The organism is Veillonella sp. ZSJB6 (genome assembly GCF_051549505.1).
In the GTDB taxonomy this organism is placed as follows: Bacteria; Bacillota; Negativicutes; order Veillonellales; family Veillonellaceae; genus Veillonella.
Genome location: NZ_JBPUGE010000002.1, coordinates 287,395 through 345,065, shown reverse-complemented (window position 1 = coordinate 345,065; position 57,671 = coordinate 287,395). Strand labels below are relative to the sequence as shown.

The 57,671-nt window shown below is 40.7% G+C and carries 47 protein-coding genes and 1 other RNA gene (2 of these 48 only partly in view); 38 read left to right on the top strand and 10 right to left on the bottom strand.

The window, feature by feature from the left end:
- On the top strand, window positions 1-259 hold the final stretch of the coding sequence (locus tag ACSV5T_RS04260; protein ID WP_213467318.1) for a molybdopterin-binding protein. Its footprint begins 722 nt before the window's first position; the window shows 259 of its 981 coding nt (coding positions 723-981); the start codon falls outside the window, past its left edge; it ends in the stop codon at window positions 257-259.
- Between the two features lie 106 nt (window positions 260-365).
- Here the strand turns inward: ACSV5T_RS04260 and ACSV5T_RS04255 are convergent, their stop codons facing one another.
- The 3 genes from ACSV5T_RS04255 to ACSV5T_RS04245 are packed head-to-tail and all read right to left on the bottom strand — an operon-like array spanning window position 366 to window position 2,245.
- Window positions 366-596, bottom strand: coding sequence for a hypothetical protein (locus ACSV5T_RS04255; RefSeq protein WP_005385164.1), 231 nt, complete (start codon window positions 594-596; stop codon window positions 366-368).
- Between the two features lie 9 nt (window positions 597-605).
- Window positions 606-1,418 carry a metallophosphoesterase gene (locus tag ACSV5T_RS04250; RefSeq protein ID WP_438320357.1) on the bottom strand — a complete coding sequence of 271 codons (813 nt, stop codon included), beginning with the start codon at window positions 1,416-1,418 and terminating at the stop codon, window positions 606-608.
- A gap of 53 nt (window positions 1,419-1,471) precedes the next feature.
- A complete protein-coding gene (locus ACSV5T_RS04245; protein ID WP_438320356.1) occupies window positions 1,472-2,245 on the bottom strand; it encodes a DUF4931 domain-containing protein in 774 nt (257 codons plus the stop codon).
- A 117-nt stretch (window positions 2,246-2,362) separates the two neighbouring features.
- Here ACSV5T_RS04245 and ACSV5T_RS04240 point away from each other — a divergent pair, with 117 nt between their 5' ends.
- The 5 genes from ACSV5T_RS04240 to ACSV5T_RS04220 all read left to right on the top strand — a co-directional run bounded on the left by ACSV5T_RS04240 (window position 2,363) and on the right by ACSV5T_RS04220 (window position 6,809).
- A complete protein-coding gene (locus ACSV5T_RS04240) occupies window positions 2,363-2,884 on the top strand; it encodes an 8-oxo-dGTP diphosphatase (RefSeq protein ID WP_438320355.1) in 522 nt (173 codons plus the stop codon).
- Window positions 2,885-2,892: 8 nt separating this feature from the next.
- Window positions 2,893-3,990, top strand: coding sequence for an A/G-specific adenine glycosylase (gene mutY, locus ACSV5T_RS04235; protein ID WP_438320354.1), 1,098 nt, complete (start codon window positions 2,893-2,895; stop codon window positions 3,988-3,990).
- A gap of 16 nt (window positions 3,991-4,006) precedes the next feature.
- On the top strand, window positions 4,007-5,188 hold the full coding sequence (locus tag ACSV5T_RS04230) for a metallophosphoesterase (RefSeq protein WP_438320353.1): 1,182 nt from the start codon (window positions 4,007-4,009) through the stop codon (window positions 5,186-5,188).
- 713 nt (window positions 5,189-5,901) lie between these two features.
- Window positions 5,902-6,303 carry a hypothetical protein gene (locus tag ACSV5T_RS04225; protein WP_438320352.1) on the top strand — a complete coding sequence of 134 codons (402 nt, stop codon included), beginning with the start codon at window positions 5,902-5,904 and terminating at the stop codon, window positions 6,301-6,303.
- 65 nt (window positions 6,304-6,368) lie between these two features.
- Complete coding sequence (locus tag ACSV5T_RS04220; protein WP_438320351.1) at window positions 6,369-6,809, top strand: hypothetical protein; 441 nt, start codon at window positions 6,369-6,371, stop codon at window positions 6,807-6,809.
- Window positions 6,810-7,069: 260 nt separating this feature from the next.
- On the opposite strand, the gene ACSV5T_RS04215 is transcribed toward ACSV5T_RS04220, so the two are convergent.
- Window positions 7,070-8,425 carry a class II fumarate hydratase gene (locus ACSV5T_RS04215; RefSeq protein WP_438320350.1) on the bottom strand — a complete coding sequence of 452 codons (1,356 nt, stop codon included), beginning with the start codon at window positions 8,423-8,425 and terminating at the stop codon, window positions 7,070-7,072.
- A 449-nt stretch (window positions 8,426-8,874) separates the two neighbouring features.
- On the opposite strand from ACSV5T_RS04215, the gene ACSV5T_RS04210 reads away from it, so the two are divergent.
- Window positions 8,875-10,956, top strand: a complete 2,082-nt coding sequence (locus ACSV5T_RS04210; RefSeq protein ID WP_438320349.1) for an OPT family oligopeptide transporter — start codon at window positions 8,875-8,877, stop codon at window positions 10,954-10,956.
- A gap of 10 nt (window positions 10,957-10,966) precedes the next feature.
- Complete coding sequence (locus ACSV5T_RS04205; protein WP_295199267.1) at window positions 10,967-11,809, top strand: hypothetical protein; 843 nt, start codon at window positions 10,967-10,969, stop codon at window positions 11,807-11,809.
- 240 nt (window positions 11,810-12,049) lie between these two features.
- Here ACSV5T_RS04205 and ACSV5T_RS04200 read toward each other — a convergent pair whose 3' ends face one another.
- Window positions 12,050-13,432 (bottom strand): S-layer homology domain-containing protein, encoded by a 1,383-nt coding sequence (locus tag ACSV5T_RS04200; RefSeq protein WP_438320348.1) that lies wholly within the window; start codon window positions 13,430-13,432, stop codon window positions 12,050-12,052.
- 176 nt (window positions 13,433-13,608) lie between these two features.
- A complete protein-coding gene (locus ACSV5T_RS04195) occupies window positions 13,609-15,456 on the bottom strand; it encodes an S-layer homology domain-containing protein (RefSeq protein ID WP_438320347.1) in 1,848 nt (615 codons plus the stop codon).
- Window positions 15,457-15,981: 525 nt separating this feature from the next.
- Between ACSV5T_RS04195 and ACSV5T_RS04190 the strand changes: the two genes are divergently transcribed.
- The 6 genes from ACSV5T_RS04190 (at window position 15,982) to ACSV5T_RS04165 (ending at window position 23,912) form a co-directional block, all read left to right on the top strand.
- Complete coding sequence (locus tag ACSV5T_RS04190) at window positions 15,982-16,719, top strand: (Fe-S)-binding protein (RefSeq protein ID WP_105093659.1); 738 nt, start codon at window positions 15,982-15,984, stop codon at window positions 16,717-16,719.
- A gap of 12 nt (window positions 16,720-16,731) precedes the next feature.
- A complete protein-coding gene (locus tag ACSV5T_RS04185; RefSeq protein WP_298632182.1) occupies window positions 16,732-18,177 on the top strand; it encodes a LutB/LldF family L-lactate oxidation iron-sulfur protein in 1,446 nt (481 codons plus the stop codon).
- A complete protein-coding gene (locus ACSV5T_RS04180) occupies window positions 18,177-18,905 on the top strand; it encodes a LutC/YkgG family protein (RefSeq protein WP_438320346.1) in 729 nt (242 codons plus the stop codon). The genes ACSV5T_RS04185 and ACSV5T_RS04180 overlap by 1 nt, the downstream gene beginning before the upstream one ends.
- Window positions 18,906-19,180: 275 nt before the next feature.
- The gene (locus ACSV5T_RS04175; protein WP_298632178.1) at window positions 19,181-20,572 is read left to right on the top strand and encodes a cation:dicarboxylate symporter family transporter; all 1,392 of its coding nucleotides are present in this window, start codon (window positions 19,181-19,183) and stop codon (window positions 20,570-20,572) included.
- Between the two features lie 280 nt (window positions 20,573-20,852).
- Entirely contained in the window at window positions 20,853-22,406 is a 1,554-nt protein-coding gene (locus ACSV5T_RS04170; protein WP_438320345.1) for a nitrite/sulfite reductase, read from the top strand.
- 690 nt (window positions 22,407-23,096) lie between these two features.
- Window positions 23,097-23,912: a nitroreductase family protein gene (locus ACSV5T_RS04165; RefSeq protein ID WP_438320344.1), complete on the top strand. Its 816-nt coding sequence runs from the start codon at window positions 23,097-23,099 to the stop codon at window positions 23,910-23,912.
- A gap of 200 nt (window positions 23,913-24,112) precedes the next feature.
- Here ACSV5T_RS04165 and ACSV5T_RS04160 read toward each other — a convergent pair whose 3' ends face one another.
- Window positions 24,113-24,931: a MetQ/NlpA family ABC transporter substrate-binding protein gene (locus tag ACSV5T_RS04160; RefSeq protein ID WP_105089831.1), complete on the bottom strand. Its 819-nt coding sequence runs from the start codon at window positions 24,929-24,931 to the stop codon at window positions 24,113-24,115.
- A gap of 230 nt (window positions 24,932-25,161) precedes the next feature.
- Here ACSV5T_RS04160 and ACSV5T_RS04155 point away from each other — a divergent pair, with 230 nt between their 5' ends.
- From ACSV5T_RS04155 to ACSV5T_RS04145, 3 genes are all read left to right on the top strand, one after another.
- On the top strand, window positions 25,162-26,328 hold the full coding sequence (locus tag ACSV5T_RS04155) for an iron-containing alcohol dehydrogenase (RefSeq protein WP_438320343.1): 1,167 nt from the start codon (window positions 25,162-25,164) through the stop codon (window positions 26,326-26,328).
- A 100-nt stretch (window positions 26,329-26,428) separates the two neighbouring features.
- On the top strand, window positions 26,429-27,094 hold the full coding sequence (locus ACSV5T_RS04150; protein WP_438320384.1) for an AzlC family ABC transporter permease: 666 nt from the start codon (window positions 26,429-26,431) through the stop codon (window positions 27,092-27,094).
- Window positions 27,087-27,425 carry a branched-chain amino acid transporter permease gene (locus ACSV5T_RS04145; RefSeq protein WP_119207287.1) on the top strand — a complete coding sequence of 113 codons (339 nt, stop codon included), beginning with the start codon at window positions 27,087-27,089 and terminating at the stop codon, window positions 27,423-27,425. The genes ACSV5T_RS04150 and ACSV5T_RS04145 overlap by 8 nt, the downstream gene beginning before the upstream one ends.
- A gap of 58 nt (window positions 27,426-27,483) precedes the next feature.
- Here ACSV5T_RS04145 and ACSV5T_RS04140 read toward each other — a convergent pair whose 3' ends face one another.
- The gene (locus ACSV5T_RS04140) at window positions 27,484-28,335 is read right to left on the bottom strand and encodes an aldo/keto reductase (protein WP_438320342.1); all 852 of its coding nucleotides are present in this window, start codon (window positions 28,333-28,335) and stop codon (window positions 27,484-27,486) included.
- A 93-nt stretch (window positions 28,336-28,428) separates the two neighbouring features.
- On the opposite strand from ACSV5T_RS04140, the gene ACSV5T_RS04135 reads away from it, so the two are divergent.
- The 14 genes from ACSV5T_RS04135 (at window position 28,429) to ACSV5T_RS04070 (ending at window position 48,084) form a co-directional block, all read left to right on the top strand.
- Window positions 28,429-29,565 carry an efflux RND transporter periplasmic adaptor subunit gene (locus ACSV5T_RS04135; protein ID WP_438320341.1) on the top strand — a complete coding sequence of 379 codons (1,137 nt, stop codon included), beginning with the start codon at window positions 28,429-28,431 and terminating at the stop codon, window positions 29,563-29,565.
- A 52-nt stretch (window positions 29,566-29,617) separates the two neighbouring features.
- Window positions 29,618-30,553: a DUF2156 domain-containing protein gene (locus ACSV5T_RS04130; protein WP_438320383.1), complete on the top strand. Its 936-nt coding sequence runs from the start codon at window positions 29,618-29,620 to the stop codon at window positions 30,551-30,553.
- A gap of 195 nt (window positions 30,554-30,748) precedes the next feature.
- Entirely contained in the window at window positions 30,749-31,942 is a 1,194-nt protein-coding gene (locus ACSV5T_RS04125) for a GNAT family N-acetyltransferase (protein WP_438320340.1), read from the top strand.
- 1 nt (window position 31,943) lies between these two features.
- Complete coding sequence (locus ACSV5T_RS04120; protein WP_438320339.1) at window positions 31,944-32,813, top strand: RluA family pseudouridine synthase; 870 nt, start codon at window positions 31,944-31,946, stop codon at window positions 32,811-32,813.
- A 297-nt stretch (window positions 32,814-33,110) separates the two neighbouring features.
- A complete protein-coding gene (gene gltB / locus ACSV5T_RS04115; protein ID WP_303939343.1) occupies window positions 33,111-37,694 on the top strand; it encodes a glutamate synthase large subunit in 4,584 nt (1,527 codons plus the stop codon).
- Window positions 37,695-37,807: 113 nt separating this feature from the next.
- An RNA gene (gene ffs / locus ACSV5T_RS04110) (signal recognition particle sRNA small type) lies at window positions 37,808-37,907 on the top strand.
- 254 nt (window positions 37,908-38,161) lie between these two features.
- Complete coding sequence (dnaX, locus tag ACSV5T_RS04105) at window positions 38,162-40,957, top strand: DNA polymerase III subunit gamma/tau (RefSeq protein ID WP_438320338.1); 2,796 nt, start codon at window positions 38,162-38,164, stop codon at window positions 40,955-40,957.
- 146 nt (window positions 40,958-41,103) lie between these two features.
- Window positions 41,104-41,433: a YbaB/EbfC family nucleoid-associated protein gene (locus tag ACSV5T_RS04100; RefSeq protein WP_005385221.1), complete on the top strand. Its 330-nt coding sequence runs from the start codon at window positions 41,104-41,106 to the stop codon at window positions 41,431-41,433.
- A complete protein-coding gene (gene recR, locus ACSV5T_RS04095; protein WP_004694915.1) occupies window positions 41,434-42,030 on the top strand; it encodes a recombination mediator RecR in 597 nt (198 codons plus the stop codon).
- Window position 42,031: 1 nt separating this feature from the next.
- Complete coding sequence (locus tag ACSV5T_RS04090) at window positions 42,032-42,286, top strand: hypothetical protein (RefSeq protein ID WP_005385224.1); 255 nt, start codon at window positions 42,032-42,034, stop codon at window positions 42,284-42,286.
- 9 nt (window positions 42,287-42,295) lie between these two features.
- Window positions 42,296-44,884 carry a 3'-5' exonuclease gene (locus ACSV5T_RS04085; RefSeq protein WP_295868090.1) on the top strand — a complete coding sequence of 863 codons (2,589 nt, stop codon included), beginning with the start codon at window positions 42,296-42,298 and terminating at the stop codon, window positions 44,882-44,884.
- Entirely contained in the window at window positions 44,884-45,888 is a 1,005-nt protein-coding gene (locus tag ACSV5T_RS04080) for an RluA family pseudouridine synthase (protein ID WP_438320337.1), read from the top strand. The genes ACSV5T_RS04085 and ACSV5T_RS04080 overlap by 1 nt, the downstream gene beginning before the upstream one ends.
- Window positions 45,889-46,126: 238 nt before the next feature.
- The gene (locus tag ACSV5T_RS04075) at window positions 46,127-47,251 is read left to right on the top strand and encodes a cation diffusion facilitator family transporter (RefSeq protein ID WP_105089817.1); all 1,125 of its coding nucleotides are present in this window, start codon (window positions 46,127-46,129) and stop codon (window positions 47,249-47,251) included.
- A 260-nt stretch (window positions 47,252-47,511) separates the two neighbouring features.
- Window positions 47,512-48,084, top strand: a complete 573-nt coding sequence (locus ACSV5T_RS04070) for an immunity protein YezG family protein (RefSeq protein ID WP_438320336.1) — start codon at window positions 47,512-47,514, stop codon at window positions 48,082-48,084.
- 32 nt (window positions 48,085-48,116) lie between these two features.
- On the opposite strand, the gene ACSV5T_RS04065 is transcribed toward ACSV5T_RS04070, so the two are convergent.
- A complete protein-coding gene (locus ACSV5T_RS04065; protein ID WP_005385234.1) occupies window positions 48,117-49,559 on the bottom strand; it encodes an amino acid permease in 1,443 nt (480 codons plus the stop codon).
- 286 nt (window positions 49,560-49,845) lie between these two features.
- Between ACSV5T_RS04065 and ACSV5T_RS04060 the strand changes: the two genes are divergently transcribed.
- The 4 genes from ACSV5T_RS04060 (at window position 49,846) to ACSV5T_RS04045 (ending at window position 53,508) form a co-directional block, all read left to right on the top strand.
- Window positions 49,846-50,358, top strand: a complete 513-nt coding sequence (locus ACSV5T_RS04060) for a pyridoxamine 5'-phosphate oxidase family protein (RefSeq protein WP_438320335.1) — start codon at window positions 49,846-49,848, stop codon at window positions 50,356-50,358.
- 240 nt (window positions 50,359-50,598) lie between these two features.
- Window positions 50,599-51,345, top strand: coding sequence for a hypothetical protein (locus ACSV5T_RS04055; RefSeq protein ID WP_438320334.1), 747 nt, complete (start codon window positions 50,599-50,601; stop codon window positions 51,343-51,345).
- A gap of 105 nt (window positions 51,346-51,450) precedes the next feature.
- On the top strand, window positions 51,451-52,116 hold the full coding sequence (locus ACSV5T_RS04050; RefSeq protein WP_438320333.1) for a hypothetical protein: 666 nt from the start codon (window positions 51,451-51,453) through the stop codon (window positions 52,114-52,116).
- A gap of 66 nt (window positions 52,117-52,182) precedes the next feature.
- Window positions 52,183-53,508, top strand: a complete 1,326-nt coding sequence (locus ACSV5T_RS04045; protein WP_438320332.1) for a hypothetical protein — start codon at window positions 52,183-52,185, stop codon at window positions 53,506-53,508.
- Window positions 53,509-53,664: 156 nt separating this feature from the next.
- Here ACSV5T_RS04045 and ACSV5T_RS04040 read toward each other — a convergent pair whose 3' ends face one another.
- Window positions 53,665-55,032, bottom strand: a complete 1,368-nt coding sequence (locus ACSV5T_RS04040; RefSeq protein WP_438320331.1) for an NCS2 family permease — start codon at window positions 55,030-55,032, stop codon at window positions 53,665-53,667.
- A 144-nt stretch (window positions 55,033-55,176) separates the two neighbouring features.
- Here ACSV5T_RS04040 and ACSV5T_RS04035 point away from each other — a divergent pair, with 144 nt between their 5' ends.
- The 3 genes from ACSV5T_RS04035 to aroD all read left to right on the top strand — a co-directional run.
- Window positions 55,177-55,596: an RrF2 family transcriptional regulator gene (locus tag ACSV5T_RS04035; protein WP_005385239.1), complete on the top strand. Its 420-nt coding sequence runs from the start codon at window positions 55,177-55,179 to the stop codon at window positions 55,594-55,596.
- A gap of 92 nt (window positions 55,597-55,688) precedes the next feature.
- Window positions 55,689-56,921: an MFS transporter gene (locus ACSV5T_RS04030; protein WP_438320330.1), complete on the top strand. Its 1,233-nt coding sequence runs from the start codon at window positions 55,689-55,691 to the stop codon at window positions 56,919-56,921.
- 301 nt (window positions 56,922-57,222) lie between these two features.
- On the top strand, window positions 57,223-57,671 hold the 5' portion of the coding sequence (gene aroD, locus ACSV5T_RS04025; RefSeq protein ID WP_438320329.1) for a type I 3-dehydroquinate dehydratase. The gene runs 346 nt beyond the window's last position; only the first 449 of its 795 coding nucleotides appear in the window; it begins with the start codon at window positions 57,223-57,225; the stop codon falls past the right edge of the window.

Genomic DNA, 57,671 nt, shown 5'->3' with positions numbered 1-57,671 from the left:
CGTTGACCCTGACGATTTAACACCGGGCGCCATTAAACGCTATGCAGATCGCGTAGTGACATACGGATTACCTGTATTGCCAGGTTCTATGGTTTGTATTGCTTACTGTGCTGATGGTACACCGATTCTTGGCGTTCCAGGTGGCGTATTATTTAGCAAACCAACGGCATTTGATGAAATCTTGCCACGCCTTGTAGCAAATGATGAAATTACTAAAGAAGACTGCATTCGCATGGGACATGGTGGATTCTTAGGCTAATCCTTTTATAGAACATCTAAAAAATGTATAAGCCAATACAAAAAGCGGATAGATTTCATATCTATCCGCTTCTTGTTATTAATGTGCTTTTATAATCTATTTGTTATTAAAATGATTTTTTCCCTAGTGTAGGATGGCTACAACGTTTTAGTGTTAATGTGTCAATCATGTGGACCGCTTCGTCCAATGTGATATCCTCACGCTTTGTCGGTGTTTCAAGGACAGCCAAAGGATGGTCAGTGCCTACCTCACCAGAGGGCAAGTAAATATATTCTTGGTTGATAGTATCACCAAAGATATATCCCGCTTGTAAATGTTCTTTATGAATGCGACTCATGGTCTCTCCTTACATAATTTCTTTCAGTCTAAAGTCTAGGTAATCTGCAGACACTAGCTCTAATTTAGTAGAACCAAATTCCTTTGGAATCCGCTTAAAGGATATTTGATCGTGTAAATGTCCAAAGATACAAGTATCTACATTGTATGTCTCCATGAGTGCTGTAAAGCCTGAAGGATTGTAGGACTCATTGAACGGAGGGTAGTGCAACAATAACAGTTTTGTTACTGGTGTGTTGTGTATGTCTATTGTTGATGGCTCTGTCCTTTCAGAACCGGTTGTATCCTCTTTAGTTTCAGCTGTGATTTCTTCTATTAGTGTTTTCACAGCTGCATCCATTTCTTGCAGTGCTACTTCGGTGCGCATTAGCTCTCTATCGTAAATAGATTGGTCTGTTTCTGGTGTGAAATGGGAGTCTCCAGGGCAGAGGTAGGCCCGTGTTCCACCAAAGGCAATAATGCGAGGGCCTTCTTCTGTTTGAATAAGCTGTGCTGTACCATGGCCTTGTAAAAAGGTGATAGCATCACCCATGAGATTTCTCATCTTGTTAGCGGAGGCCCACCAGTAGTCGTGGTTACCGCGAATCATATACTTTTTGCCGGGCATGGATGCAATTTCTTGTAAATCGCAAGCCGCTTCATCAAGTCGAAGGGCCCAACTCATGTCACCTACGAGAAAGACGATGTCATCATCTGTCACACGGGCCACCCAATCTTCTTTGATGCGGCTCCAGTGATTATCCCAGTGAGGACCAAAAATATCCATCGGCTTTGTGGGAGGATTGCCAGATAGATGGAGGTCGCCGATGGCAAATACTTTCATAAACATCCTTTCAAATATATCAAAATTATTTAGACAAAATTTGTATAATCAAACTATTTAGAGGCGTGGAAGTACGGCGCAATGTCTTGAATGATTTTTGCAGCTCGTTCCTCGTCGCAAGTTTGAGGAATTTTGTAACCTACGTAAAGTGGTGTTGTGACATAACGGGCTACTACCTTGATGTAGTCGTAGCCGTCTTCAAGATTATATACAAAATAGTTATAGGACTGGCTGTAATTGGCAATGCTGCGCAATACATACCGCAATACTTGTTGTAATCTTAGCGCTACGGAGCGTACAGGTGCATCTGGTTTAAAGCGTATATTGTACTCGAAGAAGCCAATGATAGGCTGCGTGGACAAGGTAATGCGTACATCTTGATCCTCGTGTAAGAGCCAGCCTTCCATATTTTGAGCTGTAATATCTTCGTGGTAATCGTAATCTTCAAGGCCTATGATTTGGCTGTGAGGATGACGAATGGAACCACCCGACATATAGCCATGGTTTTTAAAGAATAATACGGATTTGAACTCTTTTTGTTCACGTGTTTCGCGCCATTTATCAAGGCCGAATTGGAGAATACGAGCTGCTTCGTCAGCCGGCAAGGTGGAAAATTCGCCTTCGTCCGTTTCTGTTTCAATAATAACCGTAGGCCATGTTTTATCTAGTACAGGATATTTGTTCATGAGCCATATGATATGACCCGATGTATCTAGGATATCCGTTAATTTTGAACGATCACAGAAGGGGCAGCGCACTTCTTCGTTCCGAATATTAACAGGCTTAGTGCGCCCTAGTGCGATGTTAAATCGTAGTGGTTTATTCATCATGTGCCTCCTTCCTCGTAAGAAAATCTATACTCTTAATCATACCATAATTAGCCCATTCGTACATGAAATAATGGTATAATAATAGGGTATTATATAAATGATTAAGGAGGCTCTATGAAACCGACGACGCTTGTATTTCCTATTGATGAACAAAATCGTATATTGCTAGGTCGTAAAAAACGCGGTTTCGGGGCTGATAAATATAATGGATTCGGTGGTAAACTCGAGGCTGGTGAAAGCTTCCGAGATTGCGCCATCCGTGAGTTGTTTGAGGAATCTGGCCTTCATGGTCGCCCAGAAGATTTAGAATGTGTAGCGGCTTTTGACTTTCAATTTCCTTTTGATGAAAGCTTAACACATGTAGGTTATGTGTATTTTTTGCGTACTTTCACAGGCAATGTAGAGGAAACTGACGAAATGGAGCCTCATTGGCTGACAGTAGACGAAATTCCCTACGAGCACATGTGGGATGGTGACCGCCAATGGTTGCCGATGCTACTAGAAGGTAAGAAATTAAAAGGGCCTATCGTATTTGGCCGAGACAATAGCTCTGTAGATAAAATGGATTTAACCATCGTCGATACCGTTCTTGAAAGTGAACACTTGGCGCGCATTGATCTATATATTAATGGTTAAGAGGTAATATGACTGATAAAAAGAGCCCCAAGTGGGTGCCACAGCTATTAGCGTGGTATGATGTGAATAAGCGGGATTTACCGTGGCGCGATTGTGGAGATCCTTATAAGGTTTGGGTTTCCGAGGTGATGAGCCAACAAACACGCATTGAGGCGATGAAGCCCTATTATGATAATTGGATGCGCCTATTTCCAACCTTAGAGGATTTGGCAAAGGCCAGTGAAGATGAGGTTGTTCACGCTTGGCAAGGTCTTGGCTATTATAGCCGGGCTCGTAATTTGCGCCTTGGCGTGAAGGACGTCGTGGAAAACTACGGTGGTATCGTGCCTCATGACCGCAAGACTATGGAGTCCTTGAAGGGCGTAGGTTCCTATACGGCTGGGGCTGTACTATCTATGGCGTACAACGAACCAGAGGTGGCTGTAGATGGCAATGTACTGCGCATTTATGCTCGTTTATATCGCATCTTTGATGATATTTTGAGTTCGAAAGGTAAGAAGGCCATAACTGCTATTGTAGAGGAAACATTGCCTCACGATCGACCTGGTGACTTTAACCAAGCCTTAATGGACTTTGGGTCTGCCGTGTGCATTCCAAAAACTCCACGCTGTGGAGAATGTCCTATTGTAAACATGTGCGAAGCGTATCAACATAAGGATACTGACAAACTACCTGTACGCATCAAGAAAACGAAGGTAGTAGAGGTGCCTCTATTTGTGGGAATCTTGCAATATGAAGACTATTATTTATTGCACAAACGTCCTAACCGTGGACTGTTACGATCCATGTGGGAATTCCCATCTGTGGAAATGGTATCTGCCTTTGACGAAGGGGAACAAGGTCTTGAGGCTTTAGTAAAGGACCTAGGTTTTGAATTATCCTTGCAACCAGTATTAGTAAAAGAGATAACACATATTTTCTCTCATCGAAAATGGTTCATGAAAGCATTCCGCGGCGATTTGACGTACGTAGGAGATGCTAAGAATATAACGATCGGAGCTATCCAAAAGCAATTGCCAAAGGACTGGATGCTCATCAAGCGCGATGAGTTCGCCGATTATGCTTGGGCAGGTCCTCATGGCAAATTGACGGAGATTGCAAAATAATTTGTAGGAGCAATGAATGAGAATTCTATTTAATATCATTTTTTCTGCTATCCTCGTAATAGGATTGGTAGGATTTTGGGCTCTATTCCTCAACTTGTGGAAGCCTAAAAAGAAATGGCCTGCCTGGGTGGGCTATATAATCATTATTGGTGGGTGGTTCGCTGCTATCCGATACTATATACTTAATCAAGTAGATCTATATGGAACGATGTATTATCCGTTGATGAATATGTTCCGTACTGAAAGCTACGGTTTTCTCTTTGGCTTATTCTTGGCTATTCCTGTATTCATCGTTCTCAGCTTGTTATACTGGGCGGTTAATAAGATTTGGAGCAAAATGCCAGAGGAAAATAGAACAGGCCGTCGTGCTTTCTTTAGAACGGCAGCAACAGTGGTGCCGTTAGCAACAATCGGTGGTTCTAGCTATGCAGCCTATGTAGGTCAACATGAGATTGAGGTCACTCATGAAAGCTTCGGTTATACGAATTTACCGCCTGGGTTAAAGGACTATAAAATCGTTCAACTCAGTGATATCCACGTTGGGCCAAGCATCGATTTAGATGACCTTGATGAAATTTTAAAGCTAGCCCTTGTAGAAAAGCCTAATCGCGTTGTCATCACTGGTGATTTAATCGATAAAATCGCTTGGTTACCACAAGTCTGTGAAAGACTGACAACCTTTGCAAAACAAATCCCAGATGGTGTCGATTTCATCTTGGGCAATCATGAGTACCATCACGATGTGAATAAGGTACTAGACGAATTGAAACACAATACACCGATGAACATCCTTGTGAATAGCAATATTCAAATTATGGGTGGTAAGCAACCTGTATACATTGCTGGTGTTGCATACGACAATGATCGGGAAAAAGAAAAACGTGAAGCTATGATCGATAAGGCTTTATCTGGTATTCCTGACTACGCCTTTGTTATCCTATTGGCACATCACCCTGAATTCTTTGAAGAAGCCATTGAACGTAAAATTCCGTTGACCCTCTCTGGTCATACTCACGGTGGTCAAATCGTCTTTATGGGCATGCCGTTGGTACCAACAGGCACACCATATACAAAAGGTCGCTATGTAGAAGAACAAAGCGTGTGCTACGTTAATAATGGATCAGGACACTGGTTCCCAATCCGTATCAACTGCCCACGAGAAATTACAGTCATTACATTCTTTGACGGAGTAGCTTAGACGTAAAGGTGAGCTCCTTAGAATAAAAGTGAGCTCATTATAGGGATACAATCATGTATAATACATCCTTTATCCATAAAATTCTTATATGTATTATTGTGCTTATGCTATTTGATATCTCTCTCATTCACGCCACGACAGCGGATATATATAAAGGATATCTCAAAATAGCAATACTCGTGGCAATTGGATGCCATTTAGATATATACCTGGAATTCAGTAAGCAAGAAATACTGATAATACAAGCATTCAAGAATGATACATTTAACGAGACCTATGAACTGCTAAATACGAAACAGATGGTTTTTATCATCTCTTTGATCCTGGTAATGACTATAAACCTTGTGAAATATTAGAAAAACATAGGATACAAACAAAAAGAGGTATTGTATATGAAGATACAATACCTCTTTTTATTATATGAACTTATATAATAATTGTGATATATTAGAGTTAAAATTTTATTGTGTTGTGAAAATATAGTTTTTATATGGGAGTAGGTATATGTTTTTAAAAATCTATAATTATTTTGTGAGGGGCGTTGTACTTTTCTTTCTTATAATTATCCCTTTTACTATTGTTACAAATCCTGAAATGATTGAGGATGAAGTCGATTTTTATTTTTTTGTTACTGCATATATTGTAATCTTTTTGACCTATGTGGTATGGAACTATATTTATAACTATTTAAGTCGTAAAAGAGGTTAGCATTTGTGCATATTCATTTACCATTAGTTTTAGAAGCTATCGTTTTTTCTTGGATTACTTTATATTGGCTTATTTATAAAATCTTATTAAGGAAAAAGCTTTCACCATTATTAGTATCTTTAATTGCTAATTCTGATTATGGTTTTATGAAAGTTCTTTCCTGGTCAGCAATTATTACATATCCGTTTATGCTGTTTAGCATGTTTTATTTCTTAGATTACATAGCTGTGCCAATTGTGTTGGTGTGGTTCTTACAGCCTATTTTGGTGTTAGCTGTACTATTAAAACAGCCACCTCGTAGTCGCTATTATGAATGGGCTAGAAAAAAACAGATGTATGTAGTTCTTTTTATTTTTGCTTACATAATGGCTGCTCTAATTTTGTTGAAAGTTAATAAGTTAATATAAGATTAAAGATAGAAAGTCCCGATACTATATCGTATCAGAGCTTAAGATAAATGAGGTAAGATATCATGAATAATATAAGGATTCCAATATATAAAATATTAGCCATATGTTTTTTAGTGGGAATTAGTATAATTTATTTAAATTTTTATGGGACACATACCGAACTAGTAGATTCTTATAGTTTAGGTCGCTATCGAATTGTGTTTGGTGGAATGCTAGAGGATAGCACATATAAAACTAGATTGGAATTTTCTAAAATTTCTCATAAGGTTGTATTTCCATATTTATATGTAAAAGGGGAATCGGGTTATACTAGGATTTTATTAACACCAATAGGTACAGATATTTTAAAGATACCCAATTACTCATTTTATGATACTGTTAGTATAATAGAGGATACTGATAGGATTAATAATTTAAAGCGTATTTATGGTAAATCTATATCTATAAAAGATGATCTGAACCAAATTAGTGAAGAGGATAGAAATATATTCAAATCATTATAATGAATGCGGGTAGCATAAGGTGTCTTTTTGATTAGAATATATTTTATGCTTAAAATGATGCTTTTAAAGGTGCATTATTATAGAATTTCATTAGTTTAAATTAAATATTGCTATAAGACATATAAAACAAAAAGGACGTAATAGTCTATTCTTCAGTAATAAGTATTATTGAAGATTTCAAGACTATTACGTCCTTTTATTTTCCGTTCATTTGAGGTATGAGAGGATGTTATAGATATATCATAGAGATGAGAGAGATTTTATTTCATGCGAACTGCTTCAGCAAATTCGTCTTCAGTCATGAGTTTTTCTTCCAAGATGATTTCTTTGATAGAGCAACCGCGTTTATACGCTTCTTTTACAACCTTAGCACTCTTGTCGTAGCCAATATATGGTGTTAAGGATGTAGCGATCATGAGGGATTGTTCTACGAAGAAGTTGAGTTTTTCAGGCACAAATTCTACGCCGTCGATACAGTGTGTTGTGAACGAGTTCATAGCGTCTGAGAGGAGGCGACAGCTTTCAACAAAATCATAGATCATGATAGGCATGTACACGTTCAATTGGAACGCACCGCTACCTGCACAGAGTGTTATAGTCGTATTATGACCGAATACTTGGGCGCATACCATGGTTAAGGCTTCACATTGTGTAGGATTTACCTTGCCTGGCATGATGGAGGAGCCCGGTTCGTTTTCAGGAAGATGCCATTCGCCGTAACCGCAACGAGGGCCAGAGCCTAAGAAACGAACGTCGTTAGCGATTTTGAATAGTGTAGTCGCTAACGTATTAAGTGCACCGTGAGCCATCATAAAAGCATCTTTCAAAGATAGGCCTTGGAATTTGTTATTCTTAACGCGGAATGGCGCACCTGTTACCTCTGGCAATACAGTTTCCATAACGTCTAGATAGCCTTTAGGTGTGTTTACACCAGTACCAACAGCTGTACCGCCGAGGGCTACGTCGAGTAGGTGGTCAGCGTTTTGTACAAGCATCGTTTTGGCGGTTTTTAGGCCTTCTACAAAGGCACTAATTTCTTGGTCTACCATGATGAAAGTAGCATCTTGTAGGTGTGTACGACCAACTTTTTGCAAGCCTTTGCCTTTATCTTGCAATTTCTCGAAGGATGCGATAAGGCCGTCTAATGCAGGGATGACGCGTTTTGTAATTTCAAAGTATGCGCAGATATGCATTGCCGTAGGGAATGTGTCGTTTGTACTTTGGCCGCGGTTTACATCGTCGTTAGGATGGAGCGGATTGCTTTCATCTAACTGTTTAGCCCGGTGAGCGATTACTTCGTTCACATTCATATTAGTTTGTGTGCCAGAACCTGTTTGGAATACTGTTAATGGGAATTCATCATCCCATTTGCCTTCCACGATCTCATCTACTACTTGAGCGATGAGTTTCGCTTTTTCCTCAGTTACTGCGCCACATTTTACATTGGTTAAAGCACATGCTTTTTTGACAAGCGCAAGCGCTTTGATTTGTTCAATAGGGATGCGGTGGTCACCGATCTTAAAGTTATTGAATGAGCGTTGCGTTTGAGGTCCGTAAATTCGTCTAGCGTCGACTTCGACTGGTCCCATTGAATCATATTCAATTCTTGTTTCCATAATGTTTACAACCTCCTTAAAAGACATGCCGACCTTATCGTCGGTACTTTAATTATATAAAATCCTGTATATTTGTACAGGATAAAAGAGAATGATTTCTATTTTCATATAGAGGGAGGGTGTATATGCGATTTGTGCATATACATCTTTTCCCTTCTCCCAATATATATGCGATGATTTATATTTAATCTGTATACATGTTTCATAGAAGATTGATTTGAGAGGGAAAAGGCGACAGTCCAAAAACGACTTAGCGGCCCCGCGTAGCGGAGTAGGTGGCTTTGGAGGCTTTTGGACTGTTGCCTTTTTCTACATTGTTAATGGTCTAATGAAACATGTATACATTATAAATATCGCATATATATTGAAATCAGCGCTTTAACACGATAAAATGGAAGTAGCTTATTATATTGTTGTAAGCTCTAGTTTCACAGAGGAGGTAAGTACTTATGAAACATGACTTTATGAGCCATGACCTTCATCTGCCGGAACTGACACTACGTGGGATGCTACTTGGTGCATTAATTACTGTTATTTTTACAGCATCTAACGTATACCTCGGTTTGAAGGTTGGTTTGACATTCTCGTCATCCATTCCGGCAGCCATTATTTCAATGGCAATTTTACGTTTCTTCAAGGATTCTAACGTTCTTGAAAACAACATGGTACAAACACAGGCTTCCGCAGCCGGTACTTTGTCCGCAATCATCTTTATCTTGCCAGGTCTACTTATGCTTGGCTATTGGAATGGTTTCCCATTCTGGCAAACATTCTTGCTCTGCGCATGCGGTGGTTCTCTAGGTGTATTATTCACTATTCCATTGCGTCGTGCCATGGTAGTAAATAGTGATCTACCATATCCAGAAGGCCGTGCAGCAGCAGAAATCTTGAAGGTTGGTTCCCACAATGGTGGTCAAGGCCCTCAATCTAGCTCTGGTATGAGTGATATCGTATCCGGTGGTTTTGTAGCTGGTCTTATCAGTCTTTGTGCGAACGGCTTTAAAGTGCTTGGGGACAGCATGAGCTTCTGGCTTCCTGTAGGTAGCAAAGGTATTACTCAAATTCCATTGGGCTTCTCTACAGCATTGTTAGGTGCTGGTTATCTTATCGGTATCGCTTCTGGTATCGCTATCCTAGTTGGTGTACTCATCGCTTGGGCTGGCTTCGTACCTTACTTGACTAACATGCTTGCTCCAGATGGTGGTGCTACAGCTAAATTTGCAATGGCTGTTTGGAAATCTAAAGTTCGTTTCATCGGTGCAGGTGCTATCGGTATCGCAGCGATTTGGACTTTGATTACATTGATCAAACCTATCATCGAAGGTATGAAAATTTCTGTTAAATCCATGAACAGCAGTTCCTCTGAACGTGCGTTACATCGTATGGATACAGATATGAGCACAAAATCTGTTATCATCGTGTTCGGTATCATTCTTTTAGGCTTAGTTCTTACATTCTGGGACTTCGTATCTGCAGTACCTATTAGCGCAGGCTTAATGTGGACACTTGTTATCGTAGGTGTTCTTGTAGCATTGCTAATCGGCTTCTTCGTAGCTGCTGCATGTGGTTACATGGCAGGCCTTATCGGTACATCTGCATCTCCAATCTCTGGTATTGGTATCTTAGCGACTATTATTTCTTCCTTAGTGGTGTACTTCATCGCTTCTGAAAATAACTTGTTCGCTACAGAAGCAGGCGTACAATTCGCTACAGCTATGGCTATCTTCATGACATCCGTAGTTATTGCTATTGCATCTATTTCTAATGATAACTTGCAAGACTTGAAAACAGGTCAACTCGTTGGTGCTACACCTTGGCGCCAACAAATTGCGTTGTTACTTGGCTCTGTAGCTGGTGCAGTTGCAATTGCTCCTGTTCTTAACTTGCTTTACCAAGCATATGGCTTTACAGGTGCGTTACCACGTGCTGAAATGGATCCTAATGCTGCATTATCCGCACCACAAGCAACTTTGATGACTACAATTGCTCAAGGTATCTTCAGCTCCAGCATGGATTGGAACTACATCTTGATCGGCGTTGGTGTTGGCGTAGTAGCAATCATCGTTAACTTGATTCTTAAGAGCACAACAGCTTCTTTAACATTGCCTCCATTGGCAGTTGGTATGGGTATTTACTTACCTCCAACATTGGAAGTACCTCTTATCTTAGGTTCTTTCATTAGCTACTTTGTAGGCCGTTACCTAGTAGCTCGTGCTAAAATGCGTGCTGGCGAACTCGCTGAGTACGATGTTGAACAATCTAACCGCCGTGGCGTTCTCTTCGCTTCTGGTTTGATTGTTGGTGAAAGCTTGATTGGTGTAATCATAGCTGTTATTATTGTATTGTCTGTTACAACTGGTGGTGGTGAATCTCCACTTGAATTAGTAGGCCCTCAATTTGAAAGCACAGCACAATGGTTAGGATTGCTTGCATTCATCTTCGCTGGTTTATACCTTGTTCGTCGCGTTGTAGCACACAAATTCAATAAAGAAGAAGCTTTAGCAATGAAAGCTGAGCAAGAACAACAATAAGAGGTAAACAATGAAATTAAAACAGTCTGTACTCATCATGATGGCTGCTGCGTTGCCAGTGGTATCCTTCGCAGCAAGCGAAATTCCTGTAACTAAAGACACTGCTACAGTACAAGCAGCTCCAGCTGATACGAATAAAGTAAATCGTAACGATTTAACATATCGTATTTCTAGCACTGCTACACCAGAGCAAAACCGTGCGTTACGCTCTGTAGCAACAAAAGTTGATCGCAATGCAGTTGAAGTGGTAGCACCAAATGCGGACCGTTACATGGATCGCAAAGAGGTGGCTGTATCTCCAGTGGAATCCACTACAGATCATCTTGATCTAGTATTCCCAACAGTTAAATCTGTCAGTCCAACTGTAGAAAAAGCAATCAATATGACTATCAAAAAATACGTTGCTAAAGTACAAAACGACGTAGAAAAATTGAATGCCAAAGAAGCTGATAAAACAAATGTAGTTATGTACTATGATGTTAAAACAGATAAAAATGGTATTTTCAGTGTATTGATTCATACGTACACAATGCGTGATCGTGATGCTAATGGCGTCAACTATGTAAAAGGCTTCACATTCAACACTACAACAGGTCGTCAATTATCCTTGTATGACCTTGGTGGTCTTAACAAAAAAGAATTAGTGAATGCTATCGAGAATAATCAAGATGTGAAAAATCAATTGGGCGGCGAAGTAAATATCGATAAAATGCCTACTGAATTCTACACAACTGATGATTATTCTGTTGTAATGGTATTACAACAAGACGTGGATACAATCCATAGTGCAGGTACCGTATATGTACCAGTTGGTAACTTACGTGACCGCCAAAATGATGTGACAAAAAAATAATCGAACTGTGTGAATTCGATTATGTGTGTATAGTAACAGCTGTTTTATTGTGAGAGGAACCGCTCCTTCGGGGGCGGTTCTTTTTTTGTATTATAGCAATTAAAATATAAAGGAAGATTACTATTTAGCTTTACATGAGGATTATCCTATATGCTTAATAATTTGCTTATAAGATATTGGAATAAGGGTAAAACAAAAAGCCGTGTAGGAACACGGCTTTTTATCGTTGCGATTATTTAATTATTTGTTTGTTGTGTCGTAGTAGTTTACGCGTGGAGGCAATGGGAATTGAATTGCTGCATCCGGTTTTACTGTCTCAGGTTGAGGTAATTCTACGACTACATTGTTTTTGAATTTCTTTTTGAAAGCTTTTACAGTGTCCTTTTGAACGGAGTCAGCTGTAATGATAAGAGCGCTTGTGTCGTCGTTAGGACGGATGGAGATGATGTTACCTTTTGGCTCTTTTGCTTTGTATAAATCAATAGCGTCAGATTGGTAATCTTCAAGTTGTGATTGATTTAATTTGCCTTGAGATACAACAAGAGCACTTTCAAGTTGAGGATCTTGTGTTTCAGAGATTGCATGAGCAACAGCCTCTGCTTTTTTCTTATCTGTTAAAGACGCATGTAATTTGCCGCCATCCCAGAAGAGGGCACCGTCTTGACGGAATTTTGTGAAGTCGTTGCCATAGCCTAATGTTTTGTCGATGATAGTAGCTGTTTTATTTTCTACTTGTTGTTTGAACAATGTGTTGTGGAATGCAAGCGCTTGTTCTGTTTGCGTCATGCGATACGCAATTTCAGCAGCTTCAGCACGTGTTACATATTTTTCAGGGTTAAATAATGTACCAGGAGCGTAGTTTGTGAAGCCTAGGTATGCAAGTTCACGAACTGCATCTTGAGCCCAAGGAGCTACGAATTTTTGGTCCCCATAAGCAATACTATCAAGTGCTGTTGGATCCTCTGTTGTGTATCCTAAGTAGTGAATGTAGTTGTCTGCTACTACAGCAAATTCTTGGCGAGACATATATTTTTCAGGTTTATATGTGTTATCGCCATAACCGCTGATGATATTTTTGCGCGCTACAGATTCGATAGCGAGAGCGGACCAACGGTCGGATGTAATATCTTTAAATTTGCTAGATAAGAATGCTGCAGTACCATCATCAGTGATGTTGTTGAAGAGGGCAGCAACTTCTTCACGAGTCATAGGTTGATTAGGTCGGAATGTACCGTCAGAATAACCTTTCATTAGATTTGCTTTTGTTACAGTACTGATAGAATTGGCAGCCCAGAAATCGCTAGGCACATCGGAGAAGATGTGGGCACGGATTTTTTGAATGTCTTGTGGCATACCAATAGATGTATTTACAACTACAGGAGTAGCAGCTTTAGCGGCATCAAATTTATGAGCCTCTGCTTTAGTTGTTGCTACATTAGAAGCATCTGTTTTTGTAGTGCTCGCTTGTGTGGAGGCTACGCTAGGTGCTTTAACCTTTGTGGATGCTGCTGTAGTTGTAGTAGCCTGAGTTGTAGTATTTGCAGAAGCAAAGCCAAGTCCTGTTGTAGCTAATAATGTGCCGAGAACGAGGGCACGTAATGCGTAAGGGGTATTCTTGTACATAAAAATCCTTCCTAATTATGGTAAAGGCTAACGCTAGATAGCCCAGAATATAAACTTTCACTAACAATAAAATCTATATTCATTATATAGCGAATAATAAGGCATGCATAGTGATATAAACAAAGCAGCGTAATACTAAGCGTATACGCTGCCTTGGCTAGTTGAGTGAACGCCGATTAGCGTTTTACTGTCATTTTTACTTTGGAACCGAATAATTTTGAGATTCCTTGTTGAGTTGCTTTAGATGCAGTTGTTACAACAGCGTAAAGTTGGTTGTTTTCTACATCTGGGAATGTAGCTAGAATTGTACCAGCTTTTTCGTTTTTATTGTAATAGTTGCGGAAGTTCGCATCGATTGCATCGTATTCAGTTTGGCTGTATTGGGATGGTTCAACTACAACGTAGTTATTTACAGTGGAATCACCACGTGCTGCAAGGTTTGCTTTAACTGTGGAAATATCGCTATCTGTTTTCAAAGCTACGTGCAATTGATTGTCACGCCAGTACATTACACCGTAATCTTGGAAAGCATCTTCTGTTTTGTATGTTTTATTCAATTCAGCGAATACTTTATCTTCCAAAGCAGCTTGTTGTTTTTGATCAAGTGCTTTTAACGTGCTGCGACGAACAGGACGAACTGTGCGAGTAGGTTCAGTTTTTTGAGCTACTGCGGCATTTTTATTGCCCTTTACGTCTTTTTCAACTTTTTTTGCATCAGCTTTTACGGCTTTGTCAGCTTTAGCTACATCTTTTTTAGCATCTTTGCTTACTTTGGACGCATCTTTTTCTGCTGCTGTATCAGCTTTTTTTACATCTTCTTTTACAGCTGTTTCAGCTTTTGCTTCAGTTGTAGTATGTTTTGGTGTTGCAAGGCCAGCACCATTAAGCATACGGTTCAAGATTGTTGCCGCTTGTGCTCTTGTTACAGGTTGTTTAGGGTTGAAGTTTTCAGTCGCTCCAGATGCTACGATGCCACGTTGTGCCATGTATTGGATGTCTGCCAAGTAAGCAGAGGAGATGCTAGCTTCGTCTTTGAAAGTAACCTTTTCTGTTTTTACAGGTGTAGAAAGGTTTAACTTCTTAGCCAAGCTTGCTGCGGATGCTACGAATTGTTCGCGGTCCATAGTTTTGCTAGGTGTGAAAGCTGTTTTAGATGTGCCTTCCATTACGCCTGCAGCACTTACTAATTTGATAGCGGAGCTGGACCAACGATCTGCTTCTACGTCAGAGTAGGATGTAGAAGATTCTTTTGTTACAATATCAGCTAATTCTTGTTCATTTAAGTTATGTTGTAATACTTTACCGTAAATAGCAGCTGCTTGTTCACGAGTGATTTGAGCGCTAGGTTTGAATGTGTTATCTGCGTAACCAGAAAGGTAACCAGCTTGTGTCATTGCTTGGATAGCATCGCGAGCCCAGTTGTCTTTAGTGTCAGGATATACACCAGCAGGTAAGTTTTCTTTAGCTTTTATAGCTTTTTTACCTTCTACTTTAGCAGCATCTTCTTTAACATCATTTTTTACAGATGTATCAACGCGTTTAGCGTCGTTTTTAACGGATGTATCAACGCGTTTAGCATCGTTTTTAACGGATGTATCAACGCGTTTAGCATCGTTTTTAACGGATGCATCAGCATGTTTAGTATCGTGTTTTACAACTGTAGTTGCATGTTTAGCATCATTTTTAGCAGATGTATCAACATGTTTTGCATCGTGTTTAACGGATGCATCAGCATGCTTAGTATCATGTTTTACAACTGTAGTTGCATGTTTAGCATCATTTTTAGCAGATGTATCAACACGTTTAGCATCGTTTTTAACGGACGTATCAACGCGTTTAGCGTCATTTTTTACAGATGTATCTACACGTTTAACATCAGTTTTAGCTGCAGTATCAGTTTTTGTAGCAACATTAGATACTTCGGCTTTTGCGTGCGCCGCAGTTGTTTCGGCGTGAGCCATGCCGAATGTGGAACCGAGGGCCAATGTAATTGCCAAGGATAAAGATAATTTATTTAGTTTCATTGAAAAGGCTCCTTTCAAACTATACTTATATAAAATAAATTATAACACTTTTTAAATTTATACACTACTATAAGAAAATGTAATATATAAGGATAAAAATTACATGAATTTGAAATTTAAAGCCTATTTATATAAATATTCAATGAATTATAGGTAAATAACGATGTGAGAACCATTGAAGGATACAAAATGATAAACATTCCCAAAATCTAGAGTTTACGGGACTTTCACAAGAATCATTTATAAATAAGTAGGTATATGTGATAAAATGCAATGTTTATTATTACAAAAAGTCATAACGATATGAGAAATAAAAGGGTACATACTAATATAGCAATCCTTTGGACATTTTCTATATGATTAATTTATAATTATATCGATAAAGCTTTTGAATATTTATTTGAAAGCATAAGTAATGTTTCGGGCAGAAAATTATTGAAAAACTTTCACTAGAATTCTTGCCATAACACATACATATCAAAATTTTTTATTAGGTTAAGTACTAGAAAAGACGAGGACGATAATATGAAAATTCATCTTTTCCAACAGTGTTTGATTGACATGTTCTACCCACATGTAGGCATGGCTGGTGTAGAAGTACTTGAAAGATTAGGTTGCGAGCTCGTAGTGCCTAAGAAACAAGTATGTTGTGGCCAAATGTTCACTAACTCTGGTTACAACGAAGCAGCTATGGATGCAATTAAGAATACAATCGAATGCTTCGAGAACGCTGAATATGTAGTCAGCATGTCCGGATCTTGCGCATTTGCAATCCGTGATGAATATCATCATTTCTTGAAAGATCAACCTGAGTGGTTGGCACGTGCAGAAAAATTGAGCGGCAAAATTTACGAGTTCACTCAATTCATTACTGACGTATTAGGTGTAGAAGACGTTGGAGCACGCTTTAACGAATCCGTTACATACCATACTTCTTGCCACGTTACTCGTTTGATGGGCGTTAAAGAACCTCCATTCAAACTCCTTAAAAATGTTAAAGATATCAACTTGATTGAATTACCACGTGCAGACCGTTGCTGTGGTTTCGGCGGTACATTCTCCGTTAAGAACCCTGAAATTAGTGAAGTTATGACACGCGAAAAAGCGTTGGAAATCGCTGGTACAGGTGCCAATGTTATTTCCGGTTCTGACCAAGCGTGCTTGATGAACATCGCTGGTATGCTTGACCGTCTTCACAAAGAAGGCGAAATCGATCGCCGTATCAAAGTAATGCATATTGCTGAAATCTTAAACTGCCGTTAAGGAGGAGACGACATGGCACTTATATATGACAATCGCCCCTATAAAACACGTATAAAAGAATGTTTGGCTGACGATTTCAAGGTTGCAGCTATCAAAAAAGCACAAGACGTGTTTTATGATAAACGTAATACAGTAGTTGCGGACGTTCCTGAATGGTTAGATTTCCGCGCAGAAGCAGCTAAGCTTCGTGATCACGTGCTTAATAATTTGGATTACTATGTAAACCAATTTGCTGAAAACGCTGAAAAAGCTGGTTCTAAAGTTCACTTTGCATTCGACGATAAAGAAGCGACTCAAATCGCTTTAGATATCCTTCGTGAACGCGAAGCTAAAATGATCGTTAAATCCAAAACTATCTTAACTGAAGAAATTGGTTTGAACGAAGTTCTTGAAGAAGCTGGTATCGAAGTAAACGAAACTGACTTGGCTGAATTCATTTTGCAAACAGCAGTGAGCCCACCATCTCATATCGTTGTACCAGGCCTTCACTTTGAACGTAACAAAATCCGCGAAATTTTCGCTGAAAAATTAGGTTACACTGGCACTGAAAACCCTACAGAAATGACTCACTTCGTACGTGGTTATGTACGTGAGCGCTTCTTGAAAGCTGACGTAGGTGTTAATGGTTGTAACTTTGCGGTAGCTGCATCCGGTACATGTACTATCGTTTCCAACGAAGGTAACGGTCGTATGTCTAGCTCCATTCCTAAGACTCAATTGATCTTCTTAGGTACAGAACGTATCGTTCCTGACTTCAAAGCTCTTGACGTTATGATGGAAATGTTGAACCGGTCTGCAGTAGGTTCTAAAATTTCCAACTACTTCTCCATGATGACTGGCCCTGGTCGTGCTGGTGAAGCAGACGGTCCTGAAGAAACTCATATCATCATTATCGATAACGGTCGTTCCGGTATCTTAGGTGGTACATTCCAAGAAATGTTACGTTGTATCCGTTGTGGTGCATGTATGAATATTTGTCCTGTATACCGTCACATCTCTGGTCACGGTTATGGCTCCGTATATCCAGGTCCAATGGGTGCTGTATTGACTCCATTGTTCAAAGGTTACGAAGTAGCAGGCGATCTTCCATATGCGTCTACATTGTGCGGTGCATGTACAGAAAACTGTCCAGTAGCTATTCCATTGCATGAATTATTGATGGAACACCGTCATATTATGGCTGACATCGAAAAAACTCGTCCAAAAGCAGAAGAAGCAATCTTCACTGCAGCAGCTAAGATGTTTGGTAACTCCACATTATTCGACCTTGGCACAAAAGCTGGCGCTATCGGTATGAACTTGATTAGTAACAAAGAAGGCAATATGCCTACATGGACTCAAGCTGTTCCAGTTATGAACGGCTGGACTAAATCCAAAGAAATGGGTACATTGAAGTTCAAAAAATTCCGTGACTTATATGCTGAACATGAAAAGAACAAGAAGAAGGAGAAAAAATAATGGATGAAGCTAAACGTAAACAATTTATTGCACGTTTATCTCGTGCATTAGGCCGTGATCAAGAAATGTGCCCTGCATTCGTAGAGGGTTTTGATTACAGCCATGGTCCTCAAGAAACTATGTTCAAAGATTTGAATAAAGATCAAATTTTGACAATGTTTAAGGAACAATGTCAACGTGTTGGTACAAAATTCGTTGAAACTACACCTGATAAATTAGGTGAAACAATTTTGGCAGCTATTGAAGACTGGGGTAACGGTAAAGTTGTATTCCCAAGTGTTCCAGAAGTAGAAGAATATAAATTAAAAGAATTATTCGAACAAGATGCAGCTAATAATGGCGGCACTCGTACATACTTCCAATGGGATCCAGCTAAAGGTCGTGAAGAATGTATTTCTAATACTGCCAATGCAGATATTGGTATTACATTCCCATACTGCGGTATTGCTGAAACTGCTACTGTAGTACAAGCGTCTGGTGAAGAATCTGGCCGTGCTATCAGCTTGTTGCCTACTACACATATCGCTGTATTGTACACTGATACAATTAACCCGCGTATGACTCAAACAATGGAACATTTGGCTGAACGTTATCACAACGATCCATCCAACTTCCCTACAAATATCTGCTTGATTTCTGGGCCATCCCGTACAGCTGATATTGAGTTGGTTACTGTAGATGGTGCTCATGGTCCTATCCAAGTAACTTACGTTTTAGTTAACAGATAATCCTATAACTAGGTAGTGTTATAACTAAATATATTTAAAGGTGATCTTCCTATGGAAGGTCACCTTTTTATATGCGTAACTTTCTGCTGTGATATAGGGCATCTTGAAAAGGCAGAGGTATCGGTATATCAATGGAGATTAACATATTTATAAAACTTGCAGAATCCGCATAGAAAAACTTATATAATTTAAATTATTTTACTTGTAAATTTTTCGATATATGATATACTGAGTTCATAACCTATTATTGTGATATGAATTAAAAGAGGTGTATTATGAATATTCCATTCTTTACAGATTACCTCATGCTAAGCAATCCATTAAGTATCGGTATTATCGCTGTGTTTGTACTTGCGTTAATCGGTATTTATGCTTTGCAACGCAAGGGCACATCCTTTGGTAATCTCGTTATTATTGGTACTATTGTTGGTGCCGTACTTGGTATTGCTATTCAAATTATTGCAGGCTTCCCAGATGATCCTTCTAAAGTGGTATACATCAAGGAAAGTACGAAGTGGTTCTCTCTAGTAGGGGGCGGCTTTATTGATTTGATCCGCATGCTTGTTATTCCTATTGTATTTATCTCCATTGTACATGTTATCTTGCACATGGAAGCAGGTGCGAATCTTAAGAAATTAGTAGTTGCCATGGTTTCTACAAATCTTGGCATGGTAGCTGTTGCTGCTATCGTTGGCCTTATCTTGGGTAATGCTTTCGGCTTAGGTCAAGGCTTTGATATTGTTGAATCTGGTAAAAAGATTCGTGAAATCAAACCAATGGTTGATACATTCCGTGCATTGATTCCAAGTAACCCAATTCAAGCTGCAGCCGAAACAAATGTTATCGGCATCGTAGTATTTGCTATCATCTTGGGTAGTGTTGCTCGTTTGTTGAAGAAAACAGGCACAAATAGCATGGAAATCTTCACTAAGCTATTTGATGAGCTTCACCAATTAATCTCCTGGGTTGCAGACTTCATTATCGGTCTTATGCCTTACGGCGTAGTTGCTTTATTGGCATCTACATTAGCAACACGTGGTTTGCAAGCTATCTTAGATATGGGCTTATTCGTAGTATTGCTTTACGTTGGCCTTTTGATTATGTTCGTTGTTCAAGCTATCTTGATTGCTAGCTTCGGTTACAACCCGATTACATACTTCAAAAAAGCAAAAGCTCCACTCTTGTTAGCTTTCACATCCCGTTCCTCTATGGGCGTATTGCCATTAACTGTTGAAACTTTGACAAAACGTCTTGGCGTAAATGCTACAACAGCAAATACAGTAGCATCCTTCGGTACTACTGCAGGCATGCAAGGTTGTGCCGGCGTGTTCCCAGCACTTGTTGTTGTGTACATCTCTAACGTGGCGGGTATCCCATTTGATTTGACTATGTATATTATGAGTGTTATCGTTATCGCTATCGGTTCCGTTGGTATCGCAGGCGTTCCTGGTACAGCTACAATGGCTGCATCTGTATCCCTTAGCGGTACAGGTCTTGGTGCATACTTCACATCCATCAGCCCAATCCTTGCTATCGATCCATTGATCGACATGGGTCGTACATGCTTGAACGTATCTGGTTCCTTAACAAATGCTCTCGTAGTAGATAAAATTATGGGCACTATCGATAAAGATGCATATAACAACCCTAATGAAGGTCGAGTATAATTCTCGTACTAAACATTGACGTTATAATATAGTCATTAAAATCAGAACTAATCATATGAAAAGAACAGTCTTCGGACTGTTCTTTTTTATTTTAAAATTTACTCCATACTGATTTGACTCTTATTAAAAGTAATTATTATTACAGATTGTAAAGCATATTATTTGTAATTGATATTAAAATTGTGAGCTTGGCTACTAACATACGTATGCGTGTATGGTATACTAGCCTATGAAAAGTTCTGTATTATGCTTAATAAATATAAGCCAAGAGGGTACTAATATGATTACACAAGAGTTGAAAGATCGATTAATTGCAGATTATCCAAAGTTTGAAGATATGACGCATAAGTTCTATAAGAAAGAAATGTCTATTGCAGACTATAAAGGGCAATCCGGTGCCTATGGTAGTTATGCTGAGCGTGGTGCTAACTCTGGTATGAGCCGTTGGCGCTTCAACGGTGGGCGCATGACACGCGAGCACATGCAGTTTTTAGCGGACTCTATTCGCAAATATAATTTGCAGCACGTACATTTCACTACTGGCCAATGTTTGCAAATGCATGGCCTCGATGGTGATACAATTCTAAATCTATATAAAGAATGTTATGATCACGGTATCTATAACCGCGGTGCTGGTGGGGACAATCCAAATGTAGTGGCGAGTATTTTACGCGGTATTGATCCGCGTGAAACATTAGATATTACGCCGTATGCAACGGCTATTAGCGAGTTCCTTCTAGAGCAAATGTTCTATATCAAAATTCCTCGCAAATTTAAAATGGGCATCGACAATGGCTTTGATAGTACGCCTCATGCTACATTCAAGGACCTTGGTTTCAATTTAACAAAACACAATACCTTTGATGTATACGCTTGTGGTGGTATTGGCCCAAATCCTCGTATTGGTATTCCTGTGGCCCATGATGTGGCGCCTGAGGATGTTTTATACCATGTGAAAGCTATGCTTATGGTCTTTGCTAACCATGGAAATTTCAAAAACCGTGGCAAGGCTCGTACTCGCTATATGCCTGCGGAAATGGGTGGAGCTGAAGCTTTCATCAAGACCTATGAAGAAACATTGGCGATGGTGAAAGAAGTGGAACAATTAACCATTAATCCAGCTGACTATGCTTATGAAATTACAAAAACTGGTAAGCGTGATAAGTCTGTGGAAAACGATCGTATTCACCGTCAAAAACAAGAAGGTTTATACTACGTAGAATACCATCCGGCAGGTGGCGATGCTAATGTAGAACACCTATTGGCTGCTCTTGATTATGCTGTAACACTTGATCAAGTAGAAGCGCGTATTGCGCCAGACCAAGCATTGTTCTTCATCAACCTTACTGCTGATGAGGCTCGTAAAATCGCAGAGTTAACAGACGACAGTGCGGGAAATGATTTCCGTCGTTCCGTATCCTGCGTAGGCTCCACAGTATGTCAAATTGGTATGCAAGACTCCAATGGCCTATTGAAAGATATCTTCGGACACCTTGAAGAAAAAGGTGTAGATACAAGTAAACTCCCTCGTTTACACATCTCGGGCTGTCCACACTCCTGTGGTACACACCAAATCGGTGAAATTGGTTTCCACGGAGCTGTAAAATTAGTAGACAAGAAACCTACCGTAGCCTTTATCCTCGTAGACGGTGGTTCCGAACACATGGGCTCCGAAAACTTCGGTAAAATGGCAGGTAATATCGTAGCCACAAAAATCCCAGAATTCCTAGAAGCCTTGGCAAACATCCTAAACCAATCCCCAGAACCAGACTTTGGTACCTGGAGAATGACACACAAAGCGCAATACATGGAACTTATAAAAGCATTTGAGTAAAATCCTTTCCGCTTGTGATGGGGCCCCAGCAATTGAGTAGATATTATGTCGTTTGCTATGGGGCCCCGTTTCACTACGACAACTTAATTAAAAATAAAACTAGGTATCTCCTTGCTCCGTCCTTCGTAAAGTCGCTGCAGAAATACCTAGTTTTATTTTTATAACATCTGCCATGAATTAGTCCCATAGCAAACAACATCTACTGCTTAATATACAGAAATCCCCATCACAAGCTACATTTGATCTTTACTCAATATGCTTTTGTATGATAGGGAAAGGGAGAGACTAGCCGTAGGCTAGTCCTTCCCCTACGGTGGGCATGGCACCACTACTATAAAGCCTAGTTGCAGGCTATTTTTTCACACATGGTGGGCGTGGCGCCATTAGTCTAAAGTCTTTTTATATAGATCAATCAGGTTATCTAGGTATTATGTGTTTTATGTGTGTAGTTCTATTTTGATGGGACGCCTTTATGAATATAGTTATAAAAAAGTACAAATATACTTGTGCAGCGACTTTGCGAAGGACGGAGCAAGCAAGTATATTTGTACTTTTTTAACTAGGTTGTAGAAATGAAATAGGGCCCCATCAAAATAGGGAGAATAACCTTGAAAAGCATATGTTGCCTAGATAACCCTTGATTGATTGTGTTATAATAGGCTTTATAGTAGTGTTTGGAGGATTTATCAGATGTTATTTACCGTCAATACAGAAGTCTGTACACGATGCGGCCTTTGCGTAGCTGACTGTCCAACAGGCTTGCTAGTGATGTCCGAAAATGGGCCTGTAACTGGCAAGGGAGGTTGTATCTCCTGTGGGCATTGTATTTCCGTATGCCCAACGCTTGCTCTTGATAGTGATATGACCCCACGTAAAGAGCAAATCGATATCACAAAAGAACAAAAATTAACGCCAGAGCAAGCTGAGTTATTCTTGCGCAGCCGTCGCTCTATTCGTAATTATCAAAATAAACCAGTTCCTGCTGAGCTTATTCGCAAGGTCTTAAACGTTGCAAGAATGGCTCCAACAGCAACAAATACACAAGGTATTTCCTATATTGTTATTCGGGACAAACAAAAGTTGCGTCGCATTGCAGATCTCGTTCTTGAGTGGATGCATTTGGCTGCGAAAACTGTGCCGATTATGCGTCTTTATGCTCGTGCAGCACAAGCTGAGGTCGATAGGGGTAAGGAATACATCTTGCGCGATGCGCCTGCGTTAGTAGTGGCCATCGGTTCTAAAAAAGATATTCACCGTACTCACGATAGCGGGCATTCCTGCTTGTCTTATGCAGAGTTGTATGCACCAACATTAGGTTTAGGCACTTGTTGGGCTGGCTTCTTTGAACATGCAGGCGAAGCAGAGTATAAACCACTATTGGAACTATTAGGTGTACCAGAGGATAAAATCATTGCTGGTGGTATCTTGATGGGCTATCCAAAGGTTCGTTACCGTAACATCGTGGAACGCCAACCATTGGACGTAACATTCGATACTGAAGAATAGTAGTGATTGATTACTAATAATAGTGATTGATACTAAAGAATAAAATAAAAGCGATACTCTAAACAGTTAGGGTATCGCTTTTTGGCATTATACATATTTTGCTGTAGTTACTACATTTGTTATGGTGATAGTCGTATTTATAGATCTATAAAAGATTGTTTATCAAAAAGACCGGCCTCGTATTGAGGTCGGTCTTTTGGTTAGTTTGCAGATGTAATGCTACCTTTGAAAGTATCGTTGATGAATTGTTTAATTGCATCAGATTTGTAAATGTCTGCAATTTTTTTGTAAGTTTCGTTGTCTTTGTCTTCACTACGTACCGCAAGTACGATGACTGTTAGTGGTTCATCTTTTGATTCGAAGAAGAAGCCTTGTTTTTCTACACTAAGGCCAGCACTTTGTACATAATTCATTGGAATAACTGCAATTGTTACATCATCTAGACTACGAGGTAATTGAGCTGCTTCTAATTCTTGAATCTTTATATTTTTCGGGTTAGATGTGATATCTGCAACAGTTGCTTTGAAGCCGACACCATCTTTTAACGTAATTAATCCAGCTTTAGCTAATAATACTAATGCACGACCACCATTAGTAGGGTCATTTGGAATAGAAACCGTAGCGCCTTCAGGTACATCTTGTACGCTATGTACACTATTACTATATAATCCCATACGCACTAAAAGGGTTTTACCGATTGCTACTAAGTTGGAACCATTTTGTTTGTTAAAGTTTTCCATAAATGGCACGTGTTGGTACGCATTCAATTGAATGTCGCCATCAGCAAGAGCTTTATCTGGTGTTACATAATCGGAGAACTCTACAACTTTAAGGTCGATACCTTGTTTTTTAGCTTCTTTTGCAACTGCTTCAGCTACTTGAGCGTGAGGACCTGCAGTAGCACCGATTTTAATTTCTTTTGGTGCTTGGCTAGATTGATTTGTATCTGTGCCGCAACCTGCGATGGCGAATGCTAGAACGCCAACGAGAAGAGGGGCAATAAATTTTTTTAATTTCATGTGAACATCCCTTTCTATATACATATAATGTATATATCCTATCATGTGAATGGGATTTTGTATATAGAGCAAAAGATATCGGTTAGCTATAGATTAAAGCTATGGCTTTTATGAGCTCGCTAATGATAAGGGGTGTAGCATATCTAAGAATATCGAAAAAATGATATAATAGATATAAATTTCGTACAATTAGACTTATAGGTTTTATATGATATACATAGGAGGTCACTATGTTTAACTTTGATTTTTATAACCCTACACATATTGTATTCGGTAAAGATCGCTTGAGCGAATTAAATGCATTAGTACCAAAGGATGCAAAGGTGCTTATTACATATGGTGGTGGCTCTGCTGTGCGCAGTGGTCTTATTGACCGTATTGTGGCAGCTCTTGGCGACCGCAAGGTTGAGCAATTCGGCGGCATTGAACCAAACCCATCTCTTGAAACATGTGAACATGCCGTTGCTTTCATTAAAGAACATGGCGTAGATTTCGTCCTTGCAGTAGGTGGTGGTTCTGTAGTAGATGCTACAAAGCTCATCGTTATGGGTGCTACTTATGATGGCCCTGTTATTGATGTTATGAAAGCTGGCCTACCAGAGGTTCCAGTGGAAATGGTACCAAATCCATTACCATTTGGTACAGTTATGACACTTCCTGCCACAGGTTCTGAAATGAACAATGGCGCTGTTATTACCTATGGTGATGGAAAGTTCCCTGTGTTTAGTAGCTTAGTATTCCCTAAGTTCTCTATGCTCGATCCAACATTGACTTTCACATTGCCAGAAAAACAAGTTAAGAATGGTGTTATTGATACATTCGTGCATACCACAGAGCAATATTTAACATACCCTGTAGAAGGTCGTATTCAAGATCGTTTCAGTGAAGGTATCTTGAAAACTATGATTGAAATCGGCAAAGAAACAGTAGAAAATCCAGAAAACTACGACATTCGCGCGAACCACGTGTGGGCCTCTACCTTGGCGTTAAATGGATTGATCGGTGCCGGCGTGCCGCAAGATTGGGCAACACATCTTATCGGTCATGAGTTAACGGCGGCTTACCATCTTGACCACGGCATTACATTGGCTATTGTATTGCCTGCGTTGTTAGAGGTGAAAAAAGCCGACAAGCTCGATAAATTGGCACAATATGCTACACGTGTATGGCATATTACGGAAGGTACAAAAGAGGAAAAAGCGGATAAGGCTATCGCCAAAACTCGTGAATTCTTCGAGTCCCTTGGCGTATCTACTCATTTGAAAGATTATGGCCTTGGCGCTGAAGCAGTTGATAAAATTGTGAAACAATTAGAAGATCATGGTATGACACGACTTGGTGAAAAAGGTGACGTAACACCAGAAGTAGCTCGCGAAATTTTAACGCGTGCTTTATAATAAATGACGTTAACACTTTAAATGTATGTGATTTGGAAGGAAGGCGAGCCCTATGAATGAAATAAAACATCGAAGTGCATTTTCCTTTGCATTTCCTATTATGGTTCCTATGGGCATCAGCTTCTTTTTCATAGGTTTAGGATTTGGTTTATATGCAACGAGCCAAGGCTTCCCTTGGTGGACGGCGCCAGTTTTAGCGGCTACCATTTTTGCAGGATCCATGGAGTTTGTGACGATTGGCATGTTGATGGCCGAATTTGATCCGATTAATGCGTTTATACTGACCATGTTCGTTAATGGACGCCATTTCTTTTATGGACTATCTGCACTACAACGGTATGTACATATGGGCTGGAAATGGTTTCCTACGGTTGCTTGGATGTGTGATGAAAGTTTTGCCATCAATATGGCTACTAAGTTACCGGATGATGTGGATGAAAAGTGGTTTTACTTCCACGTGTCTTGGCTTAACTATGTGTTCTGGGTATTTAGTACCTTTGTAGGCGGTCTGTTTGGCAATCTCTTGGCCACCGTAGATTTACGGGGCATCGATTTTGTATTACCAGGTCTATTCATTGTGGTATTCCTTGAAATGCTGCTCAACGCAAAAAATAACAAGATAAGAGCCTTTGGCGTAGCTGGTGCCGCTATGGCGATAGTTATGCTCTTATTGGTAGGCAAATCGCTCTTTATGCTTTTATCCATGAGCTGTATGCTAGTAGCCTGCTATATTGCGTATAAGTGGGGAGGTGTACATCTTGACTAGTACAGAAATGGTCATCACCGTTGCTATTGTTGTAGCCGGTACATTACTCACTCGTTTTGGTGCCTTCCTTGTATTTCCACCAGGAAAAAAGGCACCAGATTTTGTACTCTTTTTAGGTAAGGCTTTGCCGGCTGCCGTTATGGGCATGCTCGTTGTATATACCTTTAAGGAGACCGTCATTTTAGCATATCCGTATGGTATCCCTGAGCTCATAGCATTAGTTGTTACGGTAGGGTTACATTTATGGAAACGTAACATGCTCATATCGATTGCTGCCGGTACAGTGATTTATATGATACTCGTACAAGCCGTATTTAATGTGCCGAAATAAAATAAACCACTTGTATCTATTCTTAGAGGAGTAGATATAAGTGGTTTTGTTTTTATATTTATTTAAGTTGTAAAAGTCTTTCAAGACCTGGTGCAGTATGGTGATCTTCCAAGAAGTCTTGTTGGTCTAATAGTTCCATAACATCCATGTCGATGTTTGTTAGTTTGAAATCGAATACATCGAAGTTGGCTTCCATGTGACTTACATTATTTGCTTTTGGCAATGGAATGATGCCACGTTGGATGTGCCAACGCAAGATAATTTGATGTTTAGACACGCCGTATTTTTCAGCCAAGCTTTTGATGATAGGATGGTCAAAAATAGGTTGGCGGTCACGAGTAAATGGAGACCATGCCATGCCTACTACTTGATGTTTACGCATTAATTGTAATAAGGATTGACGTTGGTTAAACGGGTGACACTCAATTTGGTTCACCACAGGTTTTACATTACAGTGATACAACAAGTCTATAAGGCGATCTTCGTAGAAGTTAGAGAGACCTAGACCACGCAATACGTTTTGGTCGTATAACTCCTCCATAGCGCGCCAAGAGCCGTAGTAATCGCCTAAAGGTTGGTGAACGAGCATGATGTCGATATAATTAGTGTCTAATTTCTTTAGAGAGCTTTCAACAGCGCGCATCGTATTATCATAGCCTGCATCGGTGTGCCAAATTTTTGTAGTAATAATGATATCTGTACGATTAATGCCAGATGCTTTGATACCTTTGCCAACGGCCTCTTCGTTGCCGTAGTACGCGGCTGTATCGAGCAATCGGTAACCTACACTAAGTGCATTAGCAACGGCTTGCTCCGTTTCTCCTTCGGTGCCTGTTTTATAAGTGCCATAACCGATAGAGGGAATGAAGCTGCCGTTATTTAATATTCTAAAGTCCATCCGTTCTTCCATAAGAACCTCCGTTATATCCATAAATTAAAGGAATTAGCTTTCATACAATTCTAATTGATTTTATGATATACTAAGGTATTGATAAAAATCAATATGACAGGAAGTGACAGAATGAAATTAAAACGAATTTATTCTGTAGTTGCTATGCTTGGTGTTGTGATGATGGCCTTAGCCATTGCTGGTTGCGGTACAAAGACCGTATCCGTTGCTGATGTAACATACAAGGATATGCCGCTACAGATCCATAATGATGCCAATGTAACAGCCCTTAACAAGGCGACGGTAACGCCGACGTTGACAGGGCAGGTCGCGTATGCTGTGAAAGTAGGCGACCAAGTACAACAAGGTCAAGTCTTGGCCACTGTAGATACATCGGCTTTACAGCAACAGCTAGCATCCTTACAAGGCCAGTTAGCGCAAGCGCAAGCTCAATCCTATGCGACATCCGTTACAACTACGACGGCAGCCTCTGTAGATAGTGGTCAATTAGCACAGGCACAGAAAATGCGTGAAGCAGGTATGATTACACAAAAAGAATATGATCGCATTGTAGAACGGTCTCAGCCACAAACTACGACGGTAACAACTGGTGGTGGCGGTGGTGGGGTTAATACAGCAGCCATTCAAGCTCAAATTGCTCAAGTATCTGCACAAATGGCAGCATCTACAATCGTAGCACCTATAGCTGGTACAGTGACTGCTATTTATAATGAAGACCGTCAAATGGCCATTGCAGATCGTCCGTTCATGATGATTCAACAATCTACACCAATGGTAGCATCTCTCAGCATCCCGCGTGATGCGGCGATGAAACTGGGTACACCAGATGCTAAAAAGGGTATTAAGGTACTCCTCAAGGTAGGTGACCAAGAGTTACCAGGTGAATTGACATATGTAGATGTGACTCAGCCAGAAAATGTGCCAAGCGTTCTTGTGAAAGCTACTTTCAACAATGACAAAGGCCTTATCAAGGCTGGCGAGTTCTATACGCTTATCATCGAGTCAGATATAAAAGCGAAGATGCTCACTGTACCAAGCAAAGCGGTTCGCGAAAACCAAGACGGCAAATACGTATATGTATTGACTGAAAATAATACGGTTGACGTACGTGTCGTTGAGGTAGGTATGACAGAAGACGATGATGTAGCAATTATTTCAGGCCTAAACGAAGGTGATAAGGTAATTACAACCGACGGAAACTTTGAATTAGGTGAATCTGTTAAATTATAATGAACAACCATGTGGTTCTAGGTACTCATGGTTAATACCTCGACCGAGGAATCTGATAGGAGGGATTATTATTTTAGAATTTAAACGTTTTGAACTAAGAGACAAACCATTAATCGATAAATATTTTGAACAACATCATTATGAAGCATCTGACAACTGTTTCACTACATTGTTCATGTGGCAAGATCCGTACGGTATCCGCTGGGCTGAGGAAAACGGCGTATTGTACATCCAAGGTGGCGGTAAACGTGAACCATTCCTATTGCCTCCGTTTGCTGGTAAAGATGCAAAGTTCCTTGATGGTTTGTTACGCGCTAAAGAATGGTTCGTAGAAAATAATTTGCCATTCCGTTTCAAAGGTGTTAGCAAAGTTGTAAAAGAGCGTATGGAAGAGTTATGTCCTGGTCGTTATGAATTTACACCTGACCGCGACAACTACGAATACATTTACAAATCTGAAGATCTTATCAACTTATCTGGTAAGAAGTTCCGTCAAAAGAAAAACCATTTGAACCAATTCCGTATGCAATATTCTAACTATGAATATATGCCAATTACAGAAGATATCATTCCATTGTGCCGCGAAACAGCAGCATCTTGGGTAGAAACTCATCATGAAGAAGGTATCGAAGATGAATTGGTTGCTATTAACTTATTATTCGATAATTGGGAAACACTAGGCCTTAAAGGTGGCGCCATCAAATTGTTTGGCCGCGTTGAAGCTTTCAGTATTGGTGAATTATTGAATGATAAAATGGCGTTGATTCACATTGAAAAAGCAAATCCAGATATCCGTGGTTTGTATCAAGCAATCAATAATGAATTCATTCGTCATGAATTTAGCGAAGTAGAATTCATCAACCGTGAAGAAGACATGGGCTTGCCTGGTCTTCGCCAAGCAAAAGAATCTTACAATCCAGATCACTTTGCTGAAAAATATGACGCAGTATATGCTAATGAAGCAGATAATGCGACAGGCGGTAAATAAAAATCTGAGCTATGAGGCCGATGTGCTTCATAGCTCATTTTTGTTATAATAGAAGTGTTAGCCTATCTATTTGACTGTACATTATATATCATCATGGCGATGCGATGCGATGCGATGCGATGCGATGCGATGCGATGCGATGCGATGCGATGTAAGCGATAGAGAGCGTTTTTTATACTAAACGAGGATATACTTATGGAATATAGAATTGCAACAGCCCAAGACACGCCACATGTGGAAAATCTATGGGCATACTGCTTTGAACCAAAGGAAGATCCATTCTTCCAATATTACTTTACAAATTGCTATGAACCAGAAAATACAATGGTTGGTCTTGAACAAGATCAATTATTGAGTACCGTTCATTTGCGTCAATATAATATCAATGTTCGTGGTGCTGTATTGTCTACAAGCTATATGGTTGGCGTAGCCACACATCCAGCAGCTCGTCGTGGTGGCGTAGGTGGTGCGTTGTTAAAGGCTTCTCTTGAAGAACTTCGCAACCGAGGTCAAGCATTGACGATTTTGATGCCTTCCAAGGCTGCATTCTACCAACAATATGGGTGGGAACTCTATGCACATCAATGGGTGAACACTATGTCTCTTGAAGACTTGCGCCCTATGACTGATAAATCCTTGAGCTTTGGTTTACTTAATAGCGTTGACCAATGGACATTGCTTGATCCTGTATATAAAACATATACAGCCCGTCTTTCTGGTTATGCAGAGCGGGGTGAAAAGGAATGGAAACGCTTGCTCGGCAGCTTCTTTGCAGAAGGCGTGAATATCGCTGTAGTGCGCAATGATGAAGGAAGTATCGAAGGCTATGCAGTGTATCGCTTAGGTCAACCAGAAATTCCTGTATCCGAATTAGTTTATACTACACGTCGTGCACAACGAGCATTGTTGAACTACTTCTATAATCACCGCTCTCAAGGCACTACTATTCGTTGGAATGAGGGCCTTCACGATACATACTATCGCTTCTATCCAGATGGTAAAAGCGGACATTCTACCATGCCGTACATGATGAGCCGTATTGTGGATGTGAAAGCTGCCTTTGAGTCGATTCCTGTGAACCCAGAGGCTTTGATGATGCCTATTACAATGATCTTTGGTGTGAAAGATAGTCTTTGTGAGTGGAATGAAGGTCGCTATGAAGTTCAATATGGCGGCGCATTGACACCAACTGTTAAAAAGGTGTCTGACACATTGGATGGGGACGTAGATATTACTGTTGAAGTCGGTGCTTTGAGCCAACTCTTAATGGGCACATTAACCGCTCGTGATCTTGCGTTTGAAGGTAAACTTTCAGCTAATGAGGAATGGTTAGAATTCTTCGATATTCTCTATCCTGAACAAAAAACATATATTAACGAATGGTGGTAATATGAGCTGGAAAACGTATACAGTGAAAGAACCAACAGAATTGACGGTCTCTAAATATGTAAAGGAACGCTTTTCATTATCCTCTCGAGATATTCAAATGATGTTCCGCAAGAAACGGGTGAAAGTAAATAGCCGTGTAGCCCATTCCCAGCGCTCTCTCAAAAAGGGTGATGTATTAACTTTGGAATTACCACAGGATAAGGACTATGGCGTCGATGTAGAAAAAGGTCCTATTACAGTTCTCTACGAAGATGCTCATACCTTGGTGGTTGATAAAGCTCCATTCATGCTTGTTCATCCAGCGGGACAAACTAAATCTGGTACATTGAGTAACTATGTGGCTGGGTATTATGCGAAAAAAGGTGTAGTTCACAAGGTGCGCCCTGTACATCGTCTTGACCGAGACACATCTGGTTGTATTCTCTTTGGTAAAACAAAGGAAGCTCAACAATATTACACTGATGAATTACAAGCTGGTCGTATCGACCGTATCTACACAGGCTTAGTAGAAGGCTGTATTAACGAAGATGGCGTAGTTGATGAACCTATTGGTGTTGATCCAGTATTTGAGAATCGCCGTGTCATCGATGAATTTGGTCAACCGGCTCAAACGGAATATACCGTTCTTGGTCATGACGGCGAATATACGTTATTGAAGTTCAAATTATTAACCGGCAGAACACATCAAATCCGCGTGCACATGGAACACATTGGTCATCCTATTGTGGGAGATGCCATGTATGGGACACGCAATAAACCCTATACACGTCAATGCTTACATGCGTCAGAACTCACCTTTGTACCCTATGGTAAGGACGAGGCTATGACGGTAACCTGTGAAGTAGGGGACGACTTTGGTCGTGAGAAGTAGTGATTGTGCATTTGTGTATACAAAAAACAATAGTGATAAAAATGCATAGTCTATGACTTAAAGTCATAGACTATGTTTTTTTTATATTTTCAATTCACAGTGGACAGGAGTATACTATGTATAGACAAAAATTCTATAGAATTTAAAACTTAGATGAGGTTATGGACGGTCACAGCCGATAATATCACTACAGAATGGATTCTTTAGAGGTAGTTTATAGTTTATACTTTCACCAAGCCCGAACGGAACGATGCCGCTGCGCTTGGGATGATCAAGTGATATGAAGGAGTGCACGTTATGGATATGAATCAGAGCACAATCGAGCAACAACGTCTAGATCAAGCTAGACTAGAAGCTAATGGTATGTACAGCAGCCAATTTGAAAAGGATGCGTGCGGCATGGGCTTTGTCGTTAATATTAAGGGTAAAAAATCCCACGATATTATCGATGATGGTTTGCGTATTTTAGAGCGTCTTGAGCACCGCGGTGGTGCAGGTGCCGATAAGGACACAGGGGATGGTGCCGGTATTTTAGTACAAATTCCACATGAGTTCTTTAAACGCGAATGCGAAGTGCTTGGTATTAACTTGCCTGCAGCTGGTGAGTACGGCGTAGGTATGGTGTTTGCCCATAAATATGAAAGCCTCCGTAACGAGCAAAAACGCATTTTCGAAGAGGTTGTACGCGAAGAGGGTCAAGTTGTTCTAGGTTGGCGCGAAGTGCCAGTTGATGGTACAAAGGTTGGTCAAGAAGCAGCTGCAATTCGCCCTTGGATGATTCAAATCCTCATCGGTAAAGGCCCAGATGTAACGAATAATAGAGAATTTGAACGTAAATTATATATTATTCGTAAATTAGCAGAAAAACGCATTGTTCCATTGAGCAAGGAATTATCTAGTGATTTCTATATTGCATCCTTGTCCTCTAAAACAATCGTATATAAAGGTATGTTAACACCTGGTCAATTGCGTGACTTCTACCTTGATTTGAGCGACCTTGACTTTACATCTGCATTGGCTATGGTTCACTCTCGTTTCAGTACGAATACATTCCCAAGCTGGGCTCGGGCGCATCCTAACCGTTTCTTAGTGCATAATGGTGAAATCAACACAATCCGTGGTAACGTAAACTGGATTAATGCTCGTGAAGGTAAAGCGGAATCTCCATTATTCCCAGATATTAAAAAAGTATTCCCTGTAGTAGATGATAGCGGTTCTGACTCCGCTATGTTCGATAACACATTGGAATTCTTGCACATGACAGGTCGTTCCTTGCCTCATGCGATTATGATGATGATTCCTGAACCTTGGGAACGCAATAATCTCATGAGCCAAGAAAAACATGACTTCTATGAGTTCAATAGCTTCATGATGGAACCATGGGATGGTCCTGCCGCTATGGGCTTCACTGATGGTACTGTTATCGGTGGCGTACTTGACCGTAATGGTTTGCGTCCTGCTCGTTACTATGTAACAACTGATGATCGCGTTATCATGGCGTCCGAAGTGGGTGTAGTAAACGAAAACGCTGAAAATATTCGCGCTAAAGGTCGTTTGGAACCAGGTAAAATGCTTCTCATCGATACAGAGGAACAACGCATTATTTCCGACGAAGAAATCAAACAACGCGTTGCTACTGAATTGCCATATGATGAATGGGTAAAAGAGCACGTTATCCACTTGTCTGAAATTACGCAAGCTGATGAAAGCGATATTCCAAAAGTAGAAGATTTGTTCAAAAAGCAACAAGCCTTTGGTTATACTCAAGAAGATCTTGTACGTATGATCGTACCTATGGCAAAAGATGGTAAAGATCCTGTAGGTGCAATGGGTGCCGATGCTCCACTTGCTATCTTGTCCGATAAACCACAATTGTTATACAGCTACTTCAAGCAAATGTTCGCGCAAGTAACAAATCCTCCAATCGACTCCATTCGTGAGGAAATGGTTACATCTACACGCGTTATGCTTGGTAACTCTGGTAACTTAACAGATCCTAATAAAGCTGGTACCTATGCATTGTCCATGCGTACACCAATTCTTACTAACCAAGAATTGGCGTCCATTAAGGCTCTTGATTGCCGTCGCATGAAATCTGTTACATTGCCAATCCTCTTCGACCCAACTAAGGGTGCGGATGGCTTGCGTGATGCGTTGAATGAATTGTGCGAAAAAGCAGAAGAAGCAGCACGTACAGAGCAAAATGTATTGATTTTATCCGACCGTGGAGTCGATGAAAATCATGCACCAATTCCAGCGTTGTTAGCTGTAGCAGCTGTTCATAATCACTTAATTAGAAAAGTATTGCGCACAGAAATTGGTCTTATCCTCGAATCTGGTGAGCCTCGCGAAGTACATCATTTCTGTACATTGATCGGTTATGGTGTAACAGCTATCAATCCTTACTTGGCCCTTGAAACTGTACGCGATTTACAAGCTCGTAAACGCCTTGGTGATATTACACCTGAACAAGCAGAAAAGAACTACATTAAAGCAGCTGTAGGCGGCATTATGAAGGTTATGTCCAAAATGGGCATTTCCACAGTTCGTTCCTACCATGGTGCACAAATCTTCGAAGCTTTGGGCTTGAACACCAACTTTATTAATAAGTTCTTTGTAAATACACCAACTCGTATTGGCGGTATTGGTCTTGTAGGCGTTGCCAATGAAGCATTGGCTCGTTATGACCGTGCTTTCAAATCCGACGAATCTGTGCTTGAACCAGGTGGTTGGTATGGTCCTGTAAAAGATGGGGAAGAGCATTTGTTCAACCCTAAAACAATTGATCTTTTACAAGAATCCCTTATCAACGGTGATTACGCAAAATATAAAGAATACTCTAAAGCGATTCGCAACGATTATCATGTAACATTGCGTTCCTTAATGGAATTGAACTACCCAGTAGGCGGCGGTATTCCTATCGAAGAGGTTGAACCTGAAGAATCCATCGTAAAACGCTTTAAAGCGGGTGCTATGAGTTATGGTGCCATCAGTAAAGAGGCTCATGAAACGATTGCTATCGCTATGAACCGTCTTGGTTCCACATCTAACTCTGGTGAAGGTGGCGAAGATGTAGCTCGCTTCAAACCATTGCCAAATGGCGACAGCATGAACTCCGAAGTAAAACAGATCGCCTCTGGTCGTTTCGGTGTAACTGCGAACTACCTCATCCACGCAAAAGAATTGCAAATTAAATGTGCTCAAGGTGCTAAACCAGGCGAAGGTGGTCAATTACCAGGTAAAAAAGTATATCCTGAAATCGGGAAAGCTCGTCACTCCACTCCAGGCGTTGAGCTCGTATCTCCGCCACCACATCATGATATTTACTCCATCGAAGACTTGGCTGAGTTGATTTACGATTTGAAATGCGTTAACAAAGATGCTCGTATTTCCGTTAAATTAACATCTGAAGCTGGCGTTGGTACTATCGCTGCTGGTGTGGCAAAAGCAAAAGCAGACAATATCTTAATCTCTGGTTACGATGGTGGTACAGGTGCGGCAGGCCGTACATCTGTAAAACACGCTGGTGTGCCTTGGGAATTAGGCTTGTCTGAAACACATCAAACATTGATGCTCAACAGATTGCGTGACCGCGTTAAATTGGAAGTAGACTCCAAATTGATGACTGGTTTTGACGTAGCCGTTGCGGCTATGCTTGGCGCTGAGTTATTCGGCTTCGGTACATTACCACTCGTTGCTGTAGGCTGTAAAATGGCTCGTGTATGTAACCTCAACACATGCCCTTATGGCGTAGCGACACAAGATGAAAAATTGCGTGCTCGTTTCACAGGTAAACCTGAGTATGTAGAAAACTTGATGATTTTCATCGCTCGTGAATTGCGTGAAATCATGGCTCGCTTAGGAATTCGCTCCGTAGCTGAACTTGTAGGCCGTATCGACCTTGTTCGTCAAAAATCTCAAGACGATAACTTCAAATTGTCTCGCGTTGACCTTAAACGCGTATTATTCCACCCATACATCGATGCATCTGTAGGTCATATGCACATGATTGACCAAGATCATGAATTGGAACGCACCTTGGATATGTCCAAGCTCTTGCGTATGTGCCGTCCTGCTATTGAGGACCAAAAACCAATTCGCGCTAAATTGGCTATCAACAACATTAACCGTGTTGTAGGTACCTTGGTTGGTTCTGAGGTGACACGTCGTTATGGTGAAAGCGGCTTGCCAGATAACACAATCAAGTTGAACTTTGAAGGCTCTGCAGGCCAATCCTTCGGTGCTTTCATTCCTAAAGGTATGACATTAGAACTTGAAGGTGATGCGAACGATTACCTCGGTAAAGGCTTGTCCGGTGGTACAATCACTGTATATCCACCTAAGAAATCTATCTTCGAAGCGGACGAAAACATCCTTATCGGTAACGTTGCCTTCTATGGTGCTACATCTGGTACAGCCTACATTAATGGTGTTGCTGGTGAACGTTTCGCTGTTCGTAACAGTGGTATAACTGCTGTTGTAGAAGGCTTAGGCGACCATGGTTGTGAATACATGACTGGTGGCGAAGTTCTTGTACTCGGTAAAATCGGACGTAACTTTGCAGCAGGCATGTCCGGTGGCTATGCATACATCCTTGATTGCGATGAACGCTATGTAAATACAGGCCTCGTAGAATTACGTCCTGCTAATAATGATGACCTTAAACGCATTAAAGAATTAGTAGAACAACATGTATTGCACACTAATTCCGCTAAAGGCCGTCACATCCTTGAAAACTGGAATAACTTTGTAAACAGATTTACAAAAGTTGTACCTGTAGCATACGAAGAAATGCACGCTGCTATTGAACGCTATAAAGAACAAGGTTTATCCTTGGAAGAAGCACAATTAGCTGCATTCAAAGAAAAATATGCAAAATAATTTCTAATCTAACTGAATATCCTTTAGATAAGACATATGAAATGCCTCTATAGCTTTGACTATAGAGGCATTTTCATGTATAATATTTGTATTGCAATATTGGATCATGGCAGTTCTCGGGCCTGTGCAATGGGGGCCTGTGAATCGTGTCAGGACTGAGAGGTAGCAGCACTAAGCGGTAACCTTCATGTGCCACGGGGAACCCGGGGGCTGTCGTGATCGAATATTGCAAGGCGGCCTATGGGGCCGCTTTTTTTATGCCTAATATAGAATGCATGATATTTGATTCTGGACTATACGATGTTTTATTGTGAATCATATGATGAAATTTTGACTAGGCAATATCAGCATTATTTATAAGTAAATATATTACTTTCGCATTGGAGAAAGAACTTTATTAAGGAAGTCAGAATTTCATGAATATGGTATAATAAAGTATTGTAATTTTCGGAAAAGGGGGTGTTCCAATGGCATATATTGCGTTATATCGTAAGTACCGTCCGCAGACGTTTACCGATGTGGTTGGTCAGCATCAGGTGTCTGATACGTTGATGCGTGCTATCCGTGAGGATAAGGTAGCTCATGCGTATTTGTTTGCCGGCCCGCGAGGGACTGGTAAGACGAGTATGGCCAAGATTTTCGCGCGCGCTATCAACTGCGAGCATGGGCCAACGGATCATCCTTGTAACGAGTGTAGTGCTTGTAAATCGATTTTGAGCGGTCAGTCCATGGACGTTCTTGAAATCGATGCTGCCTCTAATCGTGGTATCGATGAGGTCCGCGCCCTTCGTGAAAGCGTCAAATTCATGCCTGTTGAGGGGCGTAAAAAGGTGTTCATCATCGACGAAGCCCACATGCTCACAACTGAGGCGTGGAACGCGCTTTTAAAAACTATCGAAGAGCCACCGGCTCACGTTATGTTTATCTTTGCTACTACAGAAATTGAGAAATTGCCTGTTACTATTGTGTCTCGTTGTCAGCGCTATACCTTCAGACGAATTACGTCTGATGATATCGCCCAGCGTTTATCCTATGTAGCGGAAAAGGAAGGCTTTGGCCTAGATACGGCAGCAGCACAGCTCATCGCGGTCCATGCAGACGGCGGTTTGCGCGATGCCTTGAGTATCTTAGACCAATGTGCAGGAATGGCGACTGGTTCTATTACGCCGCAAGTAGTAGAAGAACTCATCGGTCTTGTTAGCAAAGAATGGATTATTCACTTCCTAGATGCGTTGCGCAACGGGGATGGTCCTAAATTGTTGTCCTATATCCACGATGCCTTAGCAGAAGGTCGTGATGCGACGCAGATTATGGAAGCCCTCATTCAGCACGTGCGGGCCTTACTAGTTGGTAAGGTCGCACCTGATGCGGACGAGCTCAAGGTATATGATGCCTTTAAGGATGAGTTTTTAGCTCAAGCTGAAAGCATCGATTTTAATGAGCTTAATCAATATGTGCGCAGTGCTCAATCCATCATGAATGATGCAAAACAGGTGGATAATCCACGAACCATCATCGAAATGGGCTTACTCGTTTTATGTGCTAAATTAGGTTCTGTTGATGAAAGCCTAGAAGACCGTGTGTATGCATTAGAGTCTTCAGAACGATCTGAACGAAACGATTTATTGAACCGCATGGCTCAATTAGAACAACGAGGCCCAGCTGTGGCAACTACACCTGCTTATGGTGCTAATTCCTTTGGACCACCAAGTGGTTATGCCAATAGCTTTGTTCCTGTAGATAATGCTGCTGTACAGCATGCTTCCATGAGTGGTACCCAAAATAGTACTGTTGGTACTGTGCCGCCTCCAAGTGGAGTGGGGATGACACCACCGCCTACTAATGTAGGAATGACACCTCCGCCTACTAATGTAGGCATAACGCCTCCACCGCTGGGAGCTCCTGGTAGCACACCTCCTCCTATGAATGGAGTGGGCATGGCTCCGCCTCCAATGGGTGGTGTTGGTATGGCGCCACCACCAAATACGGGAGGTGGACCACAACGACCTACGAGAAAACAAGCTACAGGACGTGGGAAAAAAGGTATTAGCACACAGGCTATCATTAGTGATCAAATCTTGTCTGCTCAAGAGTATCGCAATGTACAGTCTAATGTCATTAAATACTTGAAGGACAGCAATCGCAATATGACCTCTACCGTAATTGGCCAAGGTCAACTTGTATACGTAGACCAAAGTAAGGCTGTTATGGCCTTTAAAAATACATTGCACCTCAATGTAATGACCAACGAAGTAAACTTGGCAGAAGCGGCAGATGCTTTCACCTATACGCTAGGCTATCCAGTACATGTAGAAATCGTTGATGCCCTTACACAAGTTTACAAAGACTATAAAAAGGCCTCTGGCAGTACGACGCAGCACCAAGTAAAAGCGCCGCAACGTCCACCAGAACCAATGGTTGATGTGCAGAAGACCTCTGGAGGTCAACCAACGCAAATGGATTTAACAAATCCATCAGCACCACAAGGCACTAATAATGCTTCAGTGGGAAATAGCTCAGCAGGAGCTAATAGAGCTCAAGCTAGTAGCGCGTCACAAGCTCAACAACCTACCGCACAGGTTGGAGGTCCTACATCTGAAGAGACGGCTAGTAAGCCTGACTCCGCAGCGGTAGATGCGGCAAAAGCTGCAGCGTTAGCATTCTTGGCGAAGAAGACGGGCGGTGCTGCTGTAAGTGCCACAACTGGTGCTGATACGAGTGAGGTCGGAGCAGAAACCTTACCATCTGATGGAGATGTGCCGATTACATCCTTTGATGGCAGTCCATCTACTCAGGTGCCTGATGGGGAGATTCCTATCGAGTCACTAGCAGGTTCCGTTGAAGGCGATGATATTCCAGTTCATTCCTTTGACGATGTACCTGTAGACGATATGGAGGAAGCTTACGTATCATCTTTGGATGATATGCCACCACATCCATTAGATAGTGTCACTGTTATTAGCGATGATGGGGAAGTCTTAGAACGCCCTATGGATAGCGGTGCACATATTGAGGTGGAAGCTGTCCCAAAGTCTAATGGGGGCGAACAGCAACAGGGAACCCCTTATCAAAGTGATGAACATGCAATGCTTTCACAAGCACCTATTGAGGTCGCACCTATCGATAGTGTGACGGTGGCTCGTGAATATGCATGGGACCCAGAGCATATGACGGAAGAGGAGCGAAACAATCCTCTCTTGGCAGAAACATTAGAAAAACTATCTGAAGATCACGACATCATCGTCGAGGTCATCGAAGAATAAACGTTTATAAATCTATATCATTGAGTCATATCCTTTGGCCGAAAGGCATTTGGATGACAATACAAGTTATGGATCTATGTGGCATACTTTCATAGTGTTAAACATAGAATAGTAGTAAGGACGCAGGTCCTAAAGGAGGAATTACAATGTTTGGTAAAGGTATGGGCAATATGGCTGGCATGATGAAAAAAGTTCAAAAAATGCAAGCAGATATGAAGAAAATGCAAGAAGAATTAAAAACTCGTACAGTAGAGGCTTCCGTTGGTGGCGGTGCTGTAACAGTTGTGATGAACGGCGAAAAAATCATCGAGTCTTTGAAATTGAACCCATCTGCAGTGGATCCTGAAGATGTAGAAATGTTAGAAGACTTAGTGATGGCTGCTGTAAACGAAGCTAGCAAAAAAGTAGACGATCTCTTGGCTCAAGAAATGGGCAAAGTAACTGGTGGTCTTAACTTGCCAACAGGTTTATTCTAAATGACAAATGCTTTAGAACGGCTCGTAGAGCAGTTGCGCCGCTTGCCAGGTATCGGCTCCAAGTCGGCTAGACGCTTGGCCTATCATTTGGTAGAAATGCCGAAGGAAGAGGTAGACCGTCTCGTGGAAACCATCGTAGAAGCGAAGGGGGCTACGCGTCACTGTTCTATTTGCTTTAACTTATCAGCTCAAGACCCTTGTGAATTCTGTAGCAATCCGAACCGCGATCAAACGACGATTATGGTCGTTGAAACATCTCGCGATGTCATTGCTATCGAGCGCAGTGGTGACTATAAGGGCTTATATCACGTATTGGAAGGTGCCTTGTCCCCTATGGAGGGCATCGGTGCTGACGATATTCGCGTAAAAGAATTGATTGCCCGCCTTCGGGATGGTGTCGTACAAGAGGTTATCCTCGCTACTGACCCAGATGTAGAAGGGGAGGCGACAGCTCTCTATTTGGCGCGTTTATTAAGTCCAAGTGGCATTAAGGTAACGCGCATTGCCCGCGGTGTTCCTGTAGGTGGCGATATCGAATATGCCGATGAATTAACATTAGGCGGTGCTGTAGTGAACCGCCAAGAAATGAAAGGATAATATGGGAGCTTTATTAGCATCACCGATTATTTCGGCGGTTGTATCCGTTGCTGTAGCCTACATTGCTTTCAAAGTAGCATTTTTCACCATTAAACGAGTGGCTATGAATGCAGTAACTGGTATTTTGACGTATTTAGTATGCGTTCATATCCTCAATATTCCTATGGATATTGGTTTGGGCGTATGGGCTTTAACAGCAATTCTAGGCCCTATTCCAATGCTCATTGCAGCCGGATGGTACGGCTTTTTAAAATAGGAGGACCTCATGCTTATCAATCGTGAACAACAACGCGTTATTGATGAAGTTGAACAGAATATCCTCTTGTTAGCGTCCGCTGGGACGGGAAAAACGAATACACTTGCTTATCGAGTGGCTCACCTCATCGAGGGCGGCTATGCGAAAGCGGAGAATATCTTGTGCATGACCTTTACGAATAAGGCGGCAAATGAGATGAAAGACCGCATTCAATCGCTCGTAGGCAGTCCTGCAAAGGCTGTGGAGGTTAGTACATTCCACAGCTTTTGCTTTTTCGTGCTCCAACAAGAGGGGAAGCGCAATGAAACCTTATATACGGATGTAACTATCTTTGATGAAGAGGATTGTAAGGAATTGTCTGAACCGTATCGTCCAGGTAAGTTGCGAGAAATGTCCTTTGCCAACATCATCGGCATGGTAAAAGAATATCGCTCTCTATATGGGTTCTATTCTGATAATCTCGTAGGCGATTATAAACGAACTATTGATCGTTTGCAAAAGGAACAGCGTCCTGCTATTGAGCAACAGTTTTCTAGTTTTGGTAATGTTCTTTATAGTGAACTTCATGATTTCTTGAACCATGGTCACGAATGGATTGCTGCCTATGATGAAAGCTTAGCCTCTGTACATGGTCTAGATTTCACAGATCTCATTTGCGGTGTTCATCGCCTGTTCCAAGATCCTGTAGTTCGGGAGCGTTGGCGTAGCCGTTATAGTTATATCTCTGTAGATGAAATGCAAGATACAGGCATTCTAGAGTACAAGGTACTTGAAATGCTTTGGGAAGGTAATCACGTCCTATTATGTGGGGACTATTTCCAAACAATATACGAATGGCGTGGGTCCGATCCATTCCGTTTACTCAAGCAATTTGATGCGGACTTTAAGCCTTTAAAAATCATTTTCTATGAAAATTACCGCTCTAACTGGACGCTCTTTACGATGGCTTTCAAAACATTGCAGAATATGTTCCCTGATCTGGTAGGTTCTATCTATACTGAATTGCCTCGCGCCAATAGTGAAAGAAAGGGTAAGCCTGTTCTCATAAAAGGCTGTAAAAATAGCTATCTTGAGGGCAGATATATCTATGAAGCTATCTGCGCCTTGCCAAAGGATGCCAATATTGGCGTTTTAGTGCGGGACAATAAAAAGGCCCAACGGCTGAGTGATTCCTTTGAACGCCTTAATAATGAAAGGCCTGAAGACGAACGTCGTCACTTTATGATTATTGACGAGTTTAAATTCTTTAGACGTCAAGAAATCAAAGACGTTATGGCTTACTTTAAACTGCTTATGAACCCGAATGACTCCGTCAGCGCTAAGCGCATTATTAAACGCTATGTTGCGGGTATTGGTGACGCTCGTATCGCCGCTATTGAAAGCCCTGAGACGCGTCAAGTAGGCTTAAAATTGACGGACTTTATGGATATGCCTATTTTTGAAGCAGAGCCTTATGCCAAGCTCGTTAGTGGCTTAGAGAATCATGAGGTTGTAGTATACGATGTGGAAAGTACGGGCACTGATACATCTCAAGACCGCATTATTCAAATTGCAGCTATTCGCATCGACGAAAATGGACAAGTGTTAGAAACCTTTGAACGTTTTATCAATCCAGGCGTACCTGTGGGACAATCCGAAGAGGTACACGGCTTCTCCGATGCGTATTTACAAGAACACGGCGAAGAACCAGCTATAGTGCTACAAGCCTTTAAGGAGTTCTCCAAGGATGCCATCATCGTAGGCCACAATGTAAACTACGATGTGACCATTTTTACTAATGAATTGGCACGCCATAATTTAGGTAATCCAGAATTTAAGGCTATCTACGATACACTCGATATTTATCGTCGTTTCTATCCTAATTTGCCAAATCATAAATTGGGCTTCCTAGCTTCTGAGTTTCCTATCCATCATGAGCCTACGCACAATGCGATGGACGATATCTTGGCCACTGCACAGCTTTTAATCTATGCTGTAAAAGAAAATATTGTGCCTACAACGACTGGTCGTATGGTGGCAATCAATAAGTATAAGGCTGCTTTCACCAATATTGCATCCCAAATGGCAACGTTACGTAGAAAGGCCTATACGGAATTGCCAACGAAGTTATTGGCGTACATAATGAACCAAATGGGGGTTCTAGAATACTATAAATCTCATGGGGAAGCAGCAAAGGTAGAGCATATACGGGATCTATATCGCATCATGGAAAAACTAGATGCAGCCTATGAAGGGCCGGCTGGTTTAGCTCGATTAAATCAAATCTTGCAGATGGCGGCCCTTACCGCAGGTGAGCCCGCTCAACAGGTACGAAATGAAGATCGCATTCCTATCATTACCATCCACCAAGCAAAGGGGAGCGAGTTTGACCATGTATTCCTAGCAGGACTCAACGAAGGTACCTTCCCAAGCCCGTTTGCCATTGCAGAAGGGCGTGAAGACGAAGAAAAGCGCTTGTTCTATGTGGCCATAACGCGCCCTAAGCAAGAGCTGACTATTACCTTTGAACAAACCAATATACGTGGCCGAGCGGTTCAACCAAGCTCGCTACTAAACTATATGCCACGAGACAATGAGCTCGTAGAAAGGAGATACTAATGGCGAGAAAAACACATCGTCCTGACGATATTTTGTGGACTGTCAATGCCGCAGATATAGAGGCTGCACGTAGTGAAAAAACTGAGGTTACACTTGGTGCAGTACTAGATACTCGATATCCTCGTAAGTCCTTAGTTAAGCTATTTGAGGAAAAACTAATCCACATCAACGGCCATAAGGCGACGCCAAAGGATATTATCTCCGAAGGTGATGAGATTTGGATTGCTATGGCGAAGGAAAAAATCGATTACGAACCAATTGAAATGGATCTACATATCTTATATGAAGATGATGATCTCCTCATTGTGGATAAGCCAGCTGGTGTGACAGTAAACTCTAAAGACCAAGTATCCCTTGCTAATGGGGTAGCATACTACTTCAAAGAGAATGGTATTAAGCGGAAGGTTCGTTTCTTGAACCGCTTAGATAGAGATACAACGGGGTGTATCGTAATTGCTAAAAGCGGTTTAGCCCAAAGTCTTTATCAACAGCAAATGGATGATAATACCTTTGAGAAGTGGTACATGGCTGCTGTAGAGGGTATTGTAGAGGTGGATGCTGATTCTTTAGTATTACCTATGGATCGCAGTACTGATGGTATTCATTATGAAGTCAATCCAAAGGGAAAAGAAACGCGCACAGATTATTCCGTCCTATGTAGACATCCTTCACAACCTGTGGATAACTCTGTGCATAAGTTGGTAAATTCTGTGGATATAGCTCAAGAAAATGTGGATATAGAATTACAAAATGTGGATAAACATGGTGCAAATGTGGACAAATCTGTGCATAACTCCCAAAAATGTGGATATACAGAGGTTTTAGTTCGTTTGTACACAGGGAAAACACATCAAATTCGTGTGGCTTTTAGTCATATCGGTCACCCTCTTGTAGGGGATACATTATACGGTGCACAACCAACGGGGCAGCCGTTCCAATTGCGGGCTCAGAAGGTAGTATTTACACATATGCGCACAGGGGAGCGCATTACGGTTACCGCGTAATTTGATCTGATTACATTATTGTTAACAATAGATTTGTACTATAAATTGTGAAGTCACAATACATCAAATATTCTAATTGAGAATTGAGAATTATTGATAATTCAGTAATTACAATGATTTTATAAAAACTTTTCAAAAAATATGATGACAAATGATAATCAATAAGCTATAATAAGAACATAAATAAATCGATAGGCTTCGATTTATAGCTTAGTTAAATGAATGTAAGAGGTGTAGTATGATTTTGCAAGAAAATAGTGCAGCACGTAATCGGGGGATTACGCTTGCCAGTATAAAAGGTATTATTGGTAATGTCGTTCTCGTTATCTTTAAAATGATTGTAGGTCTTGCGTCTAACTCCATCGCCATCATCCTTGATGCGGTGAACAACTTAACGGACGTATTGTCCTCTGTATTGACCATTGTTGGTACAAAATTAGCAGCCAAAGGTGCCGATAAAGAGCATCCATTTGGTCATGGTCGCATAGAATATATGACCACCATGGCGATTGCCTTCATCATCCTTGGTGCAGGTATTGGCTCTCTTAAGGAATCGATTGATAAAATTCTTCACCCTGAGGTATCTACCTTTGATATTCCAAGCCTCGTTATCATCGCCGTTGCTATTGTGGTGAAAGTTGTGATGGGCCGCTATATCAAGGCTCAAGGTGAAAAATATAAATCTGATGCGCTTGTAGCGTCTGGTATCGATGCGTTATTTGATGCGGTGATTACTTTTGCCACATTGGTATCTGCAGGCTTAGTATTCTTCTTTAACTTTGACATTCAAGGCTATGTAGGCGCAGCAATCTCTGTTTTGATTTTGAAAGCTGCTTATGACATTTTAAAAGAAATGTATAATCACTTGCTTGGTGTTCGTGCAGATGATAACTTAATCCGCGATATTAAAGAAACTATCGCACAACATCCAAATGTAGGTGGTGTATATGACTTGGTTTTGAATAGCTATGGTCCAGGAGAAACAATTGGTTCCGTCCATGTTTCCGTACCAGATACGATGACTATGGCTGATATCCATCCATTAACAAAAGGTATTGCTGTTCATCTTTATAAAAAATTTGGCATTAATATGACCGTTGGCGTGTATGCTGAAAACCAACCAAGTGTGGAAGTGCTTGAAATTAGACAAGCTCTTGACCAAGTTGTAAGCTTATATACACATGTTGTACAAGTACATGCCTTTTACGTACACGAAGAGAAGAAAGTTATCTACTATGATATAATCTTTGACTTTGACGAAGAAGATCCACATGGTACATTAGAAAAAATTAAAGCAGAAATGCAAAAACGCTGCCCTGACTATGTACAATTTGCTATTGTAGATACAGACTTTAGTAACTAATAGAATATAAATAAAGGCTTCAACCAATCATCGACGAAAATATTTCGCTAAGAAATGGTTGAAGCCTTTTCTTTTACTAGTTGATAGATTTAGCTATACTATAAGTAAGAGAGAGGGTGATTCTATGTTACGGTGGAATCAGGTAATTAAGAATACAAGTTCTACAAAGTTAGACTAACTTGAAATTTATGCACTAAGTGCATATAATATATTGTGTAAAATATAATTTGTTTAGGGAATCCTATATGAGGAGAGATAGAATGAAGAAATTTGCTCTTACAACACTAGCTGTAATGGCGGCCGTTGGTGTGTTGGCGGTTCAGCCTGCAGATGCGAAGAAGGTACAACAAGATTCTGCGGTGGCACCTATTGAAATGCCTATGAATGATGAAATTCAACAGGCTAATGGTGTATCCAAGTCTACCAATAAAGAGACACAACGTTTATCCAATAAGTTAGCTGATGCTACGAGAGTGATGATTAAGAAGAATTGGAAGACCATCTATATTAAAGCCGTGCCTACAGGAGATAAAGCGGCTGTACGTTTCTATTACACAGATAAAAATGGTCAAGTATATAATGGCCAAGTCATTAGAAATACAGGTCTATCAAAAGGCAAATATATGACTGGTTCTTTACGACAAGTTGAATCGTTACAAGAATTGGTAAACCATTTACAACAGAATGGCCAAGAGGTACCATCCTCTATCGATCTCATTATTACTCAAGGTGGATACCGTACTAAGACGATCTTCAACTATGGTGAAGACACAAGAAATCTACCAGCCTATCAACAACAATATGAACAACAAAACTTCCCTACCATGAAGTAACAAAAAGCCCGTGCATAGCACGGGCATTTTTGTTAGATTATGTAATCATCAGAATCATCTTTTTTAGGTTTTTTGTAAATTTCTTTTACCCCAGCCATTTCGATAAGTTCTTCGCTAAGAGCATCTTCATCGTCCGTATTAAGCATGGAGTAGAAGGCCCAGAGGATAACGAACCAAATAGGTGTAAACAAGAGGGCAATTCGAGTGTCTTCGTTTAAGGCGAGAATACCTAGAATGAAGACAAAGAAGGCAAGGATGATGTAGTTCATCACAGGGAATAGAGGCATTTTAAATTTAGATTGTGCCGCTAATTCAGGGTTTTTCTTGCGGTATTTGAGGTGGCAAATTACCATCATAGCCCAAATAAAGATGAAGCAGAATGTAGAGATAGATGTAATCATAACGAAAACTGCTTCTGGCATTACATAGTTGAGTACAACCGTAATCAATAGTACAGCAGCAGAGAAGATTGTTGCTTGATATGGTACGCTGCTGTGTGTTAGGCGACGCATAGAGCTTGGTGCATGACCGCGTTTAGCAAGGGCATAAATCATACGGCCTGTACTAAAGATACCAGAGTTTGTAGCAGAGGCAGCAGATGTAAGAACTACAAAGTTTACGATGCCTGCAGCGGCTGCAATGCCAACTGCGGTAAATACGGCCACGAATGGGCTAGCAGATGGGTTAACGGCTGTCCAAGGGTAAATACTCATGATGATGGCCAAAGAGCCCACATAGAACAAAATAATGCGTAATGGGATGTTGTTAATCGCCATAGGAATAACCTTTTCCGGATCTTCTGTTTCACCAGCTGTCAAACCTACGAGCTCGATACCTGTGAAAGCGAACACAACCATTTGGAATGATAAGATAAAGCCCATCGTTCCGTTCGGGAACCAGCCCCCATAATTCCACATATTACTAAAGGCGGCAACGCCAGCATCTGTAGTAAAGCCTGTGACAATCATGATAATACCGATGATGATGAGGGAAATAATGGCGATTACCTTGATTAAGGCAAACCAGAACTCCATTTCACCGAAGTATTTTACAGCTGTTAGGTTCATTAATAGCAATGCGACCAAGACGACAAGGGCCGGTATCCATTGAGGCAGCCACGGTATCCAGAACTGCATATAGAGGCCTACGGCTGTTAAATCGGCCATGGCTAGTGAAAGCCAACAGAACCAGTATGTCCATCCTGTGATAAAGGCTGCTCGATCACCTAAATACTCTTCTACGAAATCAATAAATGAGTGGTGATTCAAGTTAGACAATAACAATTCGCCTAATGCTCTCATGATAAAGAAGCATATAATACCTGTAATTAGGTAAGCAAAAATGATGGATGGACCTGCCAAGTGAATGGCTCGGCCGGAGCCTAAGAATAAGCCTGTACCGATAGCACCGCCAATGGCGAGTAACTGTACGTGCCGGTTCTTAAGACCCCGTTTTAACTGATGCGTATCAGACATAGTAAAGACCTCTTTTCTACAAACCATCTACAAATATAAAAAGCCATGGATGACCATAGCTTTTATAATCTATAGAATCTATAAAACTATTTTCTTATCATACAGTATCTATTGTAAAAAGTCAAATGTATTTATACAGTAGACAAAACAGTAGAAACAGTATTATTAATATACAAATAAAAGAGAATTTATTCATATTTTGAAATAATACTATGCCTAAAAAGTTTTTTAGAATTTGCTATAATGATATAAAGATTATCTTTTACGTATAACCGTGGAGGCTATTATGAGACGACAAGATCGTAAGGTTACAGATATAGATGAAATTAAGGGCATTTTAAATAGTACTCGTATCATTCACCTAGGTATGATGGATGGTGATTACCCTTACGTAGTACCCCTACATTTTGGATACGAATTTATAGATGAGGTGCTTTATATCTATGTACATGGGCATCATGTAGGAAAGAAGTTTGACTTGATTAAAGAAAATCCTCATGTATTTATCGAAATTGATGGCAGTGATGAGGCCCTTGTTTCAGGTGGAGATATTCCTTGCAAATATAGTTCAGTTTATTCCAGTGTGATGGGACGAGGAGAGGCTGCTTTGTTAAAGACTACTGATGAAAAATCTCATGGATTACAAGTGTTATTGAAACATCAGACGAGTCGAGAATTTGCTTTTACGGAAGCCATGGTAAGCTCTGTGGAAGTAGTCCAAATAAAAGTGGTAGACTATACTGCAAAACGACGAAGACAACTTGAACAAGATATTATTATGCCTCCATTAACTAAATAATGATACAACATCCTATTGAGTTCTTTTAAGATATAGCGCTCAGTAGGATGTTTTATTATGTGTCGAACTAGTAAGCATTAAGGCTGTTATTAGTTAATAACTAGACTTTCACAGTAGAAAAAATAAAAGTTTTATGAAGTAGCTAGGGCAACAGAATCGGAGTTATGTTTTTGATATAAATAAGAAAATATATCATTATATGTGTGAAGTATATTATAAATTTTTATACGAGGAGAGAGTATGAGCAAAACAATATATAAGTCCATTTTAGCTGTTATAGCAATGGGGCTATTATCTGTAAGCTACGTATCAGCAGATACTGTTGATCAGTCTGTATCTACGAATCATTCTGGGGCCCTATCTAATTCTAAAAATGTTACACCAAACATGGCTAATGCTTCTGTAATTATTCAACTACCAAGAACGCAATTAGTAGGTTGGCCTTTGATGACTCAAGACAGTGCTCGTAACTTTAAGGGCGTAGTAGAGGCTACTCAGAAATTACCGTATGAGGCTGAGGTACCTAGTTATATACCTTATGGATATCAGCTGTATACAGCGCGTCACGATCGAAATAATGTACTAGAGGTTGTATATTACAAAAGAAATGCACCTATCTATCAGGATGGGAGAAAATTCATTACTAATGCTATGGCCTATCGAATGGGATACTCATTGGATACCGTAAGAGATACAGCGTATATTCCTGCAGAGTATAAGGACTATGAATGGTCTGAACAAGGTGAATCTGGCAAGGTGTATTACACAGGTAATCCAGGAAAACAATTGATTCGTAGCATTACGTGGACGGAAGGTGGAATGGCATATTCCTTATTCTTCTTAGAACCTGTGAAAGCAGCTGATGCAGAATTCTATAAGGAACATATCGTGCCTGTTAAAACTATAGATAGCTCACGTTATGAACTATTAGGAAACTATCCGATTACGAAGACTTTTACTAAAACAAAAGAACGAATAATTCCTTAGGAGATAAACGGGATGTAATACAAGCCGTATGTAATACACACCGTATCTAGAACAATATATTGTGTAATAGCGGTGAAATATGTAATCGCTTAACGAGGAAAGAAGATGAATAAAACTATATATAAGTCCATCTTAGCTACTATAGCTGTTGGGTTACTATCTGTAGGAAGTGTAACAGCAGATACTGTAGACACTGCTATATCTACAGATAATTCTGTATCCACTAAAACGCTTAAGTTAGGACATAATTTTAAAAATGTCGAGCCTAGAATGGATGGTTTACAGTGGCACTTTCATGATTGGCCTATAGAGAATACACAAAAGGCTCATACATTTAAGGGAAACCTAAAAGAGGCAGCGAAGAAGCTTCCATATGAGGTTAAGGCCCCTAGTTATATCCCTTATGGCTATGAAATTTATACAGTACGTCAAGACAAAAATGATGTATTAGAGGTTGTATATTTTATAAAAAATTCCCAAACATATCGAGTTGGGAAGAGAAACTCTGGTAGTATTTTCGTTTATAGAATGGGCTATTCCGTGAACGATGTAAAAGATGTACCGTATGTTCCCGGTGAGTATAAGGATTTTGAATGGTCTGAACAAGGTGAATCTGGCGAAGTCTTTTACACCGGTGATCCAGCAGCACAACTAATACGTAGCATTACGTGGACAAAGGATGGCATGGCGTACTCCTTATTGTTCTTAGAACCTGTGAAGTCAGTTGATGCTGAATTCTATAAGGAGCATGTGGAGCCTGTGAAAATATAGATGCTCACGTAGTAAATTATTTGGAACAAAGCGGTAACGTATGTAACCGCTTAAAGAGGAGAGAATATGAAGAAAATAATAACATCTGCTGTTTTATGTGCCGCTATGGCTACGGCAGTAAGCACCTTTGGCGTACAGCCAGTTAATGCTACATACCCGTTAATAGATAAAAATGGGAACACTGTTCCTGTTGAACGAGATGTAGATAATAAAAAGCTTATCGATGATAATGAAAAACTCGCTGATCGCTATCGCTGGTATGATCAAGTTGGTGATAATGATTTAGTCGAACCTAATATAGAGAGTGTTGCGCAGGAATTTGGCTATCCTATACAAGTTCCGTCTTATATGCCTAAAGACTATGCAGTACGCGATGTAACGGCCAAGGACCATGATGTATTAGAAATCGTTTATACAGAAACAGGCCATGATGGTGAATATGGTCCGAAATTAACCTTCTCTAATACAGATATTGTATATCGCATGGGTTGGGCTATCGATACAGTAGTAAAGCCTATATTAGAAAAGACAAATTACAATGCTAAGGATGCAGTTACATTTACTACGCCTAATGGAATCTCTGTACATATCTTAGGCCCTAGCAAAGATGCTATTCAAATCGCCTACTGGGAAAAAGATAATAAAGTGCATATGCTCTACTTTGCTTCTTTAAGAAACCAAAACTATGTCAACAAAATTGTAGACTCTGTAGGCCCGCTCACTAACGTAGCCGCTGATGATACTCGATTACGTGGTGTCCGCAATGATGAGCAACATGTTGAAGAAAACGATGCAAAAAAGGTTAAACAAAATGACGAGCCTGAATGGCCTCCTTATGAATCGATTGGGCTGCCATTACGTACACATACAAATTTTGTGTGGCCTATACTTACCAGCAAAACTATTGGTCTACCTAGCGGTGTAATCGATGCATCTCATAAGATGTCCTATGACGTATCTGTACCAAGTTACTTGCCTCTTGGCTATACATACTATGCTACGCATTATTATGATAATGATGTATTAGAAACAGTATATTGGAAGCAAGGTCAAGAGTATCAAGAGCGCAGTGGCCGTTGGGTAAATCATACTATGGTCTTCCGCATGAGCTACTCTATGGATACTGTATGGCCTGAAGAATATATTCCAATGGAGTATTATGACGTACAATGGAGTGACTCTACTCCAATAGGGGAGGTTCAGTATACAGGTGATGTAGATAAGGGCTTAGTACGCAGTGTTACGTGGTACAAGGATAATATGGCGTATTTCTTGTTCTTCCAAGTACCTGTGAAAGCATCCGAAGCAGACTTTTATAGAGATCATGTAGTTCCGTTAAAGGATATCGATCCAAGTCGTACCGATTTAATCGGTGTAAAAACAATTCGTTAGTACTGAATTGTAATAAGATTTTAGAGCATGATTTACCGATGATATACGGTATTAGTGTTTAGTATAAAACTGTACATAAAAAAGTACATAATAAAAAGAACCTATCTCTTAGATATTTTACTAATATCTTTAGAGATAGGTTCTTTTAGGTATTAATTAGAAGAATACGTAGCGGATGATAACGAGTACCGCCAATACGTACATAATCCAGTTAACTTCTTTTGCACGGCCTGCAATGATTTTGAGTAGAGGATATGCAATAAGACCTGCAGAGATACCGTTAGCGATGCTGTATGTGAATGGCATCAAAACGATAACGAGGAATGCAGGGAAGCCTTCTGTCCAATCATCGAAGTCGATATTGCGGATAGCGCCTAACATAAGGGCACCAACGATGATAAGAACAGGAGATGTGGCTGCATTTGGCACCAAGGATACGATTGGAGCTAAGAACAAGCAGATTAAGAACAATACGCCTGTTGTAACAGCTGTTAAGCCTGTACGGCCACCAGCACCTACACCTGCGGCGCTTTCAACGAAAGCTGTAATCGTAGAAGTACCGAGCAACGCACCAGCACTAACGCCGATAGCATCGACAGTCATCGCTTTGCCAAGACCTGGGAATTTACCAGATTTAGGATCTGCAATTTTTGCCTCTGTAGCAGTACCGATTAAAGTACCCATGGAGTCGAACAATTCTACGAAGGTGAAGGAGAAGATAATCGTGATTAAGCCCATGTGGAGCGCACCAGGAATATCTAATTGAAGGAATGCTGCTTTAGAGAAATCAGGCACTGCCAATACAGTGAAGTTCTCAGGCATTGTGGAAAGGCCAGTAGCATAGGATACAATTGTTGTTACTACCACACCAATCAAGAGGGAACCTTGAATTTTACGAGCCATCAATAGAGCTGTAAAGATGAGAGAGAATAGAGCCAACAATGTTTCACCACTGTGCAAATTACCGAGCGTCAAGAGCGCTTCGGATGCTGGAGGTACTAAATTACCATGTGTTTGCACAACTTGGCCTAAGGAGTTTGGAGACAAACTAATAGAAATTGCCATCAAGCCGGATAATTTCAAGCCGATGATAGCGATGAAGAGGCCAATACCAACAGTAATGGCAACCTTCATAGAGGCTGGGATGCCTTCAACGATCATTTGACGTATCGACGTAAGTGTTAATACGAGGAATACAAGACCGGAGATAAATACAGCACCCAATGCTGTTTGCCAAGTTACGCCCATACCGAGAACTACGGTAAAGGAGTAAAAGGCTAAGAGGCCAACCCCTGGAGCGAGGGCGATAGGATAGTTTACGAATAAACCCATAGCAATCGTTACAAGGCCACCACCTAAGGCTGTAGCGATGAGGACTGCGTCTTTATCCATCCCTGCAAGACTAAGAATGTTAGGCGCTAAGAATAGGATGTACGCCATCGTGATAAACGTAGTAATACCTGCTAAAATTTCAGTTTTAACAGTGGTACCACGCTCACTGAGTTGAAATAGTTTATCTAACATTAGATAACATCCTCCTATATGAAATTAAAAAATACCCAAATAAAAATATTTCGATATATGTATAGTGTATCATATTTCCCACCATTTTTTGTATGAATTTGTGATATACTATAAATATATTATGAATGATTTAGAGGTTAACTTATGAAAATATCTACTAAAGGGCGTTATGCTCTACGGATATTGGCTGATATTGCAGAGCACGGGGTAGAAAAAAATGTACCAATTCGTGAAATTGCTGAACGCCAAGGATTTTCCGATAAATACTTAGAGGGGATTGTATCTCGCTTATCCTCCGCTGGCCTCGTTAAAAGTGGCCGTGGTAAATACGGTGGATATCGCTTGGTGAAATCGCCTGCTGAATACAATGTATATGAAATTTTATATGCTGCAGAGGACTCCATTGCTCTCGTATCTTGTTTAGAAGATGATGTTGAGCCATGTCCTATGTTTAATGATTGCTTGACTGCTCCATTGTGGCAGTATTTGCAAGATGAATTCCGTCACGTTATGGAACGCGTATCCTTACAGGATGTAATGGATCACAAATTTCCAACGGAATAAATAAAAGAGTCGCGTTTTATATGCGGCTCTTATTTATATAGAATGTGAAAGTATAGAAATATTTTTACATTACATATGAAAGGAGGCAAAGGATGAGCACAACTGCATATGATGCTCGTGGTGGCATGCGCAATGTATGGATTATTACAGCTGCCATGACGGTACTGGCTATATGTTACACCATGATCATTCCATTTTTGCCTATCTATCTTTTAGAATTAGGGGTACCAAAGGCTGATGTAGCACTTTGGTCAGGCCTCGTTTTCGGCATTACCTTCCTCATTGCGGGCATTATGGCTCCTATATGGGGTAAGATTGCGGATAACAAAGGTAAAAAACGGATGGCCCTGCGCGCCGGCTTTGCTATCGCATTCTGTTATGTATTAATTGGTTTAGTTACCGACCAATATCAACTACTCATGGGGCGGGCCCTCGTTGGTTTTGCCAATGGGTTCTATCCAGCGGCGATGACCATGGTATCCCTCAGTGTTGATGAGAAACAGGTTGGTAGGGCTTTAGGCATCTTCCAAACGGGGCTTATCTTGGGTAATGTCATCGGTCCATTTTTAGGTGGCGCCGTTGAAAGTGTGGTAGGCATGCGCCCTGTGTTTTATGTATCTGGTATCGCTGTATTTATTGCGACTTTGGCCGTATTGTTCTTTGTGAAAGAACCAAAATTACATGCTAAAGGTGCTGATGGAAAGGAACAGCCGGCTGAACCTACTAAATCTACATCCTTACGTGAAGACTTTAAAGCTGTTCAACAACAGCCAGTATTAGTACGATTACTTTGGATTTTCTTCTTCATGCAATGTGCTATCATGATGTTGCAACCTATCTTGGCTCTTTATGTAGGAGATATGCAAGGTACCATGGAAGGGGCGGCTATGATCTCTGGTACAATCCTTAGTATCGGCGGCTTAGCAGGATCTTTAACGACTAACCTATGGGTTCGTCTTGGCGAACGTCGTGGCTACTTTAAGACCATATCCTACTGTATGATTGGTAGTGGTATTGTTCTATTGCTTCAAAGCTTACCCGTAGGCATTTGGTGGTTTGGCGTATTACAAGTCTTAATTGGGTCATGTATTGTAGGTATTAATCCATCCTTAAGTGCAGCGGTAACACTTAATACAGATCCAAGCTTTAGAGGTCGCATGTTTGGTATGACAACAACAGCCCAACAATTTGGGTCTATGGTTGGCCCTGTATTTGCCAGTATTGTATCCACTTATATAGGTATATCCTATGTATTTAGTATTACAGGCCTGTTATTGTTATATATGGCATTCCAATCTAGAAAACTATCTGCCAAGCACGAATAATACCATAAAAGAAAGCTCCACACGATTATGTGTGGAGTTTTTATTTAGACAGATTAGATATACTCATCAGGATTGAATAATATGACCAATTTTAATAAGACCGAGAGAATAGGATATAACAAAAAATTATGTTAATCGTTAATCTAAGAATATGGTTTTAGTGCATAATAACCGGCTTTCATACGGTTTTTGTGAATAGCAATCCAATATAGTCAGATTGATTGCTTTTACCAAAATATTGGTATATAGTTAGTTTAAGGTAAGTCATTTGTCTCACCCTGTGGGACGGAAAGGAGTTATTATGGTCCGTATCGGTCATACTGTACTCGGCGAAAAGGGTACAAAGATATGTGTGCCTATTGTGGGCACAACAATGAAAGAAATTTTAGATGCCACTGCGGTTGCATGTAATACACCGTGTCATGTAGTGGAGCTACGCATTGACTATTACGATCGGGCCCACTCCATTGACGCTATTATTGAACTGTTAATGCTCATCAAGCCTCAATTAAAAGGTCGTGCCTTGTTATTTACATGGCGCACAAAGGGCGAAGGTGGGGAGAAATCTATTTCTACACAAGACTACTTCACAATGTTAGAGCGTATTATTCCTACAGGTTTAGTAGATGCTATCGACATTGAACTCTTCTTTGATCAAGATAGAATGCTCAAAACCATTGAGTTTGCTAAGGTACATGGTATTACGATTATCATGAGTAACCATGATTTCCATGGTACACCAAGTCATGA

Coding starts and splice junctions, on each gene's coding strand:
- ACSV5T_RS04255 (WP_005385164.1), bottom strand. CDS start 596: ATGAGTCGCATTCATAAAGAACATTTACAAGCGGGATATATCTTTGGT.
- ACSV5T_RS04250 (WP_438320357.1), bottom strand. CDS start 1,418: ATGAAAGTATTTGCCATCGGCGACCTCCATCTATCTGGCAATCCTCCC.
- ACSV5T_RS04245 (WP_438320356.1), bottom strand. CDS start 2,245: ATGAATAAACCACTACGATTTAACATCGCACTAGGGCGCACTAAGCCT.
- ACSV5T_RS04240 (WP_438320355.1), top strand. CDS start 2,363: ATGAAACCGACGACGCTTGTATTTCCTATTGATGAACAAAATCGTATA.
- mutY (WP_438320354.1), top strand. CDS start 2,893: ATGACTGATAAAAAGAGCCCCAAGTGGGTGCCACAGCTATTAGCGTGG.
- ACSV5T_RS04230 (WP_438320353.1), top strand. CDS start 4,007: ATGAGAATTCTATTTAATATCATTTTTTCTGCTATCCTCGTAATAGGA.
- ACSV5T_RS04220 (WP_438320351.1), top strand. CDS start 6,369: ATGAATAATATAAGGATTCCAATATATAAAATATTAGCCATATGTTTT.
- ACSV5T_RS04215 (WP_438320350.1), bottom strand. CDS start 8,425: ATGGAAACAAGAATTGAATATGATTCAATGGGACCAGTCGAAGTCGAC.
- ACSV5T_RS04210 (WP_438320349.1), top strand. CDS start 8,875: ATGAAACATGACTTTATGAGCCATGACCTTCATCTGCCGGAACTGACA.
- ACSV5T_RS04205 (WP_295199267.1), top strand. CDS start 10,967: ATGAAATTAAAACAGTCTGTACTCATCATGATGGCTGCTGCGTTGCCA.
- ACSV5T_RS04200 (WP_438320348.1), bottom strand. CDS start 13,432: ATGTACAAGAATACCCCTTACGCATTACGTGCCCTCGTTCTCGGCACA.
- ACSV5T_RS04195 (WP_438320347.1), bottom strand. CDS start 15,456: ATGAAACTAAATAAATTATCTTTATCCTTGGCAATTACATTGGCCCTC.
- ACSV5T_RS04190 (WP_105093659.1), top strand. CDS start 15,982: ATGAAAATTCATCTTTTCCAACAGTGTTTGATTGACATGTTCTACCCA.
- ACSV5T_RS04185 (WP_298632182.1), top strand. CDS start 16,732: ATGGCACTTATATATGACAATCGCCCCTATAAAACACGTATAAAAGAA.
- ACSV5T_RS04180 (WP_438320346.1), top strand. CDS start 18,177: ATGGATGAAGCTAAACGTAAACAATTTATTGCACGTTTATCTCGTGCA.
- ACSV5T_RS04175 (WP_298632178.1), top strand. CDS start 19,181: ATGAATATTCCATTCTTTACAGATTACCTCATGCTAAGCAATCCATTA.
- ACSV5T_RS04170 (WP_438320345.1), top strand. CDS start 20,853: ATGATTACACAAGAGTTGAAAGATCGATTAATTGCAGATTATCCAAAG.
- ACSV5T_RS04165 (WP_438320344.1), top strand. CDS start 23,097: ATGTTATTTACCGTCAATACAGAAGTCTGTACACGATGCGGCCTTTGC.
- ACSV5T_RS04160 (WP_105089831.1), bottom strand. CDS start 24,931: ATGAAATTAAAAAAATTTATTGCCCCTCTTCTCGTTGGCGTTCTAGCA.
- ACSV5T_RS04155 (WP_438320343.1), top strand. CDS start 25,162: ATGTTTAACTTTGATTTTTATAACCCTACACATATTGTATTCGGTAAA.
- ACSV5T_RS04150 (WP_438320384.1), top strand. CDS start 26,429: ATGGTTCCTATGGGCATCAGCTTCTTTTTCATAGGTTTAGGATTTGGT.
- ACSV5T_RS04140 (WP_438320342.1), bottom strand. CDS start 28,335: ATGGAAGAACGGATGGACTTTAGAATATTAAATAACGGCAGCTTCATT.
- ACSV5T_RS04135 (WP_438320341.1), top strand. CDS start 28,429: ATGACAGGAAGTGACAGAATGAAATTAAAACGAATTTATTCTGTAGTT.
- ACSV5T_RS04125 (WP_438320340.1), top strand. CDS start 30,749: ATGGAATATAGAATTGCAACAGCCCAAGACACGCCACATGTGGAAAAT.
- ACSV5T_RS04120 (WP_438320339.1), top strand. CDS start 31,944: ATGAGCTGGAAAACGTATACAGTGAAAGAACCAACAGAATTGACGGTC.
- gltB (WP_303939343.1), top strand. CDS start 33,111: ATGGATATGAATCAGAGCACAATCGAGCAACAACGTCTAGATCAAGCT.
- dnaX (WP_438320338.1), top strand. CDS start 38,162: ATGGCATATATTGCGTTATATCGTAAGTACCGTCCGCAGACGTTTACC.
- ACSV5T_RS04100 (WP_005385221.1), top strand. CDS start 41,104: ATGTTTGGTAAAGGTATGGGCAATATGGCTGGCATGATGAAAAAAGTT.
- recR (WP_004694915.1), top strand. CDS start 41,434: ATGACAAATGCTTTAGAACGGCTCGTAGAGCAGTTGCGCCGCTTGCCA.
- ACSV5T_RS04090 (WP_005385224.1), top strand. CDS start 42,032: ATGGGAGCTTTATTAGCATCACCGATTATTTCGGCGGTTGTATCCGTT.
- ACSV5T_RS04085 (WP_295868090.1), top strand. CDS start 42,296: ATGCTTATCAATCGTGAACAACAACGCGTTATTGATGAAGTTGAACAG.
- ACSV5T_RS04080 (WP_438320337.1), top strand. CDS start 44,884: ATGGCGAGAAAAACACATCGTCCTGACGATATTTTGTGGACTGTCAAT.
- ACSV5T_RS04075 (WP_105089817.1), top strand. CDS start 46,127: ATGATTTTGCAAGAAAATAGTGCAGCACGTAATCGGGGGATTACGCTT.
- ACSV5T_RS04070 (WP_438320336.1), top strand. CDS start 47,512: ATGAAGAAATTTGCTCTTACAACACTAGCTGTAATGGCGGCCGTTGGT.
- ACSV5T_RS04065 (WP_005385234.1), bottom strand. CDS start 49,559: ATGTCTGATACGCATCAGTTAAAACGGGGTCTTAAGAACCGGCACGTA.
- ACSV5T_RS04060 (WP_438320335.1), top strand. CDS start 49,846: ATGAGACGACAAGATCGTAAGGTTACAGATATAGATGAAATTAAGGGC.
- ACSV5T_RS04055 (WP_438320334.1), top strand. CDS start 50,599: ATGAGCAAAACAATATATAAGTCCATTTTAGCTGTTATAGCAATGGGG.
- ACSV5T_RS04050 (WP_438320333.1), top strand. CDS start 51,451: ATGAATAAAACTATATATAAGTCCATCTTAGCTACTATAGCTGTTGGG.
- ACSV5T_RS04045 (WP_438320332.1), top strand. CDS start 52,183: ATGAAGAAAATAATAACATCTGCTGTTTTATGTGCCGCTATGGCTACG.
- ACSV5T_RS04040 (WP_438320331.1), bottom strand. CDS start 55,032: ATGTTAGATAAACTATTTCAACTCAGTGAGCGTGGTACCACTGTTAAA.
- ACSV5T_RS04035 (WP_005385239.1), top strand. CDS start 55,177: ATGAAAATATCTACTAAAGGGCGTTATGCTCTACGGATATTGGCTGAT.
- ACSV5T_RS04030 (WP_438320330.1), top strand. CDS start 55,689: ATGAGCACAACTGCATATGATGCTCGTGGTGGCATGCGCAATGTATGG.